Raw genomic sequence first — 56,665 nt, 5'->3', positions numbered from 1 at the left:
GCACGCTCCGCCGCGTCCATCGAGCCACCGGGGAAGTAACCGTCACCCCGTCGCCCGGCCCGCCGCGCGGCGGCCCGGCTCGACCCGCCGACGTGAATCGGCAGATGCGTGACCCCGTAAGGCTTCGGGAACTGGCACAGATCATCGAACGCGAAGAACTCCCCCGCGTGACCGACCCCGCCCTCGCCCCCTTCCCACAGGGACCGCATCACGTCGATCGCCTCATCCGCACGACGCCCCCGGGAAGCGAAGTCGACCCCGACCGCCTTCGCCTCCCCGGGCAGCGCGCCGAGCCCCACGGTCAGCAGCCGCATCCGCCCCTTGGACAGCACATCAACGGTCGCCAGACGCTTGGCCAGGACGACCGGATGGTGATACGGCAGGAGCAGCACCCCCGTCCCGAGCAGGATCCGCCGCGTGCCGGCCGCGACGAAGCTCAGACAATCGAGCGGATCGAGATACGGCAACGTCGGCGGGAGCTCGAATCGCCCGACCGTCGCACCGGGATACAACGCGATGTGCTCCGGCACATAGAACGACTCGAACCCACATTCCTCGGCATGCCGCGCATAGGAAATCAACGCGTCGGGTTCGATGCCGTGGTACGGCGTGCTGTAACTGATTCCGAACTTCATCGCGCCCCTCCGGCCGAAATCCCCGCCAGGCGACCACCATCCGCCGCCCATCCCGGCCACGCTAGAACCCTGCCACCGGTGTCAACGCAACGCGACGCACGACCCCCACCCCATCCACGGCCTGTGGACAAGTCACCGCGGACTCGAACTGTGGCTGATACATACAGATCTCAGTCACCTTGAGTGACACATCAATCTCTAGTCGTGATCACTCGCGGGCCGCTACCGTCCGGACATGGCGAAACAGAAGATGGGATCACTTGGCAAGTACTGGGGTTACCTCCTCTTCGTCGTGCTGATCACCGCATGGTGGACCCAGGCGTTCGGACCCATAGGGCTTGTCGCGCTTTCGGCGCTGACAACGGTCTTCTTCCTGTTTCAGGCACCGGTCTGGTGTGGGGCACTCACCCGGAATGGGGAGCCGTGCCGGAAGAACGCCCGCGGGCTGCTGATGGGATGCTCCTACCAGCAGCACAAGTGGCAGAAGCTCAAGCTCGCGATCGTTCCGCCGAAGTGGCGTCAGCTCAACCGGGGGCTTTGGATCAGCCCGGAGAAGTCCCTGGCTTCGATCGCCGCGCTCGGCGGCGCGATCTCCGCCGTCGCCGCCGTGGCCCAGGTGCTCATCGCGCGGTGAGCGTCCGAGCCGGCCAGGGCGTCCCCGAGACGGTCGATGATCGCCAGTGCGACCTCCGGGCCGTCGAGCTCGGCGACCGCGATGGCCCGGTTGAGCCTCTCACCTCCTTCTACGAACAGCCTCGCCCCGATCCGACACGACGCGCCGAATCGTCAGGCGACCGCTCCGTTCGCGTTGCGGACGAACTGCTGGAGCACCTTCACCGTGGTGACGTAGTCCGCGTCGTCGATGCCCTCGTGGAGGGCGGCGCGGATGACGGGGCCGTTGAGCGCGAGGTCGCGGCGGGCCTGTTCGCCCTCCTCGGTGATCCACAGCCGGGCCTCGGCGTCCCGGGACAGCCAGCCGCGGCCGAGGAGCACCTCGGCCTCCGCCGCCAGGTCGTCCTCGGGCCGGATGTAGGCGGACATGGCCTCCTGCAGCTCGGACAGCGTCATGCCCTCGCCGTCGGGCGAGATGTCGTGCACCGACAGGTTGCGCAGCAGCCAGAACTGGGGATGGCTGTAGCCCTTCTCGGCCTGCCGGGCCCGGATGTACGAGACGAGCGCCTCGTAGGCGACACCGGTCCAGTAGGCGGCGGGCTGTGCGGCGAGTTCGGCGTCAGAGATCTGCTGAGTCGTCATGTACTGACCGTAAGATCTCAAGTTTGATTGAGGTCAAGCACGTGACCCGCCGGGTGACGGACGTCACCGCCGGGGTCAAGGGCGGCCAGGAGCCGCAGGGCGTCGGCCGAGGGGCTGCCGGGGGCCGCCGTGAGCACCACCAGCTCCATGCCCGATTCATCCGGCGTCGCGAAGTTCTCCTGAGGCGGCGTGCTGGCGCTGGGCGCGCTGACGCTGGGCGCGCTCGCGGTGACCGTCTTCGGCCGGGCCCCTTCGGCGGACCGTGTCAGGGGGTGAGCTGGAGGAAGTGGGAGAGCACGAGCCCGGCGGCGCCGAGCAGGGTGGAGTCGTCGTGCAGCGCGGAGAACGCGATCTGCGGCTGGCTGCCCGGATGGGCGGCGGTGCGCAGCCGCACCTGCCGCTCGATCTTGCCGCGCAACGCCTCGCCGCCCGCGACCACGTCGCCGTGCAGGATGAACAGCCCGGGGGCGAGGATCTGCTGGACGTTCGTGATGCCGACGGCGAGATTGTCGACATACCGGTCGAACAGCTCGGTCGCCCCGGGATGGCCCTTGGCGGCGAGCCGGGTCAGCGGCCCGACCGTCAAAGTGGACGCCGAGGGCAGGTTGAGCCGGGCCGCCTCATCGCGCAGCCAGCGGTGCGTGGCGATGGTCTCCCAGCAGCCGCGCTGACCGCAGTGGCAGGGCAGGCCGTCGACCTGCACGATGCTGTGCCCGATCTCACCGCCCGCGCCGCCCGGCCCGCGGTGCACCGACCCGTTCAGCACCAGCCCCACGCCGAGCGCCTCTCCGGCGTAGAGCGAGGCGAAGGTGGACAGCCCGCGGCCCTGCCCGAACCAGCGGTCGCCGAGAGCCTGGACGCGTGGGTGCAGGTCGACGTAGACGGGCAGGTGGGTGCGCTCGGCGATGAGCGGGCCGATCGGCAGACCGGCCAGGCCGGGGGCCAGGTTGACCTGCACGATGGTGCCGCTGTCGGTGTTGACCATGCCGCCGACCGCGATGCCCACGCCGAGGGCGGCCGGTCGGTTCGGCGCGAACAGCTCGTCTAACGCCTCGGAGACCGCGTCGACGACCAGGGCGGAGTCGTGGGTGTCCGCGGGGAACTCGCGTTTCGCCGTGGTCAGGATCGCGCCGCCCGCGCTGACCAGCGCGGTGTCGACGTGTCCTGGCAGCAGGTGGACGGCGGCGATGGGCGGGCTGTCCGGGGAGAACCACAGCGGGCGCGACGGCTTGCCGCCGACCGCGCCGCTGGGCTGGGGATCGCCCTCGGCCAGCATCCCGTTGTCGATCATCGGCTGCACGATGGAGCCGATCGTCGCCCGGCTGACCTCGGTGAGCCGGGCCAGGTCGGCGCGGGACAGCGGGCCGACGTCGTAGAGCGCCTGCAGGACTCGGGCGCGGTTCACCTGGCTGACCGTGTTCGGGGAGATCAGCGGCGAATGAGGCCGGGACGGCGGGGCCGTTGCCTCCGGGCGCGTCCACTCCGATTGCACGCTACAGTCCCTCCCGATCTAGACGGAACACCCGATGCGGCGCGCCCAAGGGGGGCGTGGTCGTGCGTGATCTTTCTGGCACCCCAATATACGAGTCGTGCCGGCGATCGTCCTGAGACTCGATCGATGACATCTCGTCCTCCTCTGGGCGCCGGTTCAGCCGACGAGCGGGAAGGACTGGGACAGCACCAGGCCGGCCGCGCCGAGCAGGGTGGTGCGGTCGTGGGCGGAGCCGAAGGTGATCTGCGGTTCGGTCGCGGATCGCGCCGGAAGGTGGCTGCGCGCCTGCCGTTCGACCCGCCCGCGCAGCGCCTCACCGCCGGCGATCACGTCGCCGTGCAGGATGAACAGGCCGGGGGCGAGGATCTGCTGCAGGTTCACCACACCGAGGGCGAGGTTGCGGGCGTACCGCTCGAACAGTTCCTTGGCGTCGGCGTTGCCGGCCGCCGACAGCCCGGCCAGCAGCGCCGTGGTCATCGCCTGCGCCGCGGGCAGATGTAGCCGGGCGGCCTCCTCGCGCAGCCAGTCGCGCGTGGCGATGGTCTCCCAGCAGCCGCGCTGGCCGCAGCGGCAGGTCCGGCCGCGGACATCGACGATGGTGTGCCCGATCTCGCCGCCCGCTCCGGCCGGTCCGCAGTGGATGGCGCCGTTGAGGAACAGGCCCGCGCCGATCGCCTCGCCGATGTAGATGGACGCGAAGGACTGCTCGCCCCGGCCGGGGCCGGACCAGCGGTCGCCGAGGGCCTGGGCCCGGGGGTGCAGGTCGAGGTGGACCGGCAGGTTCACCCGCTCGGAGACCAGAGGCCCGAGCGGGAGGCCGGAGAGCGCCGGCATCAGGTTGCAGGCGACGATGGTTCCGCTGGTCGATTCGACGATGCCGCCGACCGCGATGCCCACGCCGAGTGCCCGGGACGCGCTTCCCGCCAGGACCGCGTTGAGCCGGTCGACCACGCAGTCCACCACCGTGGCGGCGGGGGCGGTGACCCGGAAGTGTCCGCTGGCGGCGGCGAGGATCTTGCCGTCCGCGCTCACCAGCGCGGCCTCCACCCAGCCGGGCACCAGGTGCACCGCGGCCAGCGGCGGGCTGTCCGGAGCGAACCACAGCGGCCGGGACGGCTTGCCGCCCGGGGTGGCCCCCCGTTGCGGTTCGCCCTCCACGAGCAGCCCGCCCTCAAGGAGGGGCTGCACGATGGAGCCGATGGTGGCCCGGCTGACCCCCGCCAGCCGGGCCAGATCGGCTCGTGACAACGGTCCCAAGTCCTGCAGCGCCTGCAGTACCCGCCCCTGATTGACGCGCCCGGCTTTGACCGCGGTCATCAGGACGGGCGGCCGGCCCCCGGTCGGCCGCCCGGGCCGGGGGGTCTCACTGGGTGGCCACACCGCACTACCGTCCTCACTGGGTATGTACGGGCTTCTGACATACCGCATTCGAGCATGAACGGCGAAAAAGCGCAACTCAAACGATCGACCTGGCACGTTGGCCCACAAACCACCCAATGTCACGGACCGAAACCTATTGACAGGGTTAGGTATGTAGCTACCCTTAACTAACCTCGCGACTCTGACCCACCCCCGGGCGAGGTAGAGCTTCAAGCAGGAAACGGTGTGACATGAAGGTAAGGCGTAGGACTCAGCTGTTCTCGCTGATGGGCGTCTGCACGGTGCTGGCAGCCACTGGTTGCGCGGCGGGTGGTTCCTCCGCCTCGGGGACCACCCTCGACCAGGCGAGCTGCGACCAGATCACGAGCGGGACGACCGGCACGTCGCTGAAGCAGCCGAGCGAAGGCGGCAGTGCGGGCGGCCAGAGCCTGCAGGTCCGGCAGGCTTCGCGCGAAACCGGGCCTGCCGAGGCCACGACCAGCAGCAAGACCATCAGTTTCGTCGGCGGAGCCTACACAGGGACCACCGAGGCGTATTGGAAGGACCTCGCCGCCAAGTTCGAGACGGCCAACCCGGGCTACAAGGTCAACATCCGGATCATCGACTGGAACAACATCGACCAGCAGGTCAGCACGATGATCCAGACCAAGCAGTACCCGGACATCCTCAACCAGAACAAGTTCTCCGGATGGGCCGCGAACGGGCTGCTTCAGCCGATCGGCCCGCTGGTCGACCAGAAGGTCGGGGACGACTTCATCCCGTCGTTCAAGGAGAACAGCTTCTACGAGGGCAGCCAGTACGGACTCCCGCTGATCGCCAGCACCCGCGCGCTGTTCTACAACAAGGACATCTTCGCCAAGGTGGGGATCACCAAGCCCCCGGCCACCTGGGCCGAGCTGGTGGCCTCCGCCAAGAAGATCAAGGAGGCCGGGTACACCGGGTACGGCCTGCCGCTGGGCGGCGAGGAGAACCAGGGCGAGTGGTCCCTGTGGATGTGGTCCAACGGCGGCGACTGGAAGACGGGCGACAAGTTCAGCGTCAACAGTGAGCGCAACGTCCAGAGCCTGAACTTCCTCAGCTGTCTCGCCAACGTCTACAAGGTGACGCAGCCCAACCCGGGTCAGACGAACCGTACCGACGGCGTCTTCCGGCCGTTCGCCAACGGCCAGACCGGCATGATCATGGGCGCCAGCTTCGCCCCCAGCCTGTTCAAGCAGTGGGACTCCACCGTCAACTACGGCATCGCCCCCATCCCGGTGAACAACGGCACCGAGCCGTTCACGCTGGGAGTGCAGGACTACCTGGTGTCGTTCAAGAAGCCGGGCAACACCGAGGCCGTGTCGAAGTTCCTGAACTTCTTCTACGAGACCGACAACTACGTGCGCTTCCTGACCAGCCAGGGCTTCCTGCCGACCACCAAATCGGCGTCCGCGGCCCTGAAGAAGGAGCCCGACTTCGCCCCGTACCTGGACCTGCTGCCGATCGCGAAGTTCTACCCGTCGACCGACCCCGCGTTCCCCAAGGCGCAGGGCACCCTTGAGGCTCAGCTCGGCACCGCGCTGACCCCCGGCGCGGACACCAAGTCGGTCCTGGACCAGATCCAGTCCGCGGCGACGCAGGGCAACGGCGGCTGATCCGTGACACCGAGGATGCGGCACCACAACCGGCGGTCGCTGGCCTGGATCTCGCCGAGCGTCCTGCTCATCGCCGCGGTGATCACACTTCCCGCGCTGCGGATGGTCTGGACGTCACTGCAGCTCACCGACGAGACCGGGGTAAGCCACGGCTTCGCCGGGCTGGCCAACTACCGCCGCCTGCTGGCCGAACCGGCACTGGCCAACGTGATGAGCAACACCGTCGTGTGGGTGTTGCTCGTGGTCGGCGCATCCATCCTTGTCGCGCTCGGCCTGGCGCAACTACTGAACAAGCGGTTCTTCGGGCGGCGCCTGGTGCGCTGGGCGCTGATCGTGCCGTGGGCGACCTCGCTGGTGATGACCTCCACGGTGTGGCGGTACATGCTGGAGGGCGGCAACGGGATCGTCAACCGGTTCCTGATGGACCTCGGCGTGCTCAGCGAACCGATCGGCTGGTACCAGGACCCTCGGTACGCCTTCTGGTCGGTGATCGGGGTGGGCATCGTGGTGACCATCCCCTTCACCACCTATGTGCTGCTGGCCGGGTTGCAGGCGATCGATCCGCAGGTGTACGAAGCCGGAAAGCTGGACGGCGCCGGCCCCTGGAAGACGTACCGCTACATCACCCTGCCGCTGCTCCGCCCCGCCCTGGTGATCGCCACGATCCTGGTCACCATCTACGTGTTCAACTCGTTCCCGGTGATCTGGGTCATCACCGGGAGCAACCCGGGGAACTTCTCGGACACCACCCTCACCTGGGCGTACAAGATCGCTTTCCAGGAGCAGCTGAACACCGGTGAGGGAGCCGCGCTGTCGGTGTTCAACGTGCTGATCCTGATCGTCGTGGTGCTGCTGTACCTGCGTGCGGTCAACGGCGACCGGGAGCGGCGGACGTGGCTGGGCCGTACCTGGACGGCGCTGGCCGACCGTCTTGGCGAGCGGTGGAGCCGGCAGCGTCCGGCACGTCCGGTTTCGGTGGCGCTGCCGGACCGGGCGCGCCCGAAGGTGTGGCCGCGGCTGCGTCCGGTGGTGCTGCCGCTGGCCGGGCTGGCCGTCGCGGCGTTCTTCCTGGCACCGTACGCGGTGATGTTCCTGTCCTCGTTCAAGAACGGCGCCGAGCTGTACGCGGTGCCCGCCACCTACCTGCCGGATCGGTGGGAGTGGAGCAACTGGACGAACGTCTGGGACGTGCTGCCGCTCGCCGGCCTGCTGCGCAACAGCCTGATCATCGCGGCCGCCTCGACCGCGCTGGTCCTGCTGATCGCGGTGCCGGCCGCGTACTACACCGCGCGCAACCGATTCGCCGGACGGACGGCCTTCCTGAACCTCGTGCTGGTCACGCAGGTCCTCGCGCCGGTCGCCCTGGTCGTCGGCATCTACCAGGAAGTCATCTTCGTCGACGGAGTCAACCAGTACTGGGCGATCGTCGTGGTCAACGCGGCGTTCAACCTCGCCTTCGTCACCTGGATCATGAACGGCCAGTTCGCCGGCGTCGACCTCGCGATCGAGGAGGCGGCCATGATGGAAGGGCTCGGGCCGGTGCGCCGGATGCTGCGCATCATGCTGCCGGTGGTGCGCCCGGGCCTGGTGACCGCGCTGGTCTTCACCTTCATCCAGGTGTGGAACGAGTTCGTCATCTCGCTGACCGTCTTCAACGACCCGACCAGCGGCCGGGTCACCCTGCCGGTCGGCATCCAGCAACTGGTCGGCCTCAACCAGACCAACTACCAGTACCTCTTCGTCGCCTCACTGATCGCGACGGTGCCCGTCGTGGTGCTGTTCATCACCATCGAGCGGCATCTGGTGGGAGGACTGACCGCGGGGAGCGTCAAATGATCGAGTTGACCGCAGGGAACGCCGCCATCCGGGTGGACCCCGCCGACGGTGGCCGCCTGACGTCCCTGCGGGTCGGCGACGCGGAACTGCTGGGCGCCGGCGGCGCGGGCCCGGCCGGCCTGGGTCAGATCATGCACGGCAGCTTCCTGATGGCGCCGTTCGTCGGCCGGCTGGAGGGCGCCCGCTTCACGTTCGCCGGGCGGGAGTGGACGGTGCCCGCGAACCTCCCCCCGCATGCGCTGCACGGCCTCGTCTTCGACCGCCCCTGGAGCGTGGGCGGCACTGTTGACAGCGCTGTTGCCATCGATGTCGAGCTGGACGAGCGCTGGCCGTTCGGCGGCGCCGTGCGGCAGGAGTTCGAGCTGACGCCCGACGCGCTGACGATGAGCGCCACGGTGACCAACGACCGCCGCACCATGCCCGCGATCGTCGGTTTCCACCCGTGGTTCGCGCGCAGGATCGACGGCGGCCCCGAGGTCACCTACAGCTTCGAGCCCGGCCTGCGCTATGTCTGCGACGATGACGGCATTCCGCAGCATCTGTCCACCTCCCCCGGCCCGCGGCCATGGGACGACTCCTTCACCGCCGTCTCCAGCGCGCCGGTCCTGCGATGGCCGGCCCTCGACCTGACCGTCGCCAGCGCGGCCGGCCACTGGATCGTCTGCGAAACCGAGGCCGACGCCGTCTGCGTCGAACCATTGTCCGGCCCGGTCAACGGCTTGAACACCCGCCACTATCAGCTCGTCGAGCCGGGAGCGCCGTTGCGCTTCTCGATGACGCTGCACTGGACCGCACGACAGCCAACCGACAGGAAGACAACATGACCGTCTTGGACTCATTCTCGTTGCAGGGCAAGGTCGCCGTGGTCACCGGAGCCAGCCGCGGCATCGGCCGGGCCCTGGCCCAGGCGCTGGGCGAGGCGGGCGCGTCCGTCGCGGTGACCGCCCGCACCCTTGAGCCCGCTGAGCGAGCGGCCAGGGAACTCCAGGCCGCCGGGATCACGGCACTTCCGGTCAGCCTGGACGTGACCGATTCGGCCCAGGTCGATCGGATGGTGGAGCTGGTCAGCGAGAAACTGGGCCCGATCGACGTACTGGTCAACAACGCCGGGATCAGCATCGGCCGGGAGGCCCTGGACACCCCCGACGAGCTCTGGCGCGAAGTGCTGGCCACCAACCTGGACGGCCTCTGGTACTGCACCAAGGCCGTCGGCGCGCGGATGGTCGAGCAGGGCGGCGGGAGCATCGTCAACATCGGCTCCATGTCGGCCATGATCGTCAACCGGCCCCGGTGGCAGCCCGCGTACCTGGCCTCCAAGGCGGCGGTGCACCAGCTCACCAAGGCCCTGGCCGCCGAGTGGGCGCCGCACGGGATCCGGGTCAACGCGCTCGCCCCCGGTTACATCCTCACCGAGGCGTCCCCCGTGGACCAGCCGGAGTACCGCGAATGGTGCGTCGAGCCCGCCGCGATGAAGCGCTACGGCCTCCCCGAGGAGCTCGGCCCGGCCGTGGTCTTCCTGGCCGGCCAGGCGTCCAGCTTCATGACGGGCTCAGTGGTGGTGATCGACGGCGGGTTCACCCTTTTCTAGGGGGTGAACCTGGCGTCCGGCCTTCTTGTGGCGCGTTACGGCGGACGCCGCGGGCCAGCAGGTAGCCGACCATCCAGAACTCGCCCAGGTGCGCGGGCGCCGCGAGGATCTCGGCGACGACTTGGGCCTCGGGGGCGAGGTACACGATGAACGCGCCGAGCAGGTAGCCGACGCCGCCTCCGATGAGCGTCCAGCCGAGCGGCCGGGGCATCCAGCCCGAGTGGAGCACGCAGAAGCCCATGGGGATGAGCCACAGGCCGAAGAACATCGCTCCGACGCCCCACAGGTTGCCGCTCAGCAGATACATGAGGTGGACGGTCGCGGGTGCGTCGCCGGCCGGGGCGGACGCGACCTCGACCGCGGTCGCCAGGAACACCGCGCTGCCGAGCCCGATGACGGCGTTGACCAGCCCGAAGGCGGCTATACCACTGGCTGTGGTGGCGTTCACGGTGCGGAACAGGCGGTAGAACCAGGTGGCGGTGAGCGCCTGGGTGAGGACCATGAGCATCTCCACCGCGACTCCGGCGCGCGCCAGCGACTCGTTCCCGACCAGGTGCGCCAGCGTCGCGCCGGGATCGCCGGCCGCGAAGAGCCTCGGCCGGATGACCAGGAATCCGAGTACGCCCGTGATGGCCATACCGAGGTAGAAGAGCCCGGTCATCCGGGCGGCGCGGATCACGGCTCCTTCAGTCGTCGCGCCGGTCCGTAAGACTCCCGTGATCATCCAACGACCTCCTCTGTCCCGGGGTACTGAAAGACGTCGTCGAGCGGCACCCCGAACACCCGGGCGATCTGGAAGGCCACCTCCAGCGACGGCGAGTAGCGGCCCTGCTCGATGGCGATGATGGTCTGGCGGGTGACGCCGACGCGGTCGGCCAGTTCGGCCTGCGTCATCTCCCCGTGGGCGAATCGCAGGGCTCGGATCTGATTGGTGACCCTGGTGGCCTTGGGCATGCTAGAAGCCCCGCCGGTAGGCGACGATCTTCACGATCGAGGAGGCGACGGCGGCCAGGACGAATGCCAGGTAGAGCGTGTTGGCGATCCAGAACTGCTCGATCTTCGCCATCGCCAGGCCGAGCGGGACGACCGCGGCGATGCTCATGACGTAGAACCCCACGTACTCGCCCAGCCGGTTGATCTGCTTGTCACGCTCGTCGGTCTTCCCGGCCTCTCGCGGTGAGATCATCGCGGCCACCATGTTCAGGACGATGTTCGCCGCGATTCCGACACCGAGCGCGGTGAGCATCGGCCACATGTAGGCGATCGTCGCCACGTCCGTTCCAGGCACCCTGGACAGGATGATCGCGAAGTAGACCACGGCCACGCCGGCCGCGACCACGATGTAGATCCACGCGCGCTTCTCTTCGAAGGACATGCCCGCTCCCATGTACAACAAACTTGACATGACCAAGGTAAAACAAAGCGGACATGACGTCAACAATTTTTTACATCCCTTGCAGGGGCGTACCTCACGGCCGGAGTCCCGCAGGGTCCGGACGGCACCCCGCGTATCCTGCTTCCGTGGTACTGCGGTTTGAGACGCGCGCGTCCGACTCACCGTGGGTCGACACCGTGTGGAGCGCTACGAGCGAACACGTCGCGGAGATGACCTCCGTCGCGGCGGTGTGCTGGGGCCTGGTCTTCTCCGAGCACGACGGCAGGGTGTCCGCAAGCATCTCCGGCCCCGAGACCAGCACCGGCACCGCGCCGGTGCCGGAGGGCGCGATCTTCTTCGGCATCGAGTTCGCCGTCGGCACGTCGCTGCGGGCCGTCCCCACGCCGGCCCTGGTCAACGGGGGCGTCGAGCTCCCCGAGGCCACCCGCGGGACGTTCCTGCTGGACGGCGTGCGCTGGGGGTCCCCCGGCCCCGACGACGCCGAGGCCCTGGTCGACCGGCTGGTCCGCGCCGGAGCCGTGGTCCGCGACCCGCTCGTCACCGAGGTTCGCCGGGGCCACCGTCCAGCGGTCTCGGAACGAACCGTCGAACGCCGGTTCCGCGCGGCGACCGGGATGACCCAGGGCGCCGTGCGGCAGATCGAACGCGCACGCCACGCGGCGGCGCTCCTGGCCACCGGCATACCGGTCGCCGATGTCGTCTCCGGGCTCGAATACTTCGACGAGCCCCACCTGGCCCGCGCGCTGCGCCGCTACGTCGGGCGCACGGCACGGCAACTCCGCGAGGGCACCGGTGGCGCGATCGCCCTGAACCTGGATCAGCCGGCCACGTCGTAGATCAGCTTCACGATGCCGTTGGGGTAGGCCGCGGACTCCCGGAGGGTGAGCACCTGCTTGTCCTTGTCCGCCTGGCTGAACAGGCTCTTCCCGGCGCCGAGCAGCACGGGGAAGAGGAGCAGGTTGTACCGGTCGATCAGCCCGGCCTCCGACAGCCGCCGGGTGAGCTCCGCGCTGCCATGGATGAAGATCGCGCCGCCCTCGCCGTCCTTGAGCTCGACGACCTCGTCCGCCGAACGCAGGATCGTCGTCGGCCCCCACCCCTCGACGAGGTCGTCCTCGGACAGCGTGGTCGAGACCACGTACTTGGGCAGGTCCTTGTAGGCGGCGTGGTCGTCCGAGTCACGCCAGATCGGCGCGAACGCCTCATAGCTCCGGCGGCCGAACATCAGCGCGGTCGTGTCCTCAAGCTCCTCGCCCTTCAGCGAGAACGCCTCGGGCAGGAACTCGACGTCCTTGATCACCCAGCCCCCGCTGCGGTGCTCCTCGCCCGGCCCACCGCCCGGAGAGTCCACGACCCCATCGAGCGAGACGAATCCTGTGTAGACCAGATCACGCATGTCCTGTTCCCCTCATGGTCCGGCGACGAGGTCGCTGGTAGATCGGCAATCGGGCCGCAACCCACGCCCACCTTACGAGGCATCGCCATGACCGTCTTGTACGGAAACGACGGCACCGCTGACGCCGCTACGAGCGTGACATGCTCGGAATCCGGGATGCGGCGGGCGATATCCGCGAGATGCGAGGGGACGCATTCGTCGAACTCTCCGCCGAGGACCAGCGTGGGAACTCGAATCCGGTCGAGCCTGTCGAAGATGTCCCACTCCTTGAGGGCTCCCGTCACGTGGTAGTCCGCCTGACCGACCAGCACCCGGAACGTGATCAAGCTCATGAGATCCGGGTCGAGGCTCACCGAAGAGGTGCGCACGACGCACGCGCGCATGTACTCGCCCTGGGCGACCAGGTAATCCGGATCGTCCGTCTCTCCCCGCAGCTCACGACCGTAGGTGCGGTCCAGGACATCACCCGGTAGTTCCGCCGGCAGACCTCGTACCTCTGTTGTGAGGGTTGACCTACTTTGCCGCCTCAGGCAGTCGAAACGTTCTGGGTCGCGACCAGTTCGGCGTACGTGCCGCGCCAGGCCATCAGCTCCTGATGTGTGCCGCGCTCGACGATGCGCCCGCCGCTGACGACGAGGATGACGTCGGCGTCCCTGACCGTGCTGAGCCGGTGGGCGATGATGATCCGGGTCTGGGCCAGGTGGCTCAGGTTCGCCTCGATGGCGGCCTCGGTGGCACTGTCGAGATTGCTGGTGGCCTCGTCCAGCAGCAGCACCTTGGGGCGGGCCAGGAGGGCGCGGGCCAGGGCGAGCCGCTGCCGCTGGCCGCCGGAGAGGCCGCCGCCGTCGGTGAGCATCGTCTCGTACCCCATCGGCATGGCCATGATCTCCTCATGCAGCGCGGCCACCCGCGCCGCCGCCGCCACGCGCTCCAGCGGCGCGTCGGGCTCGTTCAACGCGATGTTGTCCCTGATCGAGCCGTTGAACAGGGACGGGTCCTGGGTGACCACGCCGAACTGACGGCGCAGCGTGCGCAGGTTCAGCTCGCCGACCGGCACGCCGTCATAGCGGATCTCACCCACCACGGGGGAGTGCAGCGCCAGCAGCAGCCTGGCCAGCGTGGTCTTGCCCGACCCTGAGGCTCCCACCAGCGCGACCTTCTGGCCGGGACGGATGTCGGCGGACACGTTCTGAACCGTCCACGGGGCGCGCGGGTCGTGGCGGAAGCTCACGTCGCGCAGTTCGATCGCGCCGCGCAGCCGCAGCACCTCGATGCCCTCGCTCGGCTCCGGGTCGGTGGCCAGGATGTCCGAGAGCCGGTCGAAGTGCGCGCCCGCCTGCTGCAGGCTCTGCAGCCCGGCCATGAGCGAGCCGAGCGGGGTCAGCACGCCCAGCGCGATGGCGTTGAGCGCGATCAGCGCGCCCACCGTGAGCTGCCCGTCGAGCACCCGCCAGGTGCCCAGCCACAGCAGCCCGAGCGGCACCACCACCCGGATCGCCGACAGCGTGGACTCCAGCAGCCCCTGCGCCAGCCCGGTCCGCACGTCCGCGTCGAGCTGCCGGTTGAAATGGGCCGACCACTTCTCGACGGCTCGCTGCTCGGCCCCGGACGCCTTCAGCGTCTCGATGCCCATGATCGTCTGGATGAGGCTGTTCTGGGACGCCGACAGCGCCGACAGCTCCTGCCTGGTGAGCGTGGCGATGCGGTTCGTGGTGCCCAGCATGAGGAGGAGCTGGAGCACGGCCACACCGCTCAGCGCCAGCCCGAAGACGGGGTCCCAGAAGTAGACGACCACGAGGTACCCGACGGCCAGCGGGCCGTCCAGCAGCGCGGCCACGATCTGGCCGGTGAGGAGGGCGCTGAGGGTGGACACGCTGGCCGCCCTGGTGACCAGGTCGCCGTTACCGCGCCGGGTGAAGTACCGGTAGGGCAGTGCCACCAGATGGCTGACCACCCCCTCGGTGAGCTGCTGGTCCGCGCGGGCCCGCACGGCCACCAGCAGCGCGCTGCGCAGGTAGCCGATGACGAACTGGGCCGCGCCCGCCAGCAGCACGGAGCCGCCCAGCAAGGTCAGCACGTCCACACTCCGCGCCGGGATGATCGTGTCCAGCAGGAGCTGGGAGAACATCGGCAGCGCCAGCCCGAGCAACTGCAGCAGCAGCGACGCGGCGACGATCTGCGCGAGCAGGCCCTTGCGCCGCCGCAGCAGCGTGCCCATGAACTCCCTGCGCCAGGCGCCCGCCATGGAAGTCGAGCCGCGCTGGAAGCCCTCCCCCGGCTCGAACACCAGCAGCACGCCGGTGAACCCGGCGCCGAACTCCTCGGCGGTGAGCCTGCGCCGGCCGTCCGCCGGGTCCACGACGTCGACGCGGTCCGGCGACCAGCGCTCCACGACCAGGAAGTGGCGGAACTCCCAGTGCGCCACGGCCGGGAGCGGGACGCGGGCCAGGTCTTCTGGGGCCAGGGAGAAACCCCTGGCCTTGAGGCCGTGTTCGCGCGCGCCGTCCAGGAGGGCCTTGGCGCTCAGGCCGTCCCTGCCGATCTGGAGGCGTTCGGTGACCTGGTGGAGGGTCGTGCGCCGGCCGTGGTGGCAGAGCACCATCGCCAGGCTGGCGGCGCCGCACTCGGTGTCGGTGTTCTGCAGGATGACGGGCAGCCGGCGGATCATCCGGCCGCTCCCACGGCCAGCACGGCCATCGCGGTCAGCGCGGCCCCGGCCGCCACGATCGCCGCCACGACCAGCCACAGCACGAGGAACGACGGGCCGCTGACCACCAGCGGCAGACGCCGGACCGGGCGGGGCGCGGCGTGCTCGCGCAGGGCCTCCTCGCGGTACACCCTCCCCTCCTGCTGCCGCGCCGGCGCCGCGTGGCGGGGACGTGGGACGGGGCGGGTGGCGTCGTTCGGATCGTCGATCGTGATCTTCGACATGACCCTCTTTCCTCCGTGGCCGAACATGCGCACAGGTCGCCGGGGAAAGCTAGGGCCGCGAGCTTGGAACGGACTTGCGACCCGCTGGGACCCGCGCGGCGGAGTATCCGCGTCCAAGCGGTCCTGCAGCCATCCGCAAGTCGGCCCTCCCGTGATCAGGTGCCGTGAGCGGGGAGTCGCCGCGTCCGGGACTCCGGACGACTTCCGCCACGTGGACGGCGACTTCACCGGCTTCTCCGCCTTCGACCCGCCGGCGGACGTGGAAGGACACCGCGTCGAGCTGGTCGCCTCGCTCGGCCTGTCCTTCGGCTGCATCGACGTGATCCTCACGCCCGAGGGCGAGTACGTGTACCTGGAGCTGAACTCCAACGGCCAGTGGGCCTGGGTGGAGAAGCTGACCGGCCTGCCCATCTCCATGGCGATCGCCGACTGGCTGGCCGAGGGTGAGCACGCCCCACGAAGGGATCCGGCGCGTGAGCGACTACCCGGAGACGCTCGCCTCGGCGGTCGAACTGGGCCGAGCCCATCCACGTCGACGCGACGCCCGTCCGTTTCGACCTCTCGGTTCCCGGCGCTCTTCTGCCCCGCCCCACCTGGCGGAACGCACGAGGCCAGACCCGGACGCTCAAGTACGTCACCGAGGACGGGCGCCTCGAACGCGCGGCCAGCCTGCAAGGGTTCTACCGCCTGACCCCCGAATCGGCCTCCGATCTTGACAAGCTGGTGCCTCAGCGAGAAGGTCGGTAGAACCGGAGGCATCAGTCATGACGTTCATGAATGTGGTCGATGTACTGATCTACTGGCTCCTTATGGGATTGGCCCTGTTCGTCATCATCTACGGAGCCGTCCGACTCGCGCTCAAGCACGACCGTAGAAAGCGGAACTGAGGCTCCCCCGCCCCCATCCGATCAGATTCCAGAGGGCAGGGGAGGTCAAGGGCGAACGTGGTGCCCGCTCAGCCGATCAGGGTGTTCAGTTTGGGAATGCGGCGAATCACCAGCCGGTCCAGCGACAGCACCGCGACCATGGTGATCCCGGCCAGCGGGAACACCACGCCCAGTACCGCCAGCACCGCCAGGACTCCGTAGGCGGTGCGCCGGTCGGTGGTCCTGGCCGGGGCGGCGAGACGGCCGCGCGGGCGGCGCTTCCACCACATCCAGGCTCCGGAGACGACCAGCGTGATCAACGCCACGCAGGTGCCCAGCATGACCAGCAGGTTCGCCGTACCGAAGCGACGCCCCTCGTGCACGGCGATGCCCTGTTCCACGGCCTTGGCCAGCAGGCCGTACTCCTCCCAGCCGTAGTCCACCAGGACCTTGCCGCTGTACTGGTCGACCAGCACGGTACGGCCCAGCGCCGGGTCTTCTACGTCTGTGGCCACCACGGTGTAGACGCCCTTGGGGCCCGCGGGCGGCAGCACGCTCAGCTCACACCCGGGCTGCCTGCAACCTCCGGCCTCGGGGGCGGCGGCGGCCAGGGCCCGCTCGGCGGTGATCGACCCCGGGTACGACCAGCCGCGGCCGGCCGTACCGCTTCCGTGAGCACCGTGCCCGCCGCCGCCGCCCGGGTCGGCGGGCACCGGCAGTCGCTCAGCGGCCCACGGCACGGCGGTGTCGGGGTTGGCGGTCAGCTCCTTGGCCGGGACCGACTCGCGGGCGAAGGCAGCGGCGTCGGGCGAGGTCGAGCCGATCGAAGCCTGCAGCCTGGACAGGTTGTCGCCCCAGAAGCCCGACCAGGGCAGGCCGGACAGTACCAGGAACACCAGGACCACACCGGCGACGGCCCCGGTCACCGCGTGGACGCGGCGTAACCGCCCGCGCTTCAGCGGACGCCACGCCGACCGGGGGAGCCGGCGCCGGGCCGGGCCGCGCCACCACAGGTACGCGCCGGTGACCACCAGGATCAGCGCCCAGCAGGCGGCGGTCTCCACGATCCGGTCGCCGGTGACCCCGGCCATCAGCTCGCCGTGCACGGTCCGCACGACCCGCATGAACGTGGCCGAGTCGTCGATCTGGCCGAGCACCTCGCCGGTGCCGGGGTGGACGTACACCGAGATCCCCTGCGCGAACGGATTGGACGGGTCGCCGGCAGCCATGACGACCCGCGTGGTGCGGTCGGGCGCCTGCGGCGGGATCACGCCGTCCAGGGTCGAGCCGGGGCGGGCCGCGAGGGCGGCCTGGATCTGGGTGCTAAGCGGCAGCGCGGTGGCGACGGGGGCGGACAGGGTGCGGACGTCGGCGTAGCGCCAGTTCTCGAAGGGCTCCTTGAACAGGTAGATCGCGCCGGTGATCGCCAGCACCAGCAGGACGGGCGCGGTGAACAGGCCCGCGTAGAAGTGCCAGCGCCACACGACGCGGTAACGCCCGGAGGAGCCGGGCGCGGGCATGGGTGTGGGCGCTTCGGCGGGATCCGCGGTGGCGGTAATGGTGGACGCCTCCGGTGTCGGACCCGAAGGCGGAACGGTGGACGTCATGGTCGGCTCCGTTTCACGAGCTGATGGGGGTACGCGGCCCGGCGGCGGAAGGATCGCCGCACGACGGGCGCGCGGGCATGGCCGTGACACGGGCGGCGTGCGGCCGCCCGCCGGTGAACGGGAACCGGACCGGCCGGAGGCCCTCGGACGAAGCGCGTCCGTGCGAGCCTTGCGGTGGCCGGGTACCTGCCCTCCGGCGGCGCGAACCCCGACGCCGGGCCGCCAGAGGGCGGGTGGTTCCTACGAGGCGGGCGAACCCGGCCCGGCATTCGCGTCGTCCGGCGTATGACGCCCGCACCGGCCGTCTGCCACCGGATCGTTGACCACGAGGAGGTTCATGACAGCAGGCCCTCCCCGATCCAGCCGTCCGGGCCGCAGCCCGGCGGGACGGCGAACAGGGCCGACCCGATCGGCGTGGTCCACTCGTTCAGCAGGTCGGCCTCGGCCAGTCGTTCCTGCACCGGCAGGAACTGGCGGGTGACGTCGGCCTGGTAGGAGGCGAAGACCAGCCCGCTGTCGGCGCGGCCGTCCGCCGACAGCCCCTCGTCGTAGTTGTAGACGCGGCGGAAGATCCGCAGAGCGGGGTCGGCGGTGCGCGCCCGCCGGATGTGGGCGTACTCGGAGATGACCGGCAGCCCTGCCGCGTTCAGCTTGGCGAAGTCGGGTTCGTCATGCTCGCGGGTGCCCGTCAGCGGAGCGCCGTCGTCCATGCGACGGCCGACGGTGAACTCCTTGGCGACCCGGTCGGCCGCGTCCCAGGTCTCCATCTCGGCCCGGATGCGCCGCAGCACCAGGGTGGTGCCGCCGTGCAGCCAGCCCGGCCCTTCGCCCACCCACACCGCGCGGTCGAAGCCGGGCGTGCCGGGGGTGGGGTTGACGGTGCCGTCGAGCTGGCCCATGACGTTGCGCTGGGTCTGCCCGGCCCGCTGGATCCCGGCACCGCGCCGGAACCCGCGTTGCGTCCAGCGCACCCGGGCGAAGGCGCGGGCGTCCTTGACGATCATGCGCAGCGCGTGCGCGACGGTCAGCGGGTCGTCGGCGCAGATCTGCACCAGCAGGTCACCGCCGCTCCAGCGCCGCTCCAGGCGGTCGATGGCGAAGCGGGGCAGCGGTGCGATCTGCGGTGGGCGCAGGGCGGTCGTGCCGGTCGCCTCGAACAGGCCGGGGCCGAAGCCGAAGGTGACGGTCAGCCGGGCGGGCAGTGCCGCCAGTTCGGGTTCGGTGTCGGCGAGCGCGGGCCGTCCGGCGGTCAGACGGCGGGCGTCGTCGGTCAGCAGGCGCATCATCCGCCGGACGGCGTCCCGGTCCGCGCCGCCGCGCAGGTCAAGCGCGATGAAGACGGCGTGCGCCTGCGGGCCGGTGGCGATCCCGGCCTGATGCGTTCCGTGGAACGGCTCGGTCGCCGGGCCGGTCTGCGCAGTGGCGGGAACCGGGGTGAGGGCGAGCGCGCCCGCCGTGGCGACGCCGGAGGCCAGCAAGGACCGCCGGCTGAGCGGAGGCTCGCCGGATCGGTGACCGCCCATCAGCCCTTGTCCTCGCCGTCGCCGCCGGCGTGCATGCCGTCCTTGCCGGATCCGGGCTGGTAGTCCTCCTTGCCACCGGCGAACTCCTTGCCGATCGCGGTGAACCGCAGGGTGCCGCCGCCGTCCAGAGTCAGCGTGAAGGGGATCTCCGCGCCCGGCTCGACCTTGCCGGTGATGTCCATCAGCATGATGTGGTCGCCGCCGGGCGTCAGCTCATGTGTCCCACGGGCGGGGATCACGAAACCGCCCTTCTTAGGGCGCATCACCATCTTGCCGCCGGACTCCACGACCTCGTGCAGTTCGATCTTCGGCGACAGCGGCGAAGTGCCGGAGACGACCCGCACCTCGGCGCCGGTGTTGTTGACCAGGGTGCCGAACGCGGCGGTCATGCCCTCGCCGGTGACCTTGACCCAGGGATCGGTGACCGTCAGGGCCGGTCCGGCGGGAACGGCGACGCTCGGCGGCGCGGCCGAGACGGCCTGCTCGGCCGCCGCACACCCGCTCACGAGTACGGCGGCCAGCGCCGGAAGCGACAGAACAGACAGAACGCGAGAACGCGAAAGGGGGAAGAACATCGTGGAACAAGGCCTTTCAAGGCAGGCCTCGGCGACGGAAAGACTCCATGTCACGCCGAAGGCGGATGCACGCAGGATCACTCGACGGCCGACCTGCGAGGTGGCCGCGGACCCGGAGCCGATGACACCGGGCATGGAGACGTCCTCCGGCCCCGCCGAGGGCGGTCAGCCGGAGTGGAGAGAGACCTGCGTGTACGGCGGGCCGCGCCGGGGCGCGGCGGACGCCAGCAGCACCGAGCGCAACCGGCCCGGCTCGGGTGCCGCCACGACGACGTCCGGCTCGTCCACCGGCTGCAGATAGGGCACCAGCATGGGACGCAGCCGCACCGCCAGCCGGCGCAGCACCCCCCACAGCGCCGCCTCGCCCTTGGCCAGCCACATCGCGCTCATCCCGGCGGCCCAGGCGTGCGCGATCAGCATGCCCATCCCGGGCGCCAGCGTCGACGCGTGCGTATGACCGGTGACCTCTTGCACGACGGGCGCGTGACTGAGCGAGAACAGCACATGCAGCGCCACCTGCGTCCCCGCCAGCAACGGAAGGATGACCGCCAGCGAACGCTCACGCCCCGAGGCCGCCGCCCCGGCCCCGAACGCCAGCAGCAGACCGCCCGCCACCACCGCCACCGAGAGCGTCCCACCACTCACCCGGTGCGCCGCCGCGCTCAGCCCCACACACACCACGGCGAACACCGCAGCGCGGACAAGCCGAAACGACATAGAGGCGGTCATGGTGCACCAATCATCCCATCCCACCCCACCGCCCCGGAATAGCCCACCAACGATGAGGCGCCGCCGAGAGTCCTCGGCGCGGCCGGCGGCGTTGACCGCCGCCACGGCCGTGCGCGGTAATCCCGCACCGATCACGCTGATCATACAAGGTCTCATTAACTCATCATTTGATGAGTTAATGCTGGAGACGATATGCTTATGAGGTTCATCCCAGCAGGAGTATCATCGGTCGCCGTGGACGAAGATCTCGTGGCGGCCGCGCTGGTGGCCGCCGAGCGCCACGGCAAAGACGTGGCCGACGTGCCGCTGGGCGCGATCGCCGCTGCCGCGGGCATCTCGCGCAGCACCCTGATCAGAAGGCTCGGCGGATCACGGGCCGGCCTGGAGGAGGCGGTCCGGCAGACCGGAATCGATCCCGGCGGCCGTCCACCGGTCAGGGAACGCGCCATCGAGGCCGCGGCCGTGCTCATCGCCCGCGACGGACTCGGCGCGGTCACGATGGACGCCGTCGCGGTGGCCGCCGACTGCTCACCGACCAGCCTGCACGCCACTTTCGGCAACCGCGACGGCCTGCTGGCCACCATGTTCGACCGGTACGTCCCGGTCCCCGACCTGGAGGCGCTGGCCGCCGATCCGCCCGAGCGGATCCAGGACATGGTCCATGCCGTCTACACCGCACTGGCAGAGGCGTTCGACCGGGAGCCGCGGGTGCTGCCGGCGATCTTCGGCGACCTGTTCACCCGCCCCGACGGCACGGCCGCGCGGATGCTGAAGGCCAACCTGCCCAGAATGCTCGACAGCCTCGGCGCCGTGCTGAACGCGCAGATCCACGCCGGGCGACTGCGGCCGCTCCCGCTTCCGCTGCTCATCCAGCTCATGATCGGGCCGATGGCGGGGCACATGCTGTTGCGCCCGGTGCTCCAGGACGCGCTGGGCGACGGCCTGCCTCCGGTCCGGGATGTCACCCAGGTGTTCGCCGAGGCGTTCCTCCGCGCCACCGCCCTCTAGCAGGCGCTCAACGTTCGGGCAGGCGGAGGTTCATCCTGCTCGCCGCACCGGTCAGGAGTACGGCCAAGCCGCGCCGGAACCGGTCTCGTCCGGACATCTCGCCGATGAGCCGGGGGAAGGCGGTGCGGGGATCATCATCACCGAGCAGCGCCTCGGTCTGCGGGGACTCCCCGGTGGCGAGCTGAGCCTGGGAAAACCGCATGGCCGCCTCGACCGCCTCGGCGTCCATGGCGGTCGCGTCCGCCGAGCGCATCTCGGCCGAGCGCAGCGCGTTGCCGTGCACGTAGTCGTCAGCCATGGCCAGCACCGCGAACTTGCCGGGCGCGTCCAGCCCGGTGTCGGCGACGGCGGCCAGCGACTGCTCGAAGTGCCGCATGGCGTTGGGGCCGGCCGACGCGTTCTGCAGGGAGTGCAGCACCCAGGGGCGGCGCATCAGCATGTCCCAGGTGCGTAGCGAGATCGCGGTGAGCGCGTCGTACCAGTGGGCGGGGAACTCGTCGGCGGGGATCAGCACCTCGCCCATGATCGCGTCGTCCATCAGGGTGATCAGTTCGTCCTTGGTCTGGACGTAGTAGTACAGCGTCAAGGTGCCGGCGCCCAGCTCCGCGGCGGTAGCCGTGCCGGCTTGCCGCTCGCCCCGAACCCAGGCAGGTCGATCGCCCAGGCGTCGTGGCGTTCGCCGAGCACCTCGACGAGCGGGAGCGGCTCCCTGCTGGACACTTCGGCCCCGTGCACGCACACCACGGGGGTGCCCGGCCCGCGTCTACGGTGACCGGCGATGGTCAGGTCGTCCACAACATGGTCCTGCCGGTGCAGTGACACCGCGCCTCCTCGTCCGGGAGACCGCCCCTACCCTCGGGTGGCGTGCTCGAACGGCCATCGCTCGGCAGAGAATGGGGACACCGAAGGCGTTACCACTACCCGTGCCCGGGCACGGGATGGCCATGCCAGAGCAACCGGGCAGCACGCCCTCCGCACAGGACCAGCCATATCCGGGGAAGACCGGGCCGATGAGCCCCGAACCGCGCGACGAGATGCGCGACCACATCGGGAGCGACCTGCTCAAGGGCAAACGCGCACTGATCACCGGAGGTGATTCCGGGATCGGCCGCGCGGTGGCCGTGGCCTTCGCCAAGGAGGGCGCCGACGTCGCGATCGCCTACCTGACCGAGCACGAGGACGCCCGGCACACCGGCGAACTGGTCGAGGCCGAAGGACGGCGCTCCGTGCTGCTGCCGGGCGACCTGGCCGACGGAGACCACTGCGCGGCCGTCGTGCGGCGCGCGGTGGACGAGCTGGGCGGGCTCGACATCGTGGTCAACAACGTGGCCTACCAGTCACCGGTCGACTCGCTGGAGGAACTGGACGAGGAGCAGTGGGAACGCACGTTCGCCGTCAACATCACCAGCTACTACCGCGTCACCAAGGCGGCCCTGCCCCACTTGCGCGAGGGCTCGGCCATCATCAACACCTCCTCCATCAACGGCCTGCGCGGCAACAAGACGCTCATCGACTACGCCGCCACCAAAGGCGCGATCAACGCGTTCACCTACTCGATGGCGCAGAACCTCACCGAGCGGGGCATCCGGGTCAACGCGGTGGCGCCCGGCCCGGTCTGGACGCCGCTGATCCCGGCGACGATGCCGCCGGAGAAGGTGGAGAAGTTCGGTTCGCAGGTGCCGATGGGGCGTGCCGCCGATCCCGACGAGATCGCGCCGTCGTACGTCTTCTTCGCGGCGGGCCGGTTGTCGTCGTACTACACCGGCGAGATCCTGGCCCCGATCGGCGGCGAGACGCTGCCCGGCTGAACCCGGTGGGCTGACGGCGCCCGGTTCGGGCAGGTGGTGGGGCATGGACGAGATGGTCACCGTGACGCCCTGCGAGGACGGCCCGCTGCTGCTACGCGGGCGCTTCGAACTGCGCACCCAGGACGGCGAGCCGATCGACCCCGGCCGGGCGACGGTCGCGCTCTGCCGGTGTGGCCTGTCCTCGGTCAAGCCGTTCTGCGACGGCTCGCACAAGGCCGCCGGTTTCCGCGCGCCCAGCGGTCCGGGCCCGGCGGCGTAGCCGTCGCACGGAGTGGGCCGCGTGCCGGATCCGGCCGCCCGCGTAGGGTATGCCGCCGGTCAAGGCGGCCCCCAGTGCGAACCAGCTGCAGACCGCTCGTTCCAGGATCCAGACGGGTGCCAGCAGGGAGCCGGTCACCGGGAAGACCCGCCGTCCGCCGGCGCGCCGCCGTCCGGTCTCGGCCAGGCAAACGGCCAGCGCGGCGCAGGTCAGGACCGTACGGGGCCGTCTGATGAGCGCGAGGGCGGGCAGCACGGCGAGGAAGGCCGCCATCCTGACCGGCTGCGCCCGGTCGTCGTAGGCCTGCCGGACCCGCTGCCCCCAGAAGTGCCGGGCGTCGCAGGGCAGCCGCCGGACGTACAGGCCGGGCGGGCGAGCCTCGCGCCCACCGTGGGCGCGCACGGTGCGGATCAGCTCCAGGTTTTCGAACAGCACGTCGCCGTCGTAGCCGCCCGCGCGCAGGAAGAACGCGCGCCGGAGGCCGAACGTGCCCGGATAGTCCGCGCCGAGGCCGCGGTTGAGCAGCGTCCGCGCGGTGTCCCAGCGCGAGTGCCAGGGCAGCGGCGAGAAGTAGTTCTGCGGCCTGACCAGCTCGGCGTCCCGCAGCAGCGCGTGCACCGCGGCCAGGCCGGGCAGGTCGTAGCGCACGTCGTCATCGGCGATCACGACGCGGTCGCCGGTCGCGAGCCGCACACCGGTGGTGACGCCCGCGACCTTGCCGTTGGCGAACCGGAGACCGTCCGCCGGGCGCACGTGCCGGACCAGGCCCCGCCAGCGGCGCGCGTGGCGGTCGAACAGCTCGGCCGGGCTGCCGTCCACCACGATGACCCGCACGTGCCGGGCGAGCACGCGCAGATAGGCCGTCAGCTCGCCGAGCCCCGCGTCCTCGTGCCAGCGCAACGGCAGCACATAGTCGAGATCCAGGCGGCCAGGAACATCCATCACGAATGGGCACCCCCCATGCCCCGGTGGCTGCCCTGGCGGCCGATCGCCAAACGGGGGGCGCCGGGCGCTACCCGGTGGCCACCACCAGCGCCTGCGGCGTCCGGCGGGCTGACGGGCCGTGTAGTGCTCCCTGCCGTACTCGGCGCCGGTCGTCAGGTCATGGCCGTAGGTCTCGCAGTACCCGGGATCGGTGTTGAACCGGCCGTCCGTGTACAGGCGTTCGGTGCCGTGCGGCGCGGACGGCGTGCAGGGCCACTGCACCCCGCCACCGCGCAGCAGGCCGTAGGTGATCCCGGTGTAGTCGCAGGGACGGCCCGCCGGCCGGATCGAGCCCTGCTCGGCGTAGCGGAAGATCTGCATGGCGTGCGTGGGCGGCGCCCAGTGCGGGATGACCGACGGCTCGACGTTCCACAGCTCGGCCCAGCTCGCGGATGTGCTCGGGGTTGTCCCAGTTGCGCAGCCCCGGCAGGTCGCCGTCCGCGCCCAGCCGTACAGGTCCTTCGGGTCGAGCCGTCCGTGGTTGACCCGATCGGCGGCGCGGCCCCGCACGCCGACGACGCGCCCGTCCTTGACCGCGATGTCCATCGCGTCGCCGTTGGAGTGCAGGATCGACGCGGACGGCACCCACGAGTCGACGTCGGCCTCCGTGAGGTCGCCCTCAAGGTGGCGGTCCACGCGAACCGGCCACTCCTCTCCGGGGCCGTAGGGCGTGCGGGGTCCCCAGCGGTCGGCGATGCGGTCAGACATGATCTGAGGTCCTCTACCGGATGAGCGAGCCGTTCAGGGCGGGGCGTGGGAGCAGGGAGGTGAGGCCGCGCTCCCAGTGGCCGAGGATGTGGGCCGCCCACGCGCGTTCCAACCACAGGGCGCACGACGCGCCGAACAGGACGTCCCCCGCCAGGTCGGGGTGAGCGGCGGCGAAGGCGCCGCACAGGTCCTGGGCGGCGATCTGTTCGTGGACGGCGTCGGCCTGGACGTGCTCGTCGTAGAAGCGGGCCGCGGTGTCGTCGCCGCCGAGTCTGCGCAGGCCGGTGGCGTAGCGGCGGTTCGGCGCGGAAGAGGTCATCTCCAGCGCGGCCAGGTGCCCGACCAGGGCGCCGCGCAGGCGGCGGTGCAGGCCGAACAGGGACATGGCGTTGGAGATGGCCAGCGTGACGCCGGGCACGCGGCCGAGGTAGACGCCGTAGGAGTCGTCCAGGTCCAGGCCGCGCATGGTGGCGCGGAACAGCTCGGAGTGCATGCGCTCGGGACGGCCGCCGCCGTACTCGTCGGCCTGGATCTCCACCAGGGCGGCCTTCGGCGCCCCCGACAGCCGGGGAATCGCCCAGGTGTGCGGGTCGGCCTCCTTCAGGTGGTAGATCGACCGGTGCACGACGAACTCGCGGAAGTGCCCGAGGTCGGCCCGGCGGGCGAGGAAGGCGGACACCGAGGGGCCGTCGTCGGCGGCGGTCAAGTCGCCGAGCGCCGCGCGCATCTCCCGCGCGGGATCGTACGGCGGCGTCGGCACGGCCCGCGCCAGCGTCTCTTCCAGCCGCCGCTCCAGCGCCCCCCGCGCGGCCAGCAGCGCGGGGGCCCACTCCCAGCGGTCGTCCACGTCGTCGAAGCCCTGGTAGTGCAGCTCGTAGCAGGCGAACAAGGCGAGCTGGAAGTCGTCGTCCGTCAGCGTGCCACCGGCCGCCGGGAGCGGCAGCGGCCGGTGACCGGCCGGGCCGCGCAGGCGTTCGAAGAGCGTCGCGGTGACGGGACCACGCGGGGCGGGAAGCCTCACCCCGGCTCCCCGCCCGACGGCGTCACCCCCGCGCCGTGTGGCCCGATGGTGTCCATTGGCATCCCTCCGCTCCCCGCTCACCGCCCGCTGCCCCAGGGAGGCGGTGACAAACGACCGAAGGGCTTGCAGGCGGGCGTCAACCACGGCATCATCCTGACCGGCCAGAACGCCGTGGCACAGGTGAGCGTGCACGGTCCGGCGCCGAGGGCCCTGGCCGGGCTGCCCGCCGCCCCCACCGGGTTCACCGGCCGGAGCAGCTCGCTGGTCGGGCTGCTGGCCTTCCTGGACCCGTCCGCCCCGCCCAAGGCCTGGGGGACGGGAGTGGTGGTCTCGGCGGTGGCCGGGGTCGGCCAGACCGCCTTGGCCCTGGTCGCCGCCCACCACGCCCAGGCCCGGGGACCTTTGCTGCCCGCCCAGCCCTGTCACCGGCAGCTGATCCCTCCCGTCACACCCTGACCGCGCTGCCCGCCCATCTGATCGACCTGGCGGTGCTGCCCGAGGGTGAGGCGGTCGCGCCGGTTGCGGCGCCCAGGGCTCCCACGGCCGCTGCCAGGCCGGGGGATCGCCTCACCGAACCGGCGGTGCCGCCCGAGCCGCGGTTGGGCGACATCGAGCGAGGTGATCGCTTCCTCGATTCCGCCCGTTTGTTGAACGGTGTTCAGCGCATGGCGGATCGAGCGCCGCGCATCCGGGTCTTGTCCAGCACGCACGCCACCCGCAACCCCATCCGCTCGACCGTGTCGCTGAGCCCGCCGTTCACGTACGGCAGGGCCGTGCAGTGGACCGGCCCCTCCGCCGCGCAGGCGGTCTCCTCGGTGACCATGTGCTGGTTGCCCACCAAGGCGTGGCCGTCCCAGACGAATGCGTGCATGTCTGGTATGTCGATGAACAGCGGGCAGAGGAACACCCTTCCGTCTGGTAGGAACTGGAGGTTGTTCCGGCTCCGCACCGCGCAGGGCAGCGCCTTGTCCCCTGCGGTGAACATATGCTCCACCCGCACCTCGATGTCCATGGACTCAACGTGGGCGCGGACTCTCTCGCACAGTTCCCGCCACTCGTCGACCGGCAGGACCATGTCCTCGCCCGCGAACCCAAGGTTGGTCGTGTAGTGCAGGTTGACGTGGGTGAACCCCTGCGCCTCGCACAGGTCTAGGATGGCGCGCACGTCGTGGGCGTTCTGTCGGCTGATCGAGGTGATGCCGAACGACGGGTAGCCCAGCCGCTTGCTCTCGGCGATGTTGCCGAGCGTCGTCGCCAGGGTGCCCGGCCCGCGGATCGCGTCGTGGGTCTCGGGGGTCGAACCGTCCAGGCTGAACCCGATCACCGGGAGCGTCGTGCCGTCGAAACGCCGCATGAAGGCGCGGAAACCGCCGGTGCCGTTGGTGACGATCCGCGCCCGCAGCCCGCGCTGCTGGGCGGCCTTCACCGCGTCCACTATCCGGGGGTACAGGGTGGGCTCGCCGCCCAGAAAGGTGATCTCCTCCGTGCCCCAGGAAAGGCATCCGTCGATGACGCCGAGCAGGGACTGGAAGCTGAAGCGGTGCCCAACATCCAGATTTTCGCCGACGAAGCAGTGGGCGCAACGAAGATTGCACTGATAGGTGACGTACACATCGATGGAAGGAACCGTGAGCACTGGAATAGAACTTCCGGTAACGGTCATAACTCGATTCCCGCATGTGCCGTACGCAGTGGGAACCAGACGATACATCCTGTGATAATCCCTGTCCAGGGGGTGTCATATTTCGGCCATCGCAGGCGTTTCCGTGCCGCCCCGGGATTACAGTAATGCCGCGAAAGCGCACCTTCCGGCGGGCAGGGCCGGCGGAGCATCGGTGCTGTTCCCTGGCATTACCCGCGGAGCTGGAAATGATCGAGTTAGCGAAAGTGGTTCGCGAACTCCGGCGCGAGCTAACCGATGCGATCGAGGCGGCAGAGGACGCGAAACTCCGTTTCGAGTTGGGTCCGGTCGAGTTGGAGACCGCGGTCACCGTAGAGGAGCGCGGCACCGCTACCGGCGAGGTGCGCTTTTGGGTAGTCGGGCTCGGCGCGGAGGCCCAGACGGCCCGCACCGGTGTCCAGCGGATCACCCTGACCCTCCAGCCGAGGGTGGCGGGGTCGGACGCCATCCCATGGGTGTCCGGCGAAGAGTCGGCGCTGGAACGCTGACCGATGGGGCATGGCGGCCCCGGGGTCGACCCCGGCAGAGTCGCAGAGATCCTGGTCGCGCGCGACGGCGCCGTCCCCGGGCGGCGCGGATCTGGCTATCGTGTGACCTCGGGCGTCGTGCTGACCGCCGCCCACGTGGTGCGCGGCGTGGCGACGGTCCGGGTCAGGTTCGACGCCGACCGGCAGGGCGAGTGGACCGCCGACGGCGTCGTGGCCTGGACGGACCCGCGCGCCGACGTGGCGCTGATCACGCTGGAGACCGACCGCGAGCCGGTACGGCCGGTACGCTTCGCCCGGGTGCCGGAGCGGGACGACGAACTGCCGGGCAGTGCGGTCGGCTTCCCCCGGTTCAAGCTTCGTGCCGACCGCGGGCGCCTACTCGACGACGGCTCGCCGTCCCAGTACCGCGATTCCTGCCACGTGCGCGGCCGCATTCCGCTGCTGTCCAACCTGCGTGAGGGCACGCTGGAGTTGCTGGTGCCGCCGCCCGCCCACGATGTTGAGCCCGGCAGGTCCCCCTGGGAGGGCATGTCCGGGGCGCTGGTGTGGAGCCAGGGCAGGGCGCTCGGCATCGTCGTTGAGCACCACCGTTCCGACGGGCTTGGACGGCTCGCGGTATCCCGCGCCGACCGGTGGTACGAAGGGCTCGACCCGGCGGGCTCGGCGGCGCTGTCCGGCCTGGTCGGATTGCGCCCGGACACGCTCGACACCCTGACCGCGTCTCCCCGCCCCGACCGGCCCCTCACCACCTCGCCCCCCGCCACCGGCTACGTCGTCCCGCGCCCGTACCCGACCGCCCGACTGCTGGCGCTGCTGACGGCGAAGGGCCCGCGCCCGCCGGTCGGGATCACCGCCCTCCAGGGCGCGGGCGGCTTCGGCAAGACCACGCTGGCCGCCGAGATCTGCGCTCACCCCGAGATCGCCGAGACATATCCCGACGGCGTGCTGTGGGTGACCGTGGGTGAACGACTGGCGGGCGCCGAACTCGCCACCGAGATAAACGACCTGGCCGAGGCGATCTCCGGGGAGCGGCCCTCGTTCACCAACCCCGACCGCGCAGGACGGCACCTGACCGAGCTGATCGGACACCGGCGGCACCTGCTGGTGATCGACGACGTGTGGCGCCGGTCCCAGTTACGGCCGTTCCTTGGCGGCGGGCCGTACTGCACCCGGCTGATCACTACGCGGATCAGGAGTGTCCTGCCGGACGAATCCGGGGTGGTGACGATCGACGCGATGCACTCCGATGAGGCCAGGGACCTGCTGGCGAGCCACGTCCCCGGCCTGCCGCCCACCTGGGCCGACCGGCTGGGCGCGCTCACCGGGCGCTGGCCGGTGCTGCTCGGGCTGGTCGGGCGGGCGCTGCGGCGTGCCGTACGGGAGGGCGTGACCCCCGACCAGGCGGCGGCGCGGATCGAGCGGCGGCTGCGCGGGGCCGGGCCGACCGCCCTGGACGTACGGCGGGCGGAGGACCGCGACCAGGCAGTGGCGGCCACCATGGAAGCCAGCCTGGCGGTGCTCCCCGGCGACGCGCTGGAGCGCTACCTGGAGCTAGCGATCTTCCCCGACGACGTGGCCGTCCCACTTTCCGTGCTGGCCGGGTACTGGGCGGCCACGAGCGGGCTCGATGAGTATGAGAGCGAGCGGTTGTGCGAGGAGTTCGGCGACCTGGCCCTCGCGTTGTACCCGGTCGCGCGGGATCACCAGGAGGATCCGGCCCTCCGCCTGCACGATGTGCTGCGAGCCTACCTGCGCGCCCGTGCGAGCCGGACGCGACTGGCCGGCATGCACGCCGCCCTCCTCGACGGCGTACCGCATGCCTGGTGGAACCTGCCCGCCGAACCCGACTACCTCTGGCGGCACCTCGCCTACCACCTGCTCGGCGCGGGCCGCGCCGATGAGCTGGCCCAGCTGACCGGCGACCTGCGCTTCGTCTCCGCGAAGCTGGAGCGACTCGGCCCGGTCGCCGTGGTCGCCGACCTGGCCCTGGTGGATCAGCCGCTCCAGGCCGACCTGCTGTGGGCCGTCGGCCGCGATGCCCACCTGCTCGCCCCGACCCGTCCCGCCCACGCGCTCACCGACATCCTGCTGAGCCGCCTCGGCGGCGTGGCCAGCCTCGGTCCGCTGGTCGAAGCCTTCGGCCGCACCCGGCGGCACTCCGGTCTCGTCACCCGCTGGCCCCTCCCGGACCTGCCGCATCCGGCGCTGCAGCGCGTCCTGACCGGACATGTCGGCGGGGTGTGGGGCTGCGCGGTGGCGGAGACGACCTTGGTCAGTTGCGGAGCCGACGGCACGCTACGGGTGTGGGACATAGCGGATGGCCGCTGCCGCGCCGTACTCGAAGGGCACTCGCGGAAGATCAACGCCTGCTACGTGTCACCGGACGCCGGATGGGCCGCGACCGCGAGCGACGACATGACCGTGCGGGTCTGGGACCTCGGCCCCGCAGGCGGCTCACGGGTGCTGCGCGGCCACACGGCGGGGCTGCAGGCCTGTACGGCTCCCCCCACCGGCACCTGGCTGGCCAGCGGCGACGCGGGCGGGGTCATGCGACTGTGGGACCTGGACACCGGCCGGGAGCGGCTCGTCATCGACGGTCACGGGGGCGGCATCAGGAGCTGTGCCGCCGCACCTGACGGCACCTGGGTGGCCGTCGGCGGCGAGGACCGCGTGGTGCGCGTCTGGGACGCCGCCACCGGTGAGCCGCGCGCCCAGCTCACCGGGCACGGCGGCGGGGTGTGGGGCTGTGCGGTGGCCTCTGACGGCACCTGGCTGGTCAGCGGGGACGCCACCGGCACGGTCCAGGTGTGGGATACCGCGACTTGGGAGCCGAGGCTCACCATGCGCGGCCACGCGGCGGCGATCCGCGGCTGCTCGATCGCGCCCGACGGCACCTGGCTGGCCACCGCCTCCGACGACGGGACGGTGCGCGTCTGGGACGCCGCCACCGGCGAGGCCATCGCCGTCTTCCACGGCCACAGGGGCGGCGCGATGAGCTGCGCGGCCGGCCCCGACGGCACCTGGCTGGCCACCAGCGACATCGAGGGCGCACTGCGAATGTGGAGCGTGGCGGACGGCCCGGCGGAGCCGCGGGCACCCCACACAGGCGGGTTCCAGGCGTTCGCGGCAGAGCCTGGCGGGACCTGGCTGGTCACCGGGACGACACAGGGCCGGTTGGACATATGGGACGTTCGCGAGGAACGGGTACGTCTCCGCCTCCCCGGACACCCGGCGGGTATCTGGTCGTGCCCGGTCGCCCCTGACGGGAGCTGGTTGGCCAGCGCGGGCGATGACGGCACAGTGCGGATCTGGGACACGCGGACCGGCGCGCTGCTCGGCGAGCTGCCCCACCCGGCGGGGGTATGGAGCTGCGCCATCGCCCCCAACGGCTCCTTCCTGGCCACCGGCGACGCCGGGGGCGTGGTCAGGCTGTGGAACCGCGCCCCCACCCCCCCAAGCGGCGGCGAGCCGCGTGCGGAGCCGCGCCTTGAGCTGCGGGGGCACACGGCGGGCGTGTGGGGCTGCCCGATCGGCCCCGACGGCACCTGGCTGGTCACCGGGGGCGACGACGGCACCCTGCGGATCTGGGACGTTGCCACCGGAAAGCAGCGGGCCCTGCTGCGCGACTCCGAAGGCGTGTGGACGGTGGACCTCGGCCCGGACGGCACCCTCGCCGCCAGCGCTGGGGTGGACGGCGCCGTTCGGCTGTGGGACCTGGCCGTCGAGCGGGTCAGGACCGTACTCACCGGGCACGTCGGCGGCGTGTGGTGGTGCCGGTTCAGCCCGGACGGCACCTGGCTGGCCAGTGCCGGCGACGACCGGACGCTGCGGATCTGGGACGTCGCCACCGGCGAGCAGCACGCCATGCTGCACGGTCACCAGAGCGAGGTCTGGACCTGCGAGCCGGACCCCGGCGGCGGCTGGCTGGCCAGCGGCGACGCGGCGGGAGTGCTGCGGTTCTGGGACACGGCAGGTGGCGCGCCACGTGCCGTACTGCTGGACGGCACGGGCGGCGTCGCGGCCTGCGCGGCGGGCGACGGCTGGCTCGCCACGGCGGGCGTGGACGGCGCGGTGCGGATCACCGACATCGCCACCCGCGAGGTGCGGGCCGCGTACGACATCGGCGGGACGGTCCGCAGCTGCGCGGCCGGCGGCGGCTGGCTGGCCGCCGGGGGAGACGGCGGTGACGTGTGGATCTGGGACCTTCCGTCGGGCCGCGCCCGCGCCCGATCACGCGCGCACGAGGGCGGTGTGTCCGGGTGCGCGGCGGCCGGCGCGCGGCTCGCCACAGCGGGCACGGACGGCGCGGTGCGACTCTGGGACGCCGCGACCGGCGAGCGGCACGCCGAGACCACGCCGGACGGTGGGCCCATGCGCTGCTGCTGCGCCGCCGGCGACGCCTGGGTGGCGGCGGCCGGTGACAGCGGGCGGGTGTACCTGTGGGACGCAACTGGCCGACTGTCGGTGCTCGGGGAACACCCCACCACGGTACGCGCCTGTGCCGCCGATCCCCGCGGTCACTGGCTCGCCACCGCCGACGCGGCCGGGACCGTCCGGCTGTGGGACGTGGCAGCGGGCTCCGGCGGGGCGCAGGCGCGGAGCCGTACGCTCAGCGGACACCAGACGGCGGTGACCGGCTGCTCCGCGGACGCCGCGGGCCGGCGGCTCGCGACCGCCGACGCGAGCGGCGTTATCCGCGTCTGGGACGTGCCAACGGGACGCTGCGACACCGTGATGCGTGTCGCGGAGAGCCTGCGCGCCTGCTGCTGGTCGGGCGCCGACCTGTGCGCGGGCGGGAGTGTGGGCACCTACGTGTTCACCTACCGGCCGGGAACCGCCTGATGGGAGGGTATGTACATGCGCGCTCGTCGTTCCGCTGCGGCGCCGCGCTCAAGCGGCTGTGCCGGATCTTGAAGGTGTCCCGTTCGGGCTTCTACCGGTGGGCGTAAGGCCGCACCGGCCCGGGCGGAGCGGACCACGGCCGATGTCGCCCTCTGCGCCGAGATCAGGCGGATCCATGCGGAGTTCGATGGTACCTACGGCAATCCTCGCGTCACCGCCGAACTGCGCGTCCGGGGCCACGCGGTCAACCACAAGCGCGTCGCGCGGGTGATGCGCCGTTTCGGGACCGTCGGGCTGCACCTGCGCAAGAAGGTCCGCACCACGGTGCCCGAGCCGTCCCACCAGAAGGTGCCCGACCTGATCAACAGGGACTTCACCGCACGGGCCCGAACCGCCGCCATCTGGGCGACATCACCTACCCGCCCATCGGTGAGGGCCGGTTTCTCTACCTGGCGACCGTGCTGGACCTGGGCTCACGGCGGCCGGCGGGCTCCAGTACACCTCGGCCGAGTTCGCCACGGTGTGCGCCGGGCTCGGTGTGCGCCTGTCCATGGGCGCGGTGGGCACCAGCGCCGACAACGCCGCCGCGGAGGCGTTCAACGCCGGCCTCAAACGCGAGACGTTGCAAGGCGCCAGACGCTGGCCCTCGGCGCGCGAGGCCCGCCTGGCGGTTTTCAAGTGGATCACCCGCTAGAACTCCCGAAGGAGGCACTCCACTCTCGGCTATCTGAGCCCGATCGACTACGAGCAGCGGGCCCCAGTTCGCGCAGGTGCGCGGGCCCGCAGCCGCTGCGCTCGGCCTCACGCACACCACGGCGAAACATCGCGGCGCGGAACAGGGCACTGTGCCTGGCCATGTGGTGATGAAGGGTCCGTGACGAGCATGGCCCGGCCGCTGTTGAACCGGTGCTTGGAGTATCAGGATCACCCCGGTCCGGCGGGAGTCCGGACGGCGTACCCATTGACCGGTATTTGGTGGCGGCTTACCGTGGTGGCTGATGCAATCAAGTCGCAACTGCAATGACCTTGCAAGTTTATCGACCGAATGCGTTCACGTCCGTCGTCCCAAGGGCGGGCGTGCCGGACATGCGGGTACAGGCCGGATCATGCGATACGGGGTCGCAGCGGTGGCGGCCATCCTGATGGCGACGGCCTGTTCGACCGGGGCCGCCGTTCAGCGGGCCGAGCCCACTGTGGCCCCGCGCGCCGGTTTCCCCGTCTCGGTCACCAACTGCGGGAGAACGCTCACGTTCGACGCGCCGCCCGCCAAGGTCGTGACGGGGTACCAGCCCGCGTTGGAGACCCTGCTCGCTCTCGGGCTGGGCGATCACGTCGCAGGGCGCACCAACTTCGCCGAGAGCGCGTTCCTGCCAGGCCAGCGGGAGCCGTACGACACGATCCCGGAGATCTCCGACTCGATCATGCTGCCGCAGAAAGAGGTCATGCTCGCGCAGTCCGCCGACTTCGTGCTGGACAACACGATGAACAGCTTCGACGCCGGTGGGGGCCATGCCTCTGTAGAGGAGCTCGACGCCGCGGGTACGCCCGTCTACATCATGGGCGGCTGGTGCACTCCAGAGGAGACACTCACGTTCACCATCGAGGACACCTTCACCGACCTGCGCAACCTGGGCGCGATCTTCGGTGTCCCCGACCGGGCCGGCAAGTTGATCGATGACCTGCGCGAGCAGCTCGCGGACGTCCGTGAGCGCGTGCGCGACGAGCCTGCGGTCAAGGTGCTGGCCACCGACGGCGGCAAGGGGCCGGTCAACGCATACGGCGGTGCCGGGCTGACGAACCAGATGATCACACTGGCCGGGGGCGTGAACGTCCTGGCCGACGTCAGAGCCGACTACACCGAGGTCAGCGCCGAGAAGATCGCCGCCGCGCGCCCCGATGCCCTCCTGGTCAGTGAGTACGCCGAACTGCAGGGTGAGAAGCTGCCCGGCGCCCCGGCCAAGGCCGCCGACATCTTCGCCATCGCCAAGGACAGCCCGGCGGCCGGGAAGAAGCGCTTTCTCGCGGTTCCCGCAGCGGCCCAGCATCCCGGCTACCGGAACATCCTGGCCATCACAGATATCGCCCGCTTTCTGCATCCCGGCGCGTTCGCCCGGTGACCACCCATCGCGATCCGGTGCCGCGTGAGCAGCCGCATCGGGCAACGGTGGCCAAGCGGCCGGGCCGTGGCAGGACCCGCAGCGGCGGCGGCCGGTTCCTGTCACTCGTCGTCGCGCTCGCCGCCGCCATGGTGGTTTCGACTTGGCTCGCGGTAAGCGTCGGGGCGGTGTACGTGGCCCTGCCGCAGGCGTGGGGCATCGTCGCCGACCGGCTGTTGCCGGGCGCGGTCGTCCAGACCTGGACGCCGGTCCAGGAGCAGATCGTGTGGGACTTCCGGCTGCCCCGGGCGTTGCTGGCGCTGCTGGTGGGGGCCGGGCTGGCGTTGGTCGGGGCGGTGCTGCAGGCACTGGTGCGCAATCCCCTGGCCGATCCGTTCCTGCTCGGAGTCTCCTCCGGCGCATCGCTGGGCGCGGTCCTCGTGCTGGTGCTGGGCGCGTCGGCGCTGGGCGGGCTTTCGCTGTCGGCCGCGGCCTTCGCCGGATCGCTGATCGCGCTGGCCCTGGTCTACGCGCTCGCGCAGCGGTCGGGCCGGATCACTCCCGCGCGGCTGGTGCTGGCCGGGGTGGCGTTGGCGTACCTGTTCCAGGCGGTCTACAGCTTCGTGTTGCAGCAGGCGCAGAGCGGGCGGGCCGCCCAGCAGGTGCTGTTCTGGCTGATGGGCAGCCTCGGCGGTGCCCGCTGGGAGATGTTGCCGCTGCCCGCGGCCGTCCTGGCCGCCGGGCTGGTCTACCTGCTGCTCCAGCATCGGCCGCTCAACGCGCTCGCCGCCGGTGAGGAGACTGCGATCTCGCTCGGTGTGCACGTGCACCGTTTCCGGCTGTCCCTGTTCGTACTGACGTCGCTACTCGTGGGGGTGCTGGTGGCCACCAGCGGGGCGATCGCGTTCGTCGGTCTGATCGTCCCGCACGCCGCCCGGCTGCTGGTCGGTGCCGACCACCGGCGGGTGCTGCCGGTGACGGCGCTGCTGGGCGCGGCGTTCCTGCAACTGGTCGATGTCGCCGCCCGGACGGTGAACGCCCCGCAGGAGCTGGCGCTCAGCATCGTGACCGCGGTGGTCGGGGTGCCGTTCTTCCTGTGGTTGCTGCGCCGCCGTTCCCCCGATCGGGCGGTGACGGTGGGATGAGACTCGACCTGGGGGGCGTCTCCGTCGAGGTGAACGGCCGTCCGATCGTGAACCGGGCGGACCTCGCGGTGGACGATGGCGAGTTCGTGGGGTTGGTCGGCCCGAACGGCTGCGGCAAGTCGACGCTGTTGCGGGCCGTATACCGGGCGCTGCGGCCCTCGGCCGGGCTGATCGCCGTGGACGGCGACGACGTGCACCGCCTGTCCTGGCGCGAGTCGGCCAGACGTACCGCCGTGGTCGCGCAGGAGGCTCCCGCCGAGCTGGACTTCACGGTATGGGAGGTCGTGCTCATGGGGCGCTCGCCGTACAAGAGCGCGCTGGACGGCATCGACGCCACAGATGAGGAACTGTGCGCAGGGGCGCTGGAGCGGGTCGGCCTGACCGGTGCCGAGGAACGCGTCTACGCCACCCTGTCCGGCGGTGAGAAGCAGCGGGCGCTCATCGCCCGCGCGCTCGCCCAGCGGACCCGCCTGCTCCTGCTCGACGAACCCACCTCCCACCTGGACATCCGCCACCAGCTCGAACTGCTGCACCTGGTGCGCGAGCTGGGCATCGCCACCCTGGCCGCACTGCACGACCTCAACCAGGCCGCCGCCTTCTGCGACCGCCTCTACGTCATGGAGGCGGGCCGCATCCTCGTCGGCGGCCCGCCCGACCGGGTGCTCGTCCCCGAAGTGATCTCCCAGGTGTACGGCGTGCGCGCGGTGCGCCGCACCCAGCTCGTCTTCGAACGGCTCAAGGAGGAGCGGTGATCTTCCGACTGCTGGCGACATCGCCGTCGATCCGGCTGCGCCTGGCCGCGCTCGTGGCCCTGCTGCTTTCCATCACCGGCACGTATGTCGGCCAGGGGGTACTGGTCGCGCACGCCCTGTCGCGCGTCTTCGCCGGCGAGGGGCCGGAGTCGATCGTGTGGCCGGTCGCCGGAGTCGTCGCCCTGCAATTGGTGCGCAGTGCCGCGCTGGCCGTCCGGGAGGTCGCCTCGCTACGGGTCTCCGGCGCCGTCAAGGCGGAGCTGCGCCGGCGGGTGACCTCTCACCTGCTTCGGCTCGGACCCGCGCACGCCCAGCGCGGGCGGACCGGTTCGGCGCAGACGACTCTGGTGGACGGCATCGAGACCGTGGACGCCTACGTCGGCAGGTTCCTGCCGCAGGCGATCGCCGCCGTGCTGGGGGCCGTCGCGGTCACCGCGTATCTGTTCACCTTGGATCCGCTGGTCGGCGGGGTCGTGCTGGCCTGCTCCCTACTGCTGCCGATCCTGCCGCTGCTGTCCGATCGCGTGCTGGCCGACCGGAACGCGGCCTGGTTTCGCGGGTACAAGGGCATGTACGCGGAGAACCTCGACGCGCTGCAGGGCATGGCCACGCTCAAGTCGTTCAACGCCAGCGGGCGGCGCGGGGCCGAGCTGGCTCGCCTGGCCCAGGCGTTCTGCCGTGACTCCATCCGGTTGATGGCCGTCGTCATCCTGTACGTCGGCGGTGTGGCCTTCGTGGTCGGCCTCGGCACGGCGGTCGCGCTCGGCGTGGGCGCGCTGCGGCTGGCCGCCGGCGAACTCACCGTAACCGAGCTACTGATCATCCTGCTGCTGACCGCCGAGAGTTTCCGGCCGCTGAAGGACCTGGAGGCCGCCTACCACTCCAGTTACAACGCGGTGCCGTCGCTGAAGGCCGTCTTCAAGCTGCTCGACGCACCCGCCCAGGAACAGGGCACCGCGTCCGCCGGGGTGACCGGCCCGCCGTCCGTGACGTTCGAGAACGTGCATTTGACCTACCGAGACCGCGACCGTCCCGCGCTGCACGGCTTCTCTCTCGACGTCGCTCCGGGGGAACGCGTGGCCCTGGTCGGCCGCTCGGGAGCGGGCAAGACCACGGTCGCCTCCGTCCTCCTGCGCTTCTTCGATCCCGAGTCGGGTCACATCAGGATCAACGGGGTGGACGTCCGCGACCTGCCGCTCGACCGGCTGCGCGCCATGGTCGCCGTTGTCTCCCAGGACACGTACCTCTTTCACGGCAGCGTGCGCCGCAATCTGTCCCTCGCCCGGCCCGGAGCCTCGGCCGACGAGCTTGAGGCCGCCGCGCGCGCCGCGCGGGCTCACGAGTTCATCGAAGCCCTGCCCGACGGCTACGACACCATGGTCGGTGAGCGCGGCCTGAAGCTGTCCGGGGGCGAACGCCAGCGCATCGCGATCGCCCGCGCCCTGCTCAAGGACGCGCCCGTGCTCGTGCTGGACGAAGCCACCTCCAGTGTCGACGCCGCCAACGAGGCCGCGATCCAGCACGCCCTCGACACTCTCACGGGCGGCCGGACCACCCTCATGATCGCCCATCGGCTGTCCACCGTCCGTACCGCCGACCGCGTCATCGTCATGGCGGACGGACGGATCGAGGAGGCCGGGCCGCCGGAGGAGCTGCTGGCGGGCCGGGGGGCCTACGCCCGTCTGGTCGCCGCCCAGGACGGAGCCGCCCGATGACCGCCCTGACCGCCACCTCCGCACGTCGTCTTCCCGGCGCCCGCTTCCGGCCGTTGCTGGCCCTGCTCGGTCCGCACCGGCCGCTGCTGCTGGGCGCGATCGTCAGCGGCATCGCCCATCACCTGGTCGTCCTGGCCTCGGCGGGCGTCGGGGCCTGGGTGGTCAGCCGTGCGATCACCGGTGGCGCCGCCGGGGAACTGCGCGGCGGCCTGGTGGTGCTCGGCCTGCTGCTGCCGCTGCTGGCGTTCACCCCGTGGCTGGAGTCCTACCTCGCGCATGTCGCGGCCTTCCGCGTGCTGGCCGACGTGCGCAATCGCGTCTACGCCGCCTTCGACCGGCTCGCCCCCGGTTACCTGCTGCAACGCCGCTCCGGCGACCTTGGGGCCGCGGCCGTCTCCGACGTCGAACAACTGGAGCTCTGGTTCGCGCACACGCTCAGCCCGCTCGTCAGCGCGGCGACCGTCCCGGCCGCCGCGCTCACCGCCCTGGCGGTGTTCCATCCGGCGCTGGCTCTCGCCCTGGCACCCGCCCTGATCCTGCTCGCCCTGCTACCCGCGTGGCTGCGCCGGCGGGCGGCGGCCCAGGGCGCGGCGCTGCGGGCCGAGCTGGGAGAGCTCAACGCCGAAGTCGTCGACACCCTGCAGGGACTGCGTGAACTGCTCACCTCAGGGGCCGGTGACCGCCAGCTCGACCGAGTGCTCGACCAGGACGGCCGACTGCTGCGGGCCCGGCTCGCGCACGGACGTCGCTCCGGGATCGAGCACGCCGTCACCAACGCGGCCACCACGCTGGGACTGCTGGCCGTGTTGGTGACGGCCGCCCTCCTGGTGTCGGCTGGTGCCCTGAGACCGGAACTCTTCCCCGTCGCCGTCGTGCTGGCCGCGACGACCTTCGCCCCTGTCACCGCGGTCACCGACGTCGCTCGCGATCTCAACCTGGTCGTCGCCGCCGGCGACCGGATCATGACCGTGCTCATCACTCCCGCCCCGGTCACCGACCGGGTCACCACCGCCCCTCCCGGCCCCATCGAACCGCGAGTCCGTTTCCAGGACGTCCGGTTCCGGTACGCCCCCGATCTGCCCGAGGCGATCAGCGGCGTCGGCTTCACCGTCGCCCCCGCCCAGACCGCCGCCCTGGTCGGCCACTCCGGTGCGGGCAAGTCCACCTGCGCCAACCTGCTCATGCGCCTGTGGGACGTCACCTCGGGCTCGATCAGCGTCGGCGGCCACGACGTCCGCGACTTCCCCCAGGAAGAACTGCGCCGCCTGATCACGCTCGTCCCGCAGGACGTCTACCTGTTCAACATCTCCCTGCGTGACAACATCCGGCTCGGCCGTCCCGACGCCACCGACGCGGACGTCGAGGCCGCCGCCCGCGCCGCGTACGCCCACGAGTTCATCCGCGGACTTCCCGACGGTTACGACACCGTTCCCGGCGAACTGGGCGCTCGGTTGTCGGGCGGCCAGCGGCAGCGCATCGCCATCGCCCGCGCCCTGCTCAAGGACGCGCCCATCCTCATCATGGACGAGGCCGTCTCCAACCTCGACGTGGAAAGCGAGCAGGAGGTCGCTGCCGCCATGACCGCCGCCCGCCACGACCGGACGACCCTGATCATCGCCCATCGGCTGTCCACCATCCGCACGGCCGACCTCATCGTCGTCCTGGGCGACGGCCGTGTCGTGGAGTCCGGCGCTCATGCCGATCTGGTGTCCCGTGACGGGGCCTACGCCAGGCTCCTGGCCGGGCAACTGACCGGCCCGTGATCCAGGACTCATCGCACGCAGACGCCTAGGGAATCGATCGGGTTCATGAAAAGATGACGGAAAGGCGAGCGCGGACGAGGAAGCCGGTGTGAATCCGGCGCGGTCCCGCCACTGTGATCGGCGAGCGGACCCCCACCGAGCCACTGCCCCACTCGGGGTGGGAAGGCGGGGGCGAGCTTCGACCCGAGAGCCAGGAGACTCACGCGGTCGCCTCCTCGATGAACTGGGGCGGATCTCCCCGGAGAGGAGCGGGCCGACATGGCCGACGCGCCGATCGGCGATGCCGCGCGGGCACCGCGCCGACGTCTGCGCCATGCCGTTTCCCGGATCCCGGAGTTACCGCCCCGTCGTGCAGATTCCGTGAGAGGAACCTTCCATGACGGGCAGACGTCCTTCGTTCCTGCTGCTCGCCCCGCTGTCCGCCCTCATCGCCGGCGCGCTGCTCGCCGGGTGCGGGGGCGCGCCCGCCGACGTCAGGCAGGCCGCCCCGGCTTCCGCCTCCGCGCCCGCGGGTTTCCCGGTCACCCTCGACAACTGCGGCGTCAAGACCACCTACGAGCGCCCGCCCCGGCGCGCGGTGTCGCTCAACCAGCACGCCACCGAGGTGCTGCTGGCGCTCGGGCTGGAAGAGTCCATGGTCGGCACCGGCTACCTCGACGACAAGATCCTCCCCGAGTATCAGGCCGCCTACGAGGGCGTGAAGGTGCTGTCGCCGAAGTACCCGGCCTATGAGGCGTTGCTGGCCGAAGAGCCGGACTTCGTCTACGGCGGTTTCTCCAGCACCTTCGACGAGAAGGAGGGGCGCGGCCGCGACGTCCTGAGCAAAGCCGGTATCCGCACCTACCTCAACATCGAGGAGTGCGCCGACGGTCCGGTGACGATGGCCATGATCGACCAGGAGATCCGCAACCTCGCCAAGATCTTTGGCGTTCCCGAGCGCGCCGACCCCCTCCTCGCGACGCTGCACGCCACTCTCGACGGGGTCGAGGAGAAGCTGGCCGGGGTCGCCCCGGTCAAACTGTTCGTCTACGACAGCGGTGACAAGACCGCCTTCACGGCCGGTGGCCGGGGCGTCGGCAACGAGGTCGTCAAGCTGGCCGGCGCCGAGAACCTGTTCGCCGATCTGGGCAAGGTCTGGGGCGACGTGTCGTTCGAGCAGGTCGCCGAGCGCGCTCCGGAATGGATCGTCATCTACGACTACGGGGATCAGCCGGTCGCCGACAAGAAGCGGTTCCTGCTGTCCAACCCGGCGCTCGCCGATGTTCCGGCGATCAAGAAGCAGCGGTTCGCGGTGCTGCCGCTGTCGTCGGTGGTGCTCGGGGTACGGACGCCGTCGGCGGTCGAGGCGCTGGCCCGCCAGATTCACGCCGACCGGTTCAAGTGAAGGAGCTGACCGAGGACGCCCGGGCCGTCGATGCCCCGGCGGCCCGGCTCCCGTCGCGGCGGCCGGGGGCACCCTACCCACTGCTGCTCGGGCTGCTGGTGGTACTGCTAGGCGTGGCGGCCACGGCGGGCATCGCGGCCGGGTCGATCGCCCTGCCGCCGGAGCAGGTGTGGGGCATCCTGGCGCATCGGATCCATCCCGCGCTGGCCGAGCCGGTCTGGTCGCCCGTGCGGGAGACCATCGTCATGGACGTACGACTGCCGCGCGTACTGCTGTGCGCGGTCATCGGGGCGGGGCTTTCGGTGTGCGGGATGGCGCTGCAGGCCCTGGTCCGCAACCCGCTGGCCGATCCGATGCTGCTCGGCGTGTCGTCGGGCGCCACCGTCGGCGCGGTGAGCGTGGTGGTGTTCGGCCTGACCCTGTTCGGGGCGTTCTCGCTGCCGGTGGCGGCGTTCGCCGGGGCGCTGGCCGCGCTGGTGGCGGTCTACTTCCTGGCCAGGTCGGGCGGGCGGATGACCACCGTACGGCTGGTGCTGGCCGGAGTCGCGATGGCCGAAGTGCTCTCGGCGGTGGCCGGGTTCCTGGTGGTGACCTCCAGTGACCCGCACAAGACGCAGTCGGCGCTGCGCTGGATGCTCGGCGGCCTGGCGGGCACCACCTGGCAGGTGGTGTGGGTGCCCGCGGCGGCCGTGCTGCTGGGCACCGCCGTACTGCTCGGCGTCTCCCGTCCCCTGAACCTGTTCCTGGCCGGGGAGGAGGCCGCCGCCGCGCTGGGGCTGGACGTGCACCGCCTCCGGGCGGCGCTGTTCGTGCTGGTGGCGGTCATGATCGGCGCCATCGTCGCGGTCAGCGGGTCGATCGGGTTCGTCGGGCTGATCATGCCGCATGTAGTGCGGCTGCTGATCGGCGCCGACCATCGGCGGGCGCTGCCCGCCACGGCGCTGCTCGGGGCGGCGTTCCTCATCGTGGCCGACCTGTTCGCCCGGACGCTGATCTCCCCGGAGGAGATTCCGGTCGGGATCATCACCGCGCTGGTCGGCGGCCCCTTCTTCCTGTGGCTCATGCGGAGGCGATCGCGGTGACGGCGAGAGCGGCGGCGCTTGCCGTACAGGACGTGTCGGTGCGCGTCGCAGGAAAGGATCTCGTCAGGGGAGTGACGTTAGACGTCGCGCCCGGCGAGGTGCTCGGGCTGGCCGGCCCCAACGGGGCGGGCAAGTCCACCCTGTTGCGGACCTTCTACCGGGCGCGGCGCCCCACCTCCGGGCGGGTGCTGCTGGACGGGCGGGACGTCTGGCGGATGCCGGGACAGTGGCTCGCCCGCAGGATGGCCGCGGTGCTCCAGGAGACGGCCGGCGACTTCGACCTCACGGTCTACGACGTGGTCGCGATGGGCCGCACCCCGCACAAGCGCGCGTTCGACGGCGACGACGCCGACGACCGGGCGATCATCGCGGGCGCACTGGAGCGGCTGGACGTGGCCGGGCTGGCGTACGCGCCCTTCGACCGGCTGTCGGGCGGCGAGAAGCAGCGGGTGCTCATCGCCCGGGCGCTCGCGCAGCAGCCCGGCACGATGGTGCTGGACGAACCGACCAACCACCTGGACCTGCGCCACCAGCTCGACGCGCTGCGGCTGGTGCGCGGGCTGGGGGTCACCGCGGTGATCGCGCTGCACGACCTCAACCTGGCCGCCGCGTTCTGCGACCGCATCTGCGTGATGGACGCCGGAGCCGTCGTGGCGATGGGAACTCCCCGTGAGGTGCTCACTCCCGCCCTGTTCGCCGCTGTCTACCGGGTTGACGCCGAGGTCACCGAACACCCGGAGAACGGGGTCCCACAGGTGGTCCTGAGAACCGGATTTCCGGCCCTGCCATTTCCCAGGAATGGAGCACCATAGCCTTGGAACCGCAGGGATCGTCGTTCTCGGCGTCGCTTCACGCGTCCATGGCAGAGGTGGCCGAATACGGCCCCTTCTTCGTCCTTCAGATCGGCGGCGACGATGCCGGCTGGCACAGCGTGAGATATGACTACGAGCGGGGCTTCACGGATCTGGTCGAGGCCACGGCGGCCAAGTACGGTACGGATGAACTGCGGGTCGGCGCGTCGATCGCGCAGTTGGGACACGCCGCGCGACTGTGGTCCCCGGCGCTCGGCGCGGTGCTCGGCCATGGGGTGCTCCCCGATCTGTCCGCGCTCGACCGCGCCGACGATGGACCCCGGCTACGCCTGAAGACGCTCTCCGGCCGACGGGTCGGCACCGAAGAGGAGGCCGCTGACCTGCTGTACGAGACGGTGGTCCGCGGGCATCTGGAACCGTTGGCCGCCGGGTTACGGGTCAGGGTCGCGTCCGGGCTGCTGTACGGCAACGCCGCCTCCGCACTGGCGGAGGCCGGCCGTTCCGTCGTGGCGGCACGACCGGACCTCACCGCCCCCGCGCGACGGCTGCTCACCACGCTGCTCGGCCGTGGCGGCCTGGCCGGAAAAGGCGTGCTCGCACCGGACCTCACATTTCGGCGCACCACCTGCTGCCTCTATTACCGGGTTCCGGATGGGACCAAGTGTGCCGACTGCGCATTACTCGAAGAGTGATTTCTTGTATCGGCCGCGGACCTGTGCTTAAAGTTATTGCAAGGTGTTCGCAACTGCATATTGCACGCAGAGCTGGCGATATGCGCGACCTAAGGAGGACGCACATGGCGCACCCAGGTTTCGCCGAGCCCGAAGACACGCAGTGCCTGAAGTCCCACACCCCCGCGGTGGACTCGCCGTTCGAATGGCGTGAGGAGGAGGACGAGTAGTCGTCGTCCCGGGCACCGGGCCGGGGTCCCCGCGGCCCCGGCCTTCACATCGACGAGAGGAGCCCGAGTGCGGCGGCCACGACTGCTGGTGGAGGGCCATGACCGGGTCGCGCGGGCCGTGGCCGTTCTTCTGGCTCCGGTGGGTGAAGTGGTCATGACCCCGCGAGGCATCGAGACCGTCACAGGAGCCGATCTCCTCGTCTCATGCGCCGCCGGCCTGCCCGACCGCCACTGGCGGGATCTCGACATCAGGTGCGCCGACGCCGGCGTCTCATGGCATCGCAGCCATACCGACGCCGGGCGAGTCCATGTCGGACCGTTCACCGTCCCGGGCGGAGTCACCTATGCCGATCTGCGGGCGCGACTGCTGGCCGCCGACGGTCGGCTCCCATCGGAGCAGGACGATGAGGAGAGCCCCACCGAGGTCGCCGGGGTCGCGGCGGCGTTGCTGGCCGCAGACGTCATGGCCCACCTGGCGGGCGAGACGATCCATGGGCGCCTGCGGACGGTGTCCCAGGGAAGAGCGGATCAGACGGTCGCGGTGTCGGACCGCCCGGTGCTGCCGTTGCCCGGTGGTCCGGCCGTCCCGGTCCGTGCGGACGCCGACGCCGGACGCCTGCTGATCGACGACCGCCTCGGACTGATCAGAAAGGTACGCCGGGACCGTCCGGGCGTCATCTCCGGTCTCGTCTCCTACTCCGCCCATCTGGCACGTCAGCCCTGGGTCGCCGACCCGGTCACCGGCGGCGCCAGCGTGGGCGGCGAGGACATGGCCCGCCGGGCGGCGATCGGCGAGGCCGCCGAACGCTACTGCGCCAACCACGTGCCCAAGGGACTGCCGCGCGCCGCCTTTCGTGAGCTGGCGGAGCCCGCGGCCGATCCGCGGGACTTCGCGCTCTACTCCAAGAGCCAGTACGAGGCGCGCGGGTTCCCGTTCACCCCGATGACGGCCGATCTTGAGATCGCCTGGACGGCCGCCGAGGACCTGTTCGGCGGCGGGCGCGTCCTGGTCCCCGCCTCGCTGGCGTACGTCAACTACTACCGCGGCCCGCGCGCGCACGAGCCGCCTGCCAACTACCCCGTGCTGGCCGGTACCGCCGCCGCTGACACGCCCTCTGCGGCACGGGTGGCGGCGCTGCGGGAAGTGCTGGAACGCGACGCGGTGACGCTGTGGTGGATGAGCGGCGCTCCGGCCTCCCCGCTTCCCCCGCCGCCGGCCGGTCCCCTGGCGGACGCGCTGCGGGAAGCCGCGCAGGCCGGGCTCACGGTCTCGCTGCTGCGCGTCCCCTCGTCGTTCGACGCGATGGTGGCCGCCGCCTTCGTCGAAGATCGGCGGCACCGGGTGGTGGGCTTCGGCAGCGCCTGCCGGGCCACCGCCGAGGAAGCCGCCGCCAAGGCGTTCACCGAGGCGATCGGCACCTATGAGACCGCCCGGGAACTGCTCGACGGCGACGGCGGCTTCTGGCGCGGGGTCCGGGCCGGCACGATCACGCGCCGGCCGTACCTGGCCCACCGGCCGGACCGCGCCTATCTCGACGGCCTGCGCCCTGACTGGAAAGACCTCAACGACGTGCGTGTGAACGTCCAGGTCTACCTCGACGAGCGCATGCAGGACGCCGCGCTGGACCGGCTGCGCGCCCCGTCCGGCCCGCCGCTGCCACCGGAGACCAACGGCCCGCTGTCCTCGCTCCGCGAACAGGGGCTGCGGGCGTACGCGGTCGATCTGACGACCCGGGACGTGCGGGCGGCCGGGCTGAGCGTGGCCCGGGTGCTGGTGCCCGGCCTGTACTGCAACGCGCCGGCCGCCTTCCCGTTCCTCGGCGGCTCCCGGCTGCTGAACGAGCCCGTCGCCCGGGGCTGGGTTCCCGGACCGCTCACCGAGGACGACCTCGTACGGCGGCCGCTGCCGTTCGCCTGACCACTACGAGAGGAAAGTGCATGCGGCTGGGACTGGCCATGGGCTACGGAGGAGAACCCATCGAGCGGTTGCTCCCCGTCATCCGGCACGCCGAGCGGATCGGCGTCGATTCGGTCTGGAGCGTGGAGGAGTACGGGCCGGACGCCGTCAGCGTGCTGGGCTACCTCGCCGCGGTCACCGAGCGGATCGAGCTGGGCACCGCCATCATGCAGATCCCGGCCCGGACGCCCGCGGCGACGGCGATGACCGCGATGACGCTCGACGTCCTGTCGCACGGCCGGTTCGTGCTGGGGCTCGGCCTGTCGGTCCCGTGGATCGTCGAAGGCTGGCACGGCCGGCCCTACGAGCGTCCGCTGCGCCGGACCCGCGAGTACGTCGAGATCGTCCGCAGGATAATCGCCCACGAGGAGCGCGTCCGGTACGACGGGGAGATCTACCCGCTGCCGTACACCGGGCCGGGCTCGACCGGCCGGGCCAGGCCGATCCGCGCCGACATGACGCCGCTGCGCCCGTACCTGCCCATCTACCTGGCCGCCATCGGCCCGCACAACCTGACCCTCACCGGCGAACTGGCCGACGGCTGGCTGCCGGGCATGTACGCCCCCGAACACGAGGCCGCCCTCTGCGCCCCGCTGGACGAGGGCATCGCGCGGGCCGGGCGATCCGCCGCCGACGTGAAGATCTGCCCCATCCTGTACGTGGCCCAAGCCCCCACGGTCGAGGAAGGGCGCGACAAACTGCGCCCGCTGTACGCCCACCTGATAGGCGCCGCCGCTCCCGGGGTGCGCAACACCTATGCCGACGTGGTCGCCCAGATGGGCTACGAGGGCGCGGCTCACGATGTGCGCAAGCACTTCGCCGACGGCGACAAGGCGGCGGCCACGATGGCGGTGCCGGACCGGCTGCTGGAGGAGGTGGCACTGCTCGGCCCCCTCGGGGCGATCACCGACCGGCTCGCCGCGTGGCGGGAATCGCGGGTGGACACCGTGATCCTGCTCGACCGCGACACCGGGCTGCTGGAAGCCGCGCGGGCCGCTCTGTGAGCGAAGAGCCGTCCGTCAGGCGTCTTTGGGCGCTGGCCATGCCGCTGCTGGTGGCCGGGCTGACGCAGATCATCGTCAACATCGTGGACACGGTCCTGCTGGCCCGGTCGTCCACCCAGGCGCTGGGCGCCTTCGCGCTCGCCGCCCCCATCTATCTGATCGCCCTGGTGATCGTGCGGGGCTGGGCGACCGCCGTCCAGATCATGGTCGCCCGGGGGCACGGAGCGGGGACGCCCGGGGCGGTGGCCCGCGTGGTACGGGTCGGTCTGATCGCCTCGGCCGGCGCCGGAGTCGCCATCGGCGCGATTCTGTATCTGATCGCCGAACCGGCGCTGACCGTGCTGGGGGCCTCGGCCGAACTCATCGGGCCCGGCACGGGTTACCTGCGCGTGCTCGCGTTCGCGGTGCCGTTCGCCGCCGCGTCCTTCACCCTGCAGAGCGCCTGCGCCGGCGTCGGCGTGACCCGCGCGACCATGTACAACGCGGTGCTGGTCAACGTGGTGAACCTGCCGCTCGGCCTGCTGCTGATCTTCACCGCCGGCCTCGGGGTCCTGGGCGCGGCCGTGGCCACACTCGCCGCCACCGCCGTCGGGACCGTCTTTCTGCTGCTCTACGCCCGCGCCCGGCTCCCCCGCGAGACGCGAGAGGAGGCCGACGCCGCCGGAGTGATGCGAGGTCTGTGGCGCATCGGCTGGCCGGAGATGAGCGCCATGGGCGTCGGCTACCTCAACGAGGCGCTGCTCGCGGGCTTCGCGGCCCGGATGGGCACCCCAGAACTGGCCGCCTACCGGATCGTGGACAACCTGCTGCTCATCGTCTTCACCGTGATGAACTCCGCCGCAGCCGCCATCACCATCCGGGCCGGGCACGAACTCGGCGCACGCGACCCGGCGCGGGCCGAGCGGTGGCGGCGCACCGGCGTCCGGCTCCTGCTGATCGTGTACGCGGTGCCGGCCGGTTGCGCGCTGGTGCTGGGCCGCCCGTTGCTGTCACTGGTCACTGGGGACGCGCACACGGCCGGACTCGCCTGGCAGGCGGTGCCGCTCGCGCTGGTGAGCATGGCCCCGATGGTGTACGCCATGGCCTACGGCTGCTTCCTGCGCGCCACCGGCGACACCCGGTCCGTGATGGTCGCCAACGTCACGGGCGACTACCTGGTGCTCATCCCGCTGGGCTGGTTCCTCGGCGTCCACGCGGGCCTGGGACTGCCCGGACTGTACGTGGCGTGGATCGCGTTCTCCGTCGTGCTGACCGTCGTGCTGTTCCTGCGTGCCCGCCTCCGGCTACGCCGCGAGCTCGCGCTGGTCTGATTCTCAGCGTCGCCTGGGGGAGCACGGTTCGTCGGGCGGCACCACGAGATTCTTCTTCCCAAGGGGCCGGTCGGCTGAGACGATAGCCATCGTGCTCCCCATGGAGTTGCCCTTACGTCTCGTGCGAAGCGGCGTGTTCGCGGTGGTATGTGTCGCCGTGACGACCGCGGGTCACGCATTCGCGGGGGGTGGCAGGGTAGCGCTCGCCGCTTTGGGGCTCGGCTTCTTGGGCACGTTCGCACTCGCCTGCGCGCTCGCCGGACGCCAACGTGGGCGGGAGACCGTCATGGCGGCCGCGATCGGGGCTCAGGTCGCGCTGCACCAGTTGTTCGCCTGGGGCGCGCCCCTGCCGGAAGCGCACGCCGAACATGGACATGATGGCCCGGGACCGGGAATGGCCGCCGTCCACCTCGCTGTGGCGGGCCTGACCGGGTGGTGGCTCCATCGGGGTGAAAGCGCACTGTGGCTAATGCTCCGGCTGTGGGGCGGGCCGACGATCTCCCTGTGGTGTCGGCCATCGGTCCTGCCGTCTGAGGACAGCCACCCGTGGTACGACGTCTCCCCGCGCGAGACGGAGTCTCCCTCGCTGTCGATGGTCACCACGGCGATCCATCGACGCGGTCCCCCGGCGGCGTGCAACGCCGCGTGACGGTTCGTCCGGCGGGTGGCTCAATCGAGGAGCCCCCATGCCGTCCGGTCATCACGCCGGTCGACGCTGACAGTGGGCCGCCCCGCGTGATCGCCTGTTCCGAGGGCTGGGCCGTCTCCTAGACGATGCCGGGAACACCCCTCGGCTGGCACGGCATGCCCTGTGGTCCTCCCAGGGGGCATCCCGCCATGTGCGGCGGCGCCGCGCCTCAACGACTGGGATCACCCTTCCAGCCGAAGACCCCATGCCCGACTCCCCAGCCGATCTTTCATCGTGCGGAGCCGAGAGCCGGGAGCCGCAGCCGAGCGGCCCTTCGCCGATCCTTCGCGCGTTCCGACTAGCAAGGGATGAACGACATGACCGCGATCGACGGCGACCGGCGAGGCGCCGCTGACGAAGAACTGACCGCCCTGGCCATGAAAGCGCGTGCCGGGGAAGCCGCCCACCTGTCCGCCTTCGCCCAGGCCGCCTACGGGGACGTGCGCCGCTTCGTCGCCTACCTCACCGACGACCACTCCGCCGACGACCTGGCTCAGGAGACCTTCCTGCGGGCGTTGCGCAGCCTGCCGCGATTCGCCGGGCGGTCCTCGGCCCGCGTCTGGCTGATCTCCATAGCCCGGCGGGTCGTCATGGACCGCTTCCGTACCGCCGCCGCGCGGCCGGTCGTCGCCGATCTGCCCGACTGGCAGATCGCGGCGGAGCGGTGCGGTCCCCGTGGGTTACCCGGCCTGGAGGACGGTGTCGTCCTCGCCGCACTGCTCGACGAGGTTCCACGGGAACGGCGAGAGGCGTTCGTCACCACGCAACTGATCGGCCTGTCGTACGCGGAGGCCGCCGCGCTGCTCGGCTGTCCGATCGGCACTGTGCGGTCCCGGGTCGCCCGCGCTCGTGACCAGTTGGCGGCGTCACTGCGAGCTGCCGACCGCGCCGCTTGAGCGGTGTCGGCAGGTCGCTCATTCGACCTCCGGGCCTCGGGGCGCGTCGGTGGCGCCCCGAGGGCGGAGGATGAGGTGGGGGGCGCCGGTGTCCGGGGTGGTGGTGATGTGGGCGTCGACACCGAACACCTCGCCGACGAGTCGCGGTGTGAGGACCTCGTCCGGTGGCCCGTGCGCCACTACGCGTCCCGCGCGCAGGACGTAAAGGTGGTCGCAGTAGGCGGCGGCCAGGTTGAGATCGTGCAGGGCGGCGAGGACCGTCGTGCCGGCGGCCGTCACCAGGTCGAGCAGCTCGAACTGGTGACGAACGTCGAGGTGGTTGGTGGGCTCGTCCAGCACGAGCAGGGATGCTTGCTGGGCCAGCGCACGGGCGAGCAGGACCCGCTGTTTCTCGCCGCCGGAAAGGGTGGCGAAGTGACGGTGGGCGAGATGGCCGACTCCGGCGCGGGTGAGCGCGTCGTCGATGATGGCGACGTCCTCGGCGGTGTCGGCAGCGAAGGGCCGCTTGTGGGGAGTGCGGCCGATCGCGGCCATTTCCCAGACGGTGACGTCGAAGTCGGACCGCGTCTCCTGGGGCATGACGGCGATCAACCGGGCGGCGCGGCGTGGCTTGAGCCGCAGCAGGTCCTCGCCGCCCACGGTGATGCTCCCCCTGGCGAGGGGCAGGTGCCGGTACACGGCGCGCAGCAGGGTGCTCTTGCCGCTGCCGTTGGGGCCGATGACCCCGACTCGCCGCCCGGCCGGGACGCTGAGATCGACACCGGTGACGATCGGCGTCCCGCCGATGGTGATGTGCACGTCGTGCAGGTCCAGGCTGGTCATCGTGAGGTCACAGTCCGGTGGTGTCGCGGGCGCGGGTGTGGACGAGCCAGAGGAACAGCGGAGCGCCGATGACGCTGGTGACGATCCCGACGGGCAGTTCCTGTGGGTGCAGGGCGGTTCGCGCGGCGATGTCCACGAGGACGAGGAAGCCCGCTCCGGCGAGGGCCGCCACGGGCAGCAGCCTGCGGTGGTCGCTGCCCACGAGCAGTCGCGCGGCATGCGGCACGATGAGACCGATGAAGCCGACCCCTCCGGCGAGCGCGACCATCACACCGGTGAGCAGGGTGATGAGCAGGAACAGGTACCGGCGGAGCCGGGCTGCGGGAATGCCGAGCCCGGCGGCGGTCTCGTCGCCGAGCAGTAGCGCGTTGAGCGGTCTGGCCTGCGCGAACATAGCGACGATCGTCACGGCCAGCACGACGGCGGGCAGTCCGAGTGCGGCCCAGCTCGCCTCCGCCAGACTGCCGAAGAGCCAGAACAGTACCGAATGGGTGGTGCCGGGGTCGTCGGCCTGCAGCACCAGGAAGCTGGTGATGCCGGACAGCGCGTAGGTGACGGCCATGCCGGAAAGGATCAGTCGCAACGGGGCAAGGGTGCCTCCCGTCCGAGCGAGGGTGTAGACGACGGCGAACGCGCCGAGCGCGCCGAGGAAGGCGGCGATGCCGGTCGACGCGCCGCCGAGCGGGGCCACCCCGGTGATGATCACCGCCACCGCTCCCACGGCCGCTCCGTAGGTCAGGCCCAGGACGTAGGGGTCGGCCAGCGGGTTGCGCACGAGCGCCTGGGTGGCGGCCCCCGATATGGCGAGTCCCGCGCCGACCAGCGCGGCCAGCAGCGCCCTCGGCAGCCGCAGGTTCCACACCACGGCGTCCTGGCTGACGGTCCAGGTGGCGGGATCACCCTGGCCGGTCAGGTGCCAGACCACGATGCGGCCCACCGTGCCCACGGGTACATCCACCGTGCCGAGCAGTACCGAAACGGCCAGGCCCGCCATCAGCACGCAGAGCAGAACGGAGTACGCGACCCGCGCGGTATGGCGGCGCTGACGGGAAGAAGCCGACGTCACCACCGCGCCGGGCTTGAGAGTCGTCATCCGGCTGGGTGCAACTGCCCGGCGAGTTCGACCACGGCGTCGGCATTGCGCACGCCGCCCACCGAGGCCGATTCGTAGACCAGCCGGGCGAAGCGCTTGCCGGTCACTGCCCGCACTCCGCGCAACGCCTGGCTGCCGGTGAGGAACTTCTCGGCTTCGGTGAAACGTACGTCGTTGGCGGCGGGATCGCCCTTGTCATAGATCACGATCAGGATGACCTCCGGGTCGCGGGCCACGACCTCCTCCCAGCCGACCTTGGTGTACGCCTTGTCCTGGTCACCGAAGACATTGCGCCCCCCGGCGGTCTCGATGACCGCGTTGATCGTCTGCCGGTTGCCCGGCGCGTACGGCGTACCGGTGCCCTCGTCGAACTCGAACGGGAACACGGTGGGCCGTTCGGCCTTCTCCACCCGTGCCCGGAGCGGGGCGATCTTCTGCTTCATCCCGGCGACGACCTTCGCCGCCCGTTCCGGCACGCCGAAGATCCGGCCGAGGTTCTCCAGATCGCGCCACACCAGCTCGAAGCCGGTCTGCGGTGCGGTGACCGCGGACTCGCACGCGGTGGAGAGGGCCAGGTAGGACGGTATCCCGTCCGCGGCCAGCTTCTCCTGGGACACCGCGCCCGCGGCCTCGAAGTTGCTGGCGAAGCCGCCGAGGACCAGGTCGGGCTGTGCGGACAGCAGTTCCTCGCGCGGCACGGGCTGGTAGCCGCTGCCCGCCGTGTACTTGCCGGACAGTGCGGGAATCGCGGCGGCCTGCTGGGCGAACCGCGGTGGCAGAGCGCCGGGCCTGGGCTGCTGCCCGGTCGCCGCCACCCGGTCGCCGAGGTCGAGCCAGAGCAGTAGTTCCAGAACGCTCGGCGTCAGCACCACCGCTCGCCTGGGCGGTGAGCTGATCACCGATTCGACTCCGCCGCAGTCGCGGACGGTGACCGAAGCGAAGCCGGGTGTCCCGGCGGCCCTGACCGGCTGCCGGGAAGCACCGGCGCAGCCGACCGCCAGGAGAACTGCCGCCACCGCCGCGACGACGCGGGCGGAGCGGCTTGCGAGCACGTGCATCAGGAGCCCTTCTCAGCGATGTCATCGGTACCGCTCGCCGTCGGGACGGCGGCCTCGTGGGTGCTCCGGTCGGCGAGGGCCTTGGTGCCGGCGGTGACGATGGCGGCGGCCAGTACGGCGAAGCCCGCGGCGACGGCGAACGCGATGCCTGGGGACAACTCAGCGCCCGCCAGCGCGCCGGCGACGACGTTGCCCAGTGCCGACCCGGCGAAGGTGGCCGTGATGCCCCAGGCGAAGGCCTCGGTCAAGGTGCCTTCAGGGGCGCAGCGGCCAATGAGTTCGAAGGTGCAGATGACCAAGGGAGCGAGGAAGAAGCCGGCGGGCAGCGACAGCGCGACCAGCACCGGGATGTTCGGCGCCAGGGCGAGTGCCCCGACGCCGCACGCGTATCCGGCGAGGATCACCCGCATCCGCATGGCGGCGTCCCACCGCCAGGACCGCGCGCCGTACGCCAGTCCGCCCAGCAGACTCCCCGCGCCGAAGGCCGCAAGCCCCAGCCCGCCCGCGGCCCCGTCGGCGAACTCGTCGGCGAACTCCACGAAGCCGATTCGCGCGACCCCGAGCAGTGCCCCGGTGAGCAGGGAGACGACTAGCAGGACGACGATGCCCGGCGACCGTAGCGGACCGGCCAGTCCGCCCCCGCGCCGAGCCGGTGTCCAGGACCGTGAAGGCGGCAGCGTGCTGAACCACAGGGTGCCGCCGAGCAGCACCACCGCGCAGCCGCCCACCGCCCAGCCCGGCCCTACCGCCGCGCTGACGGCGGTGACCAGCAACGGCCCGATGATCAACGCGATGTCGAGCACCATGGCGTCCACCGCCAGCGCGGTACGCCGTACCGCCTCATCGTCGATCACCCGCGACCACAGCGCTCGCGCGGAGGCGGCCACCGGGGGAAGGGACAGCCCGACCGCGGCGGCCCACCCGGCGAGGAGTCCCGCCGTCGGCCGGACTTCGGCGCTCACCAGCAGGCCGGTGAAGGCGACGGCGTTGACGGCGGACGCGATCCGCAGCGGCCAGGTCTGCCCGAACCGGTCGACGAGCCGTCCGTGGACCGGCACTGCGACGGCGTAGGCGATGCCGGTCGCGGCGGTCACCACGCCCGCCACCGGGTAGGAGCCGGTCCGCTCCACCGTCAGCAGGAGCACCGCGAAGACGTACGCCTGCAGGGGTACCCGGGCGCACACGCCCACCAGCAGCAGTGCGGGCACCCATCGGTGCCGCCACAGCCGCCGGTACGCCGCGACCGAGCCGCTCACCCGTCAGCGCCACCCGCCGGATCGACGGCCCGGTGGGCCGCGACGAGCCGCGTCGGATCGGTCAGCCCGGCCCGGTTGGTCCCGGCGGGCATCCCGGTGTCGTCCAGTTCGGGCACCCCGGCGCCGAACATGTACAGCACCCCTTCGGAGAATCCGTCCACGCCGAGCGCCTCGTCGACTTCCTCGTCGCGGAACGCCGCGCTCTGCCAGGCGCCGAGTCCGACCGCGGTCGATGTCAGCACGAAGGTCTGCCCCAGATGTCCGGCCGACAGCAGCGTCACCCGCAGCGCCCGCGAATGCCGGTACTTGTACATGGTCCGTTCGAACACGGCGGTCACGAAACAAACGAAGGCCGACGGCGTGCACATCTCCGATTCGAACGTCAGACGGTGCAGCCGCGCACGGTCGAATTCCGCATCGACGAGTTCCAGCGCGTGCGCCTCAGCGTTGTAGTGGTAGAGGCCGGGCGGAACGTCCTCGACGTCGAGGATCGCCACGTAACCCTCGAACTCGTGCCGGGCGCCTCCACAGGGGCTCGTCTTCAGTATCAGCGTGCCCAGGTCTCCGGCGTCGTAGAGCTGCATCGGCGCGAAGGTGTAGAACAGCGCCATGGACAACTGCGCCAGGCTCACCGGCTCGCCCGTGAACACCCGGTGCGTCCGCCGTCGCGTCAACACCTCTCCGAACTGATCCGACAGCGGCAGGAACATCCGCGGCAGGTAGACCCGCGGCGCTTCCGGATACGACTTGAAGATGGCCGGAGGCGTACCGCCGGTCTGCCGTATCCACCGGGCGTCCGCGCGGCGCTGGTCCACGCCGTCTCCGGTGTAGATGGTGTTGCGGGTGCCGAAGTGGAAGAATCTGGCCTCCTCGCCCCAGTCGCGCCAGGCCCGCAGGAACCGCTCCTCGCGCCGCGCGCCGTCCCGGTCGAGCAGCAACCCGGCTTCGGCCAGGGCAAGGACGGCCTCGCGCACTGAACCCGTGTCGAATTCACCGAGCCCGGCGGCCACCTTCTCCACCGTCGACCAGTCGGTGAAGTGCTCCAGGAGGGCCAGTGCCTGCACGTCCACGGCCACCGCGTTGTCGGTCTCCGCGTCGGTGGAACGGCTCTCCAGGTAATTCTCGGCGGTCAGCTCTCCCTCGTGCCAATAGAGCGTCAACGTCTGTGCCCGCCGGAACTCCGTCTGCGTCACGCCCGCTTCCTCCGCTCGTGTCATGGATGGCGCCTGATCCCGACCGGTCGCCGCCGGGGCCCCCGCCGGGGGCCGGGCCGCCCCGGCCCGGTGGGGG

53 protein-coding genes, 1 pseudogene and 1 riboswitch (1 of these 55 cut by a window edge) are annotated in these 56,665 nt (G+C 71.1%); of the genes and pseudogenes, 28 read left to right on the top strand and 26 right to left on the bottom strand.

Annotation, left to right across the window (positions count from 1 at the left end; genetic code table 11):
- Positions 1-635: the 5' portion of a TIGR03619 family F420-dependent LLM class oxidoreductase gene (locus P3X83_RS09445; RefSeq protein ID WP_277304540.1), read on the bottom strand. It extends 220 nt beyond the left edge of the window; the window shows 635 of its 855 coding nt (coding positions 1-635); its start codon is at positions 633-635; its stop codon lies beyond the left edge, outside the window.
- A 235-nt stretch (positions 636-870) separates the two neighbouring features.
- On the opposite strand from P3X83_RS09445, the gene P3X83_RS09440 reads away from it, so the two are divergent.
- Positions 871-1,269, top strand: coding sequence for a hypothetical protein (locus P3X83_RS09440; protein WP_277304539.1), 399 nt, complete (start codon positions 871-873; stop codon positions 1,267-1,269).
- 152 nt (positions 1,270-1,421) lie between these two features.
- Here P3X83_RS09440 and P3X83_RS09435 read toward each other — a convergent pair whose 3' ends face one another.
- From P3X83_RS09435 to P3X83_RS09420, 4 genes are all read right to left on the bottom strand, one after another.
- The gene (locus P3X83_RS09435) at positions 1,422-1,889 is read right to left on the bottom strand and encodes a MarR family transcriptional regulator (RefSeq protein ID WP_277304538.1); all 468 of its coding nucleotides are present in this window, start codon (positions 1,887-1,889) and stop codon (positions 1,422-1,424) included.
- Positions 1,890-1,906: 17 nt separating this feature from the next.
- A complete protein-coding gene (locus P3X83_RS09430) occupies positions 1,907-2,038 on the bottom strand; it encodes a hypothetical protein (RefSeq protein ID WP_277304537.1) in 132 nt (43 codons plus the stop codon).
- 116 nt (positions 2,039-2,154) lie between these two features.
- Complete coding sequence (locus P3X83_RS09425; protein ID WP_277304536.1) at positions 2,155-3,294, bottom strand: ROK family transcriptional regulator; 1,140 nt, start codon at positions 3,292-3,294, stop codon at positions 2,155-2,157.
- A 243-nt stretch (positions 3,295-3,537) separates the two neighbouring features.
- Positions 3,538-4,629: an ROK family protein gene (locus tag P3X83_RS09420; protein WP_277304535.1), complete on the bottom strand. Its 1,092-nt coding sequence runs from the start codon at positions 4,627-4,629 to the stop codon at positions 3,538-3,540.
- A 362-nt stretch (positions 4,630-4,991) separates the two neighbouring features.
- Between P3X83_RS09420 and P3X83_RS09415 the strand changes: the two genes are divergently transcribed.
- Genes P3X83_RS09415 through P3X83_RS09400 form a run of 4 tightly spaced genes read left to right on the top strand, consistent with a single transcriptional unit; the run spans position 4,992 to position 9,819 of the window.
- Positions 4,992-6,395: an extracellular solute-binding protein gene (locus P3X83_RS09415; RefSeq protein ID WP_277304534.1), complete on the top strand. Its 1,404-nt coding sequence runs from the start codon at positions 4,992-4,994 to the stop codon at positions 6,393-6,395.
- A gap of 3 nt (positions 6,396-6,398) precedes the next feature.
- Complete coding sequence (locus tag P3X83_RS09410; RefSeq protein WP_277304533.1) at positions 6,399-8,231, top strand: ABC transporter permease subunit; 1,833 nt, start codon at positions 6,399-6,401, stop codon at positions 8,229-8,231.
- Positions 8,228-9,055: a hypothetical protein gene (locus tag P3X83_RS09405; protein ID WP_277304532.1), complete on the top strand. Its 828-nt coding sequence runs from the start codon at positions 8,228-8,230 to the stop codon at positions 9,053-9,055. Before P3X83_RS09410 ends, P3X83_RS09405 begins: the two co-directional genes overlap by 4 nt.
- The gene (locus P3X83_RS09400) at positions 9,052-9,819 is read left to right on the top strand and encodes a 3-oxoacyl-ACP reductase family protein (RefSeq protein ID WP_277304531.1); all 768 of its coding nucleotides are present in this window, start codon (positions 9,052-9,054) and stop codon (positions 9,817-9,819) included. Before P3X83_RS09405 ends, P3X83_RS09400 begins: the two co-directional genes overlap by 4 nt.
- Here P3X83_RS09400 and P3X83_RS09395 read toward each other — a convergent pair.
- From P3X83_RS09395 to P3X83_RS09385, 3 genes are read right to left on the bottom strand one after another with little or no spacing between them, the layout of a single operon-like run.
- The gene (locus P3X83_RS09395; RefSeq protein ID WP_277304530.1) at positions 9,806-10,498 is read right to left on the bottom strand and encodes a DUF4386 domain-containing protein; all 693 of its coding nucleotides are present in this window, start codon (positions 10,496-10,498) and stop codon (positions 9,806-9,808) included. The genes P3X83_RS09400 and P3X83_RS09395 overlap by 14 nt on opposite strands.
- A gap of 41 nt (positions 10,499-10,539) precedes the next feature.
- On the bottom strand, positions 10,540-10,773 hold the full coding sequence (locus P3X83_RS09390) for a helix-turn-helix transcriptional regulator (RefSeq protein ID WP_277304529.1): 234 nt from the start codon (positions 10,771-10,773) through the stop codon (positions 10,540-10,542).
- Between the two features lies 1 nt (position 10,774).
- Complete coding sequence (locus P3X83_RS09385; protein WP_277304528.1) at positions 10,775-11,194, bottom strand: hypothetical protein; 420 nt, start codon at positions 11,192-11,194, stop codon at positions 10,775-10,777.
- Positions 11,195-11,340: 146 nt separating this feature from the next.
- On the opposite strand from P3X83_RS09385, the gene P3X83_RS09380 reads away from it, so the two are divergent.
- The gene (locus P3X83_RS09380) at positions 11,341-12,051 is read left to right on the top strand and encodes a helix-turn-helix domain-containing protein (RefSeq protein WP_277304526.1); all 711 of its coding nucleotides are present in this window, start codon (positions 11,341-11,343) and stop codon (positions 12,049-12,051) included.
- Here the strand turns inward: P3X83_RS09380 and P3X83_RS09375 are convergent.
- The gene (locus P3X83_RS09375; RefSeq protein WP_277304525.1) at positions 12,033-12,611 is read right to left on the bottom strand and encodes a dihydrofolate reductase family protein; all 579 of its coding nucleotides are present in this window, start codon (positions 12,609-12,611) and stop codon (positions 12,033-12,035) included. The two genes, P3X83_RS09380 and P3X83_RS09375, sit on opposite strands and share 19 nt — an antisense overlap.
- Before the next feature lie 140 nt (positions 12,612-12,751).
- Here P3X83_RS09375 and P3X83_RS09370 point away from each other — a divergent pair, with 140 nt between their 5' ends.
- A complete protein-coding gene (locus tag P3X83_RS09370; RefSeq protein WP_277304524.1) occupies positions 12,752-13,084 on the top strand; it encodes a hypothetical protein in 333 nt (110 codons plus the stop codon).
- A gap of 53 nt (positions 13,085-13,137) precedes the next feature.
- Here the strand turns inward: P3X83_RS09370 and P3X83_RS09365 are convergent, their stop codons facing one another.
- The gene (locus tag P3X83_RS09365) at positions 13,138-15,279 is read right to left on the bottom strand and encodes a peptidase domain-containing ABC transporter (RefSeq protein WP_277304523.1); all 2,142 of its coding nucleotides are present in this window, start codon (positions 15,277-15,279) and stop codon (positions 13,138-13,140) included.
- Positions 15,276-15,542 (bottom strand): hypothetical protein, encoded by a 267-nt coding sequence (locus tag P3X83_RS09360; RefSeq protein WP_277304522.1) that lies wholly within the window; start codon positions 15,540-15,542, stop codon positions 15,276-15,278. Before P3X83_RS09360 ends, P3X83_RS09365 begins: the two co-directional genes overlap by 4 nt.
- A gap of 151 nt (positions 15,543-15,693) precedes the next feature.
- On the opposite strand from P3X83_RS09360, the gene P3X83_RS09355 reads away from it, so the two are divergent.
- On the top strand, positions 15,694-16,233 hold the full coding sequence (locus tag P3X83_RS09355) for a hypothetical protein (RefSeq protein ID WP_277304521.1): 540 nt from the start codon (positions 15,694-15,696) through the stop codon (positions 16,231-16,233).
- 264 nt (positions 16,234-16,497) lie between these two features.
- Here P3X83_RS09355 and P3X83_RS09350 read toward each other — a convergent pair whose 3' ends face one another.
- The 4 genes from P3X83_RS09350 to P3X83_RS09335 form a co-directional block, all read right to left on the bottom strand.
- Positions 16,498-18,015, bottom strand: coding sequence for a PepSY domain-containing protein (locus P3X83_RS09350; RefSeq protein ID WP_277304520.1), 1,518 nt, complete (start codon positions 18,013-18,015; stop codon positions 16,498-16,500).
- 335 nt (positions 18,016-18,350) lie between these two features.
- The gene (locus tag P3X83_RS09345) at positions 18,351-19,538 is read right to left on the bottom strand and encodes a Dyp-type peroxidase (protein WP_277304519.1); all 1,188 of its coding nucleotides are present in this window, start codon (positions 19,536-19,538) and stop codon (positions 18,351-18,353) included.
- Positions 19,538-20,044, bottom strand: a complete 507-nt coding sequence (locus P3X83_RS09340; protein WP_277304518.1) for a copper chaperone PCu(A)C — start codon at positions 20,042-20,044, stop codon at positions 19,538-19,540. The genes P3X83_RS09345 and P3X83_RS09340 overlap by 1 nt, the downstream gene beginning before the upstream one ends.
- 234 nt (positions 20,045-20,278) lie before the next feature.
- Positions 20,279-20,830: an MFS transporter gene (locus P3X83_RS09335; RefSeq protein WP_277304517.1), complete on the bottom strand. Its 552-nt coding sequence runs from the start codon at positions 20,828-20,830 to the stop codon at positions 20,279-20,281.
- Positions 20,831-21,076: 246 nt separating this feature from the next.
- Between P3X83_RS09335 and P3X83_RS09330 the strand changes: the two genes are divergently transcribed.
- Positions 21,077-21,850, top strand: coding sequence for a TetR/AcrR family transcriptional regulator (locus tag P3X83_RS09330; protein WP_277304516.1), 774 nt, complete (start codon positions 21,077-21,079; stop codon positions 21,848-21,850).
- A 7-nt stretch (positions 21,851-21,857) separates the two neighbouring features.
- Here P3X83_RS09330 and P3X83_RS09325 read toward each other — a convergent pair whose 3' ends face one another.
- On the bottom strand, positions 21,858-22,436 hold the full coding sequence (locus P3X83_RS09325; RefSeq protein ID WP_277304515.1) for a TetR/AcrR family transcriptional regulator C-terminal domain-containing protein: 579 nt from the start codon (positions 22,434-22,436) through the stop codon (positions 21,858-21,860).
- The gene (locus P3X83_RS09320; protein ID WP_277304514.1) at positions 22,433-22,672 is read right to left on the bottom strand and encodes a hypothetical protein; all 240 of its coding nucleotides are present in this window, start codon (positions 22,670-22,672) and stop codon (positions 22,433-22,435) included. Before P3X83_RS09320 ends, P3X83_RS09325 begins: the two co-directional genes overlap by 4 nt.
- Before the next feature lie 188 nt (positions 22,673-22,860).
- Between P3X83_RS09320 and P3X83_RS09315 the strand changes: the two genes are divergently transcribed.
- On the top strand, positions 22,861-23,658 hold the full coding sequence (locus P3X83_RS09315; RefSeq protein ID WP_277304513.1) for an SDR family oxidoreductase: 798 nt from the start codon (positions 22,861-22,863) through the stop codon (positions 23,656-23,658).
- Between the two features lie 91 nt (positions 23,659-23,749).
- Here the strand turns inward: P3X83_RS09315 and P3X83_RS09310 are convergent, their stop codons facing one another.
- Both P3X83_RS09310 and P3X83_RS09305 read right to left on the bottom strand, forming a co-directional pair.
- A complete protein-coding gene (locus P3X83_RS09310; RefSeq protein ID WP_277304512.1) occupies positions 23,750-25,609 on the bottom strand; it encodes a hypothetical protein in 1,860 nt (619 codons plus the stop codon).
- 13 nt (positions 25,610-25,622) lie between these two features.
- Positions 25,623-26,630: an iron-containing redox enzyme family protein gene (locus P3X83_RS09305; RefSeq protein ID WP_277304511.1), complete on the bottom strand. Its 1,008-nt coding sequence runs from the start codon at positions 26,628-26,630 to the stop codon at positions 25,623-25,625.
- A gap of 123 nt (positions 26,631-26,753) precedes the next feature.
- Between P3X83_RS09305 and P3X83_RS09300 the strand changes: the two genes are divergently transcribed.
- The gene (locus P3X83_RS09300) at positions 26,754-27,086 is read left to right on the top strand and encodes a hypothetical protein (RefSeq protein WP_277304510.1); all 333 of its coding nucleotides are present in this window, start codon (positions 26,754-26,756) and stop codon (positions 27,084-27,086) included.
- Here the strand turns inward: P3X83_RS09300 and P3X83_RS09295 are convergent.
- Both P3X83_RS09295 and P3X83_RS09290 read right to left on the bottom strand, forming a co-directional pair.
- Entirely contained in the window at positions 27,076-27,240 is a 165-nt protein-coding gene (locus tag P3X83_RS09295; protein WP_277304509.1) for a hypothetical protein, read from the bottom strand. The genes P3X83_RS09300 and P3X83_RS09295 overlap by 11 nt on opposite strands.
- A gap of 48 nt (positions 27,241-27,288) precedes the next feature.
- Positions 27,289-28,266: a radical SAM protein gene (locus P3X83_RS09290; protein WP_277304508.1), complete on the bottom strand. Its 978-nt coding sequence runs from the start codon at positions 28,264-28,266 to the stop codon at positions 27,289-27,291.
- Between the two features lie 233 nt (positions 28,267-28,499).
- Between P3X83_RS09290 and P3X83_RS09285 the strand changes: the two genes are divergently transcribed.
- From P3X83_RS09285 to P3X83_RS09205, 17 genes and pseudogenes are all read left to right on the top strand, one after another.
- Entirely contained in the window at positions 28,500-28,799 is a 300-nt protein-coding gene (locus tag P3X83_RS09285; protein WP_277304507.1) for a trypco2 family protein, read from the top strand.
- A 3-nt stretch (positions 28,800-28,802) separates the two neighbouring features.
- Positions 28,803-33,641, top strand: coding sequence for an NB-ARC domain-containing protein (locus P3X83_RS09280; RefSeq protein WP_277304506.1), 4,839 nt, complete (start codon positions 28,803-28,805; stop codon positions 33,639-33,641).
- Positions 33,642-33,688: 47 nt separating this feature from the next.
- A pseudogene (locus tag P3X83_RS09275) lies at positions 33,689-34,398 on the top strand (IS3 family transposase); the annotation flags it as partial.
- A gap of 349 nt (positions 34,399-34,747) precedes the next feature.
- A complete protein-coding gene (locus P3X83_RS09270; RefSeq protein WP_277304505.1) occupies positions 34,748-35,758 on the top strand; it encodes an ABC transporter substrate-binding protein in 1,011 nt (336 codons plus the stop codon).
- Positions 35,755-36,882, top strand: a complete 1,128-nt coding sequence (locus P3X83_RS09265; protein WP_277304504.1) for an iron ABC transporter permease — start codon at positions 35,755-35,757, stop codon at positions 36,880-36,882. Before P3X83_RS09270 ends, P3X83_RS09265 begins: the two co-directional genes overlap by 4 nt.
- Positions 36,879-37,634: an ABC transporter ATP-binding protein gene (locus P3X83_RS09260; RefSeq protein ID WP_277304503.1), complete on the top strand. Its 756-nt coding sequence runs from the start codon at positions 36,879-36,881 to the stop codon at positions 37,632-37,634. Before P3X83_RS09265 ends, P3X83_RS09260 begins: the two co-directional genes overlap by 4 nt.
- On the top strand, positions 37,631-39,349 hold the full coding sequence (locus P3X83_RS09255) for an ABC transporter ATP-binding protein (protein ID WP_277304502.1): 1,719 nt from the start codon (positions 37,631-37,633) through the stop codon (positions 39,347-39,349). The genes P3X83_RS09260 and P3X83_RS09255 overlap by 4 nt, the downstream gene beginning before the upstream one ends.
- Positions 39,346-41,112 carry a thiol reductant ABC exporter subunit CydC gene (gene cydC, locus P3X83_RS09250; RefSeq protein ID WP_277304501.1) on the top strand — a complete coding sequence of 589 codons (1,767 nt, stop codon included), beginning with the start codon at positions 39,346-39,348 and terminating at the stop codon, positions 41,110-41,112. The genes P3X83_RS09255 and cydC overlap by 4 nt, the downstream gene beginning before the upstream one ends.
- A gap of 22 nt (positions 41,113-41,134) precedes the next feature.
- Positions 41,135-41,334, top strand: a riboswitch (cobalamin riboswitch).
- A 154-nt stretch (positions 41,335-41,488) separates the two neighbouring features.
- A complete protein-coding gene (locus P3X83_RS09245) occupies positions 41,489-42,496 on the top strand; it encodes an ABC transporter substrate-binding protein (protein ID WP_277304500.1) in 1,008 nt (335 codons plus the stop codon).
- Complete coding sequence (locus P3X83_RS09240; protein ID WP_277304499.1) at positions 42,493-43,578, top strand: iron ABC transporter permease; 1,086 nt, start codon at positions 42,493-42,495, stop codon at positions 43,576-43,578. Before P3X83_RS09245 ends, P3X83_RS09240 begins: the two co-directional genes overlap by 4 nt.
- A 71-nt stretch (positions 43,579-43,649) precedes the next feature.
- Entirely contained in the window at positions 43,650-44,390 is a 741-nt protein-coding gene (locus P3X83_RS09235; protein WP_277304498.1) for an ABC transporter ATP-binding protein, read from the top strand.
- A gap of 47 nt (positions 44,391-44,437) precedes the next feature.
- Positions 44,438-45,082, top strand: coding sequence for a (2Fe-2S)-binding protein (locus tag P3X83_RS09230; RefSeq protein WP_277304497.1), 645 nt, complete (start codon positions 44,438-44,440; stop codon positions 45,080-45,082).
- A gap of 276 nt (positions 45,083-45,358) precedes the next feature.
- Entirely contained in the window at positions 45,359-47,209 is a 1,851-nt protein-coding gene (locus tag P3X83_RS09225; RefSeq protein WP_277304496.1) for a YcaO-like family protein, read from the top strand.
- Positions 47,210-47,229: 20 nt separating this feature from the next.
- The gene (locus tag P3X83_RS09220) at positions 47,230-48,252 is read left to right on the top strand and encodes an LLM class F420-dependent oxidoreductase (protein ID WP_277304495.1); all 1,023 of its coding nucleotides are present in this window, start codon (positions 47,230-47,232) and stop codon (positions 48,250-48,252) included.
- Positions 48,249-49,562 (top strand): MATE family efflux transporter, encoded by a 1,314-nt coding sequence (locus P3X83_RS09215; RefSeq protein ID WP_277304494.1) that lies wholly within the window; start codon positions 48,249-48,251, stop codon positions 49,560-49,562. Before P3X83_RS09220 ends, P3X83_RS09215 begins: the two co-directional genes overlap by 4 nt.
- 100 nt (positions 49,563-49,662) lie before the next feature.
- Positions 49,663-50,211 (top strand): hypothetical protein, encoded by a 549-nt coding sequence (locus tag P3X83_RS09210; RefSeq protein WP_277304493.1) that lies wholly within the window; start codon positions 49,663-49,665, stop codon positions 50,209-50,211.
- A 356-nt stretch (positions 50,212-50,567) separates the two neighbouring features.
- On the top strand, positions 50,568-51,146 hold the full coding sequence (locus P3X83_RS09205; RefSeq protein ID WP_277304492.1) for a sigma-70 family RNA polymerase sigma factor: 579 nt from the start codon (positions 50,568-50,570) through the stop codon (positions 51,144-51,146).
- An 18-nt stretch (positions 51,147-51,164) separates the two neighbouring features.
- Here the strand turns inward: P3X83_RS09205 and P3X83_RS09200 are convergent, their stop codons facing one another.
- Genes P3X83_RS09200 through P3X83_RS09180 form a run of 5 tightly spaced genes read right to left on the bottom strand, consistent with a single transcriptional unit; the run spans position 51,165 to position 56,568 of the window.
- Entirely contained in the window at positions 51,165-51,968 is an 804-nt protein-coding gene (locus P3X83_RS09200; protein ID WP_277304491.1) for an ABC transporter ATP-binding protein, read from the bottom strand.
- A 7-nt stretch (positions 51,969-51,975) separates the two neighbouring features.
- Positions 51,976-53,061, bottom strand: coding sequence for an iron ABC transporter permease (locus P3X83_RS09195; RefSeq protein ID WP_277304490.1), 1,086 nt, complete (start codon positions 53,059-53,061; stop codon positions 51,976-51,978).
- Entirely contained in the window at positions 53,058-54,119 is a 1,062-nt protein-coding gene (locus tag P3X83_RS09190) for an ABC transporter substrate-binding protein (protein WP_277304489.1), read from the bottom strand. The genes P3X83_RS09195 and P3X83_RS09190 overlap by 4 nt, the downstream gene beginning before the upstream one ends.
- Positions 54,119-55,375, bottom strand: a complete 1,257-nt coding sequence (locus tag P3X83_RS09185; protein ID WP_277304488.1) for an MFS transporter — start codon at positions 55,373-55,375, stop codon at positions 54,119-54,121. Before P3X83_RS09185 ends, P3X83_RS09190 begins: the two co-directional genes overlap by 1 nt.
- Positions 55,372-56,568: a SagB/ThcOx family dehydrogenase gene (locus P3X83_RS09180; protein WP_277304487.1), complete on the bottom strand. Its 1,197-nt coding sequence runs from the start codon at positions 56,566-56,568 to the stop codon at positions 55,372-55,374. Before P3X83_RS09180 ends, P3X83_RS09185 begins: the two co-directional genes overlap by 4 nt.
- Between the last annotated feature and the right edge of the window lie 97 nt (positions 56,569-56,665).

It is taken from the genome of Spongiactinospora sp. TRM90649 (genome assembly GCF_029382225.1).
Lineage (GTDB): Bacteria > Actinomycetota > Actinomycetes > Streptosporangiales > Streptosporangiaceae > Spongiactinospora.
The sequence above is the reverse complement of the archived record's forward strand: the minus strand, read 5'-3'. Positions and strand labels throughout refer to the sequence as shown.

Bases quoted from the DNA above. Each gene is read 5' to 3' on its own strand.
- P3X83_RS09195 (WP_277304490.1), bottom strand. From the start codon at position 53,061: ATGACGACTCTCAAGCCCGGCGCGGTGGTGACGTCGGCTTCTTCCCGT.
- P3X83_RS09210 (WP_277304493.1), top strand. From the start codon at position 49,663: ATGGAGTTGCCCTTACGTCTCGTGCGAAGCGGCGTGTTCGCGGTGGTA.
- P3X83_RS09190 (WP_277304489.1), bottom strand. From the start codon at position 54,119: ATGCACGTGCTCGCAAGCCGCTCCGCCCGCGTCGTCGCGGCGGTGGCG.
- P3X83_RS09405 (WP_277304532.1), top strand. From the start codon at position 8,228: ATGATCGAGTTGACCGCAGGGAACGCCGCCATCCGGGTGGACCCCGCC.
- P3X83_RS09385 (WP_277304528.1), bottom strand. From the start codon at position 11,194: ATGTCCTTCGAAGAGAAGCGCGCGTGGATCTACATCGTGGTCGCGGCC.
- P3X83_RS09375 (WP_277304525.1), bottom strand. From the start codon at position 12,611: ATGCGTGATCTGGTCTACACAGGATTCGTCTCGCTCGATGGGGTCGTG.
- P3X83_RS09345 (WP_277304519.1), bottom strand. From the start codon at position 19,538: ATGGGCGGTCACCGATCCGGCGAGCCTCCGCTCAGCCGGCGGTCCTTG.
- P3X83_RS09435 (WP_277304538.1), bottom strand. From the start codon at position 1,889: ATGACGACTCAGCAGATCTCTGACGCCGAACTCGCCGCACAGCCCGCC.
- P3X83_RS09270 (WP_277304505.1), top strand. From the start codon at position 34,748: ATGCGATACGGGGTCGCAGCGGTGGCGGCCATCCTGATGGCGACGGCC.
- P3X83_RS09315 (WP_277304513.1), top strand. From the start codon at position 22,861: ATGAGCCCCGAACCGCGCGACGAGATGCGCGACCACATCGGGAGCGAC.
- P3X83_RS09350 (WP_277304520.1), bottom strand. From the start codon at position 18,015: ATGACGTCCACCGTTCCGCCTTCGGGTCCGACACCGGAGGCGTCCACC.
- P3X83_RS09430 (WP_277304537.1), bottom strand. From the start codon at position 2,038: ATGGAGCTGGTGGTGCTCACGGCGGCCCCCGGCAGCCCCTCGGCCGAC.
- P3X83_RS09415 (WP_277304534.1), top strand. From the start codon at position 4,992: ATGAAGGTAAGGCGTAGGACTCAGCTGTTCTCGCTGATGGGCGTCTGC.
- P3X83_RS09440 (WP_277304539.1), top strand. From the start codon at position 871: ATGGCGAAACAGAAGATGGGATCACTTGGCAAGTACTGGGGTTACCTC.
- P3X83_RS09335 (WP_277304517.1), bottom strand. From the start codon at position 20,830: ATGTCGTTTCGGCTTGTCCGCGCTGCGGTGTTCGCCGTGGTGTGTGTG.
- P3X83_RS09390 (WP_277304529.1), bottom strand. From the start codon at position 10,773: ATGCCCAAGGCCACCAGGGTCACCAATCAGATCCGAGCCCTGCGATTC.
- P3X83_RS09220 (WP_277304495.1), top strand. From the start codon at position 47,230: ATGCGGCTGGGACTGGCCATGGGCTACGGAGGAGAACCCATCGAGCGG.
- P3X83_RS09230 (WP_277304497.1), top strand. From the start codon at position 44,438: ATGGCAGAGGTGGCCGAATACGGCCCCTTCTTCGTCCTTCAGATCGGC.
- P3X83_RS09295 (WP_277304509.1), bottom strand. From the start codon at position 27,240: ATGTCGCCCAACCGCGGCTCGGGCGGCACCGCCGGTTCGGTGAGGCGA.
- cydC (WP_277304501.1), top strand. From the start codon at position 39,346: ATGACCGCCCTGACCGCCACCTCCGCACGTCGTCTTCCCGGCGCCCGC.
- P3X83_RS09280 (WP_277304506.1), top strand. From the start codon at position 28,803: ATGGGGCATGGCGGCCCCGGGGTCGACCCCGGCAGAGTCGCAGAGATC.
- P3X83_RS09260 (WP_277304503.1), top strand. From the start codon at position 36,879: ATGAGACTCGACCTGGGGGGCGTCTCCGTCGAGGTGAACGGCCGTCCG.
- P3X83_RS09310 (WP_277304512.1), bottom strand. From the start codon at position 25,609: ATGTCTGACCGCATCGCCGACCGCTGGGGACCCCGCACGCCCTACGGC.
- P3X83_RS09370 (WP_277304524.1), top strand. From the start codon at position 12,752: ATGCTCGGAATCCGGGATGCGGCGGGCGATATCCGCGAGATGCGAGGG.
- P3X83_RS09360 (WP_277304522.1), bottom strand. From the start codon at position 15,542: ATGTCGAAGATCACGATCGACGATCCGAACGACGCCACCCGCCCCGTC.
- P3X83_RS09200 (WP_277304491.1), bottom strand. From the start codon at position 51,968: ATGACCAGCCTGGACCTGCACGACGTGCACATCACCATCGGCGGGACG.
- P3X83_RS09205 (WP_277304492.1), top strand. From the start codon at position 50,568: ATGACCGCGATCGACGGCGACCGGCGAGGCGCCGCTGACGAAGAACTG.
- P3X83_RS09365 (WP_277304523.1), bottom strand. From the start codon at position 15,279: ATGATCCGCCGGCTGCCCGTCATCCTGCAGAACACCGACACCGAGTGC.
- P3X83_RS09245 (WP_277304500.1), top strand. From the start codon at position 41,489: ATGACGGGCAGACGTCCTTCGTTCCTGCTGCTCGCCCCGCTGTCCGCC.
- P3X83_RS09400 (WP_277304531.1), top strand. From the start codon at position 9,052: ATGACCGTCTTGGACTCATTCTCGTTGCAGGGCAAGGTCGCCGTGGTC.
- P3X83_RS09285 (WP_277304507.1), top strand. From the start codon at position 28,500: ATGATCGAGTTAGCGAAAGTGGTTCGCGAACTCCGGCGCGAGCTAACC.